The organism is Algoriphagus jejuensis, assembly GCF_039523455.1.
In the GTDB taxonomy this organism is placed as follows: Bacteria; Bacteroidota; Bacteroidia; order Cytophagales; family Cyclobacteriaceae; genus Algoriphagus; species Algoriphagus jejuensis.
Genome location: NZ_BAAAFI010000003.1, coordinates 1 through 57671, shown reverse-complemented (window position 1 = coordinate 57671; position 57671 = coordinate 1). Strand labels below are relative to the sequence as shown.

Genomic DNA, 57671 nt, shown 5'->3' with positions numbered 1-57671 from the left:
ACAACCACAGCATCAGGAATGCGCCGGAAAAGGCCATCGCGATGCCTGAGAAGACAAAGAGGGAAGTGGACACCGCCCGAAACTGGAAATACAAGATCAGGAAGATGACGATCAGACAGAGTGGAACGACGATTCCCAGCCTTTTCTCCGCCCGAACCTGATTTTCGTAGGAACCGGAAAAGGCGTAGCGCACACCGTTGGGTACTTTCAACTCCCCGGAGTCAATCTTTTCCTGCAGGTATTTTTGCGCCTGCTCGACCACCGTCACCTCGGCGAATCCATCCATCTTGTCCAAGAGGACATAGCCTACCAGGAAACTGTTTTCACCCCGAATCATATCCGGCCCCCGCCTGTAGGAGATCGTGACGACCTGACTCAGGGGAATGTAATTTCCCAAAGGCGTGGGAATCTGGAGATTTTCGATGGCATCCGGATCGTCCCGGAATTCACGGGCATAGCGAACCCGAATAGGGAAGCGCTCGCGTCCTTCAACGGTGGTGCTGAGTTTCATCCCGCCGATGGCCGTCTCGATGAAGTCCTGCACATCCATCACGTTCATCCCGTAGCGGGATATTTCATCCCGGTTGATGTCCAGTTCGAGGTAGGGTTTTCCTACAATCCGGTCTGCGAACACCGCTTCTTTTTTCACAGAAGGAACCTCCTTGAGGTACTTTTCCAACTCTAAGCCGAAGCTTTCAATACTTTGAAGATCAGGTCCGTAAACTTTGATCCCCATGGGGGCCCGCATGCCGGTTTGGAGCATGACCAAGCGGGTTTCGATCGGCTGAAGCTTCGGCGAGGAGGTCACTCCCGGAATCTGGATCACCCCGACGATTTCCTCCCAGATATCATCCGGAGATCGGATGTGCTTCCTCCATTGGCGGAAGTATTCCCCATCCTCATCCGCGACCAAATCCTGGATTTGAATCTGATTGGGAGTCATAGTTTCCGGGTCAAAGAGAGCACCGTCTTTCAGCTCGTACTTGCCATCCCTCACTTTGAATCGAAGCCGCTTACCATGTATATCCATGGCGTATTCGCTTTTGTAATTGATGGTGTTTTCAAACATGTTGATCGGGGCGGGGTCGATGGCCGTTTCGGCTCGGCCGGCTTTTCCCACGACCAAATCCACTTCGGGAATCGCTGTCACCAGCATGTCCAGTTGCTGAAGCACTTCCTTGTTTTCCTGCACTCCTGCATGCGGCATGGTGGTCGGCATCAGCAGGAAGGAGCCTTCATTGAGCGAGGGCATAAATTCCTTTCCCATACCGGGAAAAGAATGACTGAGTCCGGACCACAAGCTGCTTGTGCGGATATTGACTCCGACCACATCGAAAGTCCTCGGGAAAATGCCAAAGACCTTCGAGAATCCCAACCAGACGCTGGCTCCCAAGAAAAGCACGAGCAGGGGGAAAAGGATGAACTTGCCCTTGTTGGCAAGGCACCACATCAGGAGTTTTGGATAGATGCGGATAAATCCGGCAAATCCTCCCAAGACTACTCCCAGGAGCAATGCGATAAATAAGAAATTGGTGAAGTGGCTGACAGATACGCCCAGCGGCATCCATTGCACGGTCAGGAGCCAAGTGACAAAAAGAAGGGTTACAGCGATGATAAGGAAGCTTTTGCGCTTTTCGACTTTCTCCGGAAGATGAAAAGCCGCCGTATGGATCAGCCCGTATCCAAAGAGCAAAAGACCGCCCCACATCCATGTCGTAAGCGCGAGCAGGATGCCCAAAGCCATCAGCAGGTAGTTGAGGAACTTTGCATTTTTGGACTTGAAAGCGCGGAGTGAAAAGATCCAATGCGAGAAGGCTGGCATGATCAGGAGGGTGAAGATCACCGCAGAGATCAGCGCAAAGGTTTTGGTATAAGCCAAGGGGCCAAAGAGTTTTCCCTCGGCAGCCTGCAGGGTGAACACCGGAAGAAAGCTGACAATCGTAGTGCTGACAGCCGTCACGATTGCTCCGGATACTTCGGCAGCGGCCAGATAGACGGTTTTGAGTTTGGACTGGCCGGCAGGGGCAGATTCCAGATGTCTGAGGATATTTTCATTGAGGATAATCCCCAGATCGACCATCGTCCCAATGGCAATTGCGATCCCGGAAAGGGCCACAATGTTGGCGTCCACACCGAAGTATTTCATAAAGATGAAGCACATCAGCACGGCCAGGGGCAGCAAGGCCGAGATGAGAAGCGAAGCCCGGAGGTTATAGACCATCACGATGATGACCAGGATCGTCACTAAAATCTGCAGGCTGATCGCTTCGTACAGCGTTCCCAAAGTCTCGTAAATCAAGCCGGTTCGGTCGTAAAAGGGCACCAAGGTGACTTTGGAAACCGTGCCATCGGCCAAGGTTTTGGTGGGAAGACCTTGAGAAAGCAGCTCGATCTCGGCTTTTACGCTTTCAATTACTTGGAGGGGATTGTCTCCGTATCGGGCGATGACCACGCCGCCGACCGCTTCGGCGCCGCTCTTATCCAGAATGCCGGACATGTTTCGGGGCTGAGGGCCGATGTTTACCCGGGCGACGTCCTGGATCCGGATCGGCACATTGTCGGTGACCTTGACCACTGCCTTGTCCAAGTCTGACAATTCCTCGACATAGCCCAGTCCACGGATGAAATAATCCACGCGGTTGACTTCGATCGTGTTGGCGGAGACGTCCAAGTTGGATTTTCGGACGGCTTCCATCACGTCCATCAGCGTCACTCCGTGGGCTTTGAGTGCCGCCGGATCTACATCGACTTGGTATTCTTTGACATAGCCACCCACGGATGCCACCTCGGCCACGCCTTCGACAGCGGTCAGGGCATAGCGCACGTAGTAGTCTTGGACAGTCCGTAATTCGTGGAGATCCCAGCCTCCGGTCGGATTGCCATTTTCATCCCGGCCTTCGAGCGTGTACCAATAGACTTGCCCCAAAGCGGTGGCGTCTGGGCCGAGTTTGGGTTGCACGCCTTCCGGCAAAAGTCCGGCAGGTAGGGAGTTGAGCTTCTCCAAAACCCGGGACCGACTCCAGTAGAATTCGGTGTCCTCGTCGAAGATGATGTAGATGCTGGAAAAGCCAAAGGCTGAGCTGGACCGCACGCTTTTCACTCCGGGAAGTCCGAGGAGCGAGGTGGTCAGCGGGTAGGTGATCTGGTCCTCGACATCTTGGGGAGATCGACCCATCCATTCGGTAAAGACGATTTGCTGGTTTTCCCCGATATCCGGGATGGCGTCGACCGGCACAGGATCTCTTGGGAGAAAGCCTACTTTCCAGTCAAAAGGAGCGGTGACAATTCCCCAGCCGATGATCAGCAGCAGGAAAAGTACCGTCACGAGTTTGTTTTCAAGAAAATACTTGATGATTCGATTAAGCATAAATCTTAGGTTAATGCAGGAAATGGATACCGAATCCATTTGGATCAGGCTCAAGTGCATGCCGGTGCTGGACCGACTACCTAGGATTTAGATCAAGAAGCTCTCAAAAAGTACCGGGTAGTCCCGATGGAGAGGGGGAGTAATGTAGTGTGTGAACTTGGGCTCCTCGGTATCGCTGAGCACCAGAGGGTAAAAGAAAACCTGGACCAATGCCACTGCAAATTGCAGGTCGAGGGAGATTTGCTGTTTTTTCAGCTGGAAATCATCGTCCACGCTTAGGCGTTCAGATGTGTTTTTGCAGCAGGAGTTGGGGTCTTTTTCGAAGTCAGGGCCATTCTCTTCGTGGGCCATTTCCATCTCCATGCCGCAATCCAGATGCGCTGACGAAAAGCCAATCGAGCTCATCATCGCATCGCCCATGCAGAAATGCGTCGTCTTCGCCATCCCGATGGTGGAGAAGAGTACCAAGATGGCAAGCGATATGGAAAACAGCTTTTTCAACGGGATAAATGTACGGAATTTAACTTTGGAAGTTTGGATAGTTCAAAACTATGAAATATGGTATATTCAGTTGTTTTTTTTGGGCTTTCTAACTTTTAACTAACTATGGCAAATACCTACACCCAGATCCATATTCAGGCAGTTGTAGCAACCAAATTTCGGAAGGCCCAGATAGACCCAATTTGGGAGAAAAGGCTTTATGAATATTTGATAGGAATATTTCATGCCTGCCAACACAAGGTTTTGGCTATAAATGGAATGCCGGATCATTTGCATGTACTTTTCGGTTTTCGGCCCACTCAATCGCTCAGTGATTTGATGCAGCAAGTGAAGGCGTCTAGTTCTAAATGGATTAATGAAGAAAGATTGACCCCCTTCAAATTTGCATGGCAAGAGGGATATGGAGCCTTTTCTTATACCAAATCAGATGTGCCGAAGGTAATTCGGTACATTGAAAATCAGAAGGTACACCATGAGAGAAAGCCATTTTTGCCGGAATACAGGAGGATGTTGGAAAACCTGGAGGTAGATTTTGAGACAAAGTACATTTTTAAAGAACCGGAATAGTGTCGTCCCTAGCGGACGTTGGAATGATTCACGGTGTTGCTGTTACCGAGCTGTGGTCCCTAGCGGGACGGCCACCAAATTGGTGTGCAAGAAGATTGCATGCAGCCCATTGGTTGATTAGGCCTGTGCCGTAGGCACAAAAGCTGGGTAGAACCATTTGCCGCCAATTTTGCAAATCCCGTAGGGATGACACATTTCTTTTCAAACGGCTTCGAGATTCTGTCGTCCCTATGGGACTATGGAATCATGCATGTTTCTGTTGTTACCGAGCTTGTGTCCCTAGCGGGACGGCCACCCAATTGGTATGAAGTGAGGTTTTTGCATGCAGCCTATTGGTAGCTTAGGACTGTGCCTAGGCACGACAGCTCGGTAGTTGTGTCGTCCCTATGGGACTTGGATTGGTCAGGTGTTATCTGAGCTACCGAATTTTAGTCCCTAGCGGGACCGCCACCCAATTGGTGCGCAAGAAGATTTTGCATGCAGCCCATTGGTTGATTAGGCCTGTGCCGTAGGTACAAAAGCTGGGTAGAACCATTTGCCGCCAATTTTCCGCGAATCCCGTAGCTGGGTAGAACCATTTGCTAGAATGGTGCGGACCTGTGCCATAGGCACCACAGCTCGGTAGCATAGGTGTATTCCAATTTTTTAAATCTATGGGACTTGGATTGGTCGGCTGTTATCTGAACTACCGAATTTTAGTCCCTAGCGGGACTGAGCTCAATTCCTGATATCCTAAAAATAGGATAGGCAATGGTGCGGATCGGTGCCGTAGGCACAAAAGCTGGGTAGAACCATTTGCCGCCAATTTTCCGCGAATCCCGTAGGGATGACACATTTTTATTTCGGATTCGCAATAAAACCTGCCTTGAGCACAGCCTTCTTGATGTCCTCTGGTTCGAGATCGGCTGTCTCTACGGTCAGGGTCCGGTCGGGATCCTGAAGGTCAACCGACCAAGATTCGATGCCTGTTTGTTCGTTGAGCTTGGGTGTGACCTTTGCCAGGCAGTTGCCACAATTGATATTGGTTTTGAATTTTAGGGTTTTCATTTTTTTAGTAGTTAGTATCAAGATTTTAGTATCAAGACCGGGGACGTTTCTTCCGTCTCCGGTCTTTCCGCTTTTTCAATCCTCAATCGCTTCGATGCCGAGAGCCTTCAGGCGTTCCAGGTGATCTTTCATGGTTTGGAGCTGTTCGGGGCTGTGTCCTTGCCAATCGATGATTTCACCGGAAACCCGAATCGGGTGCTGTGTTCGGTAGGATTTGGTCGGGTTTCCGGAAAATTTCTTGTCGGTCAGGTTGGGATCGTCTTCGATTGGACCCGTGGGCTCGACGACGTAGATCCGGCCTTTGCCTTCACCAAGGGCCAACTCTGCGCCCCAAGTTGCCGCATCCAAAGTGGCGGAGAGATAGACGTAAGCCGCCTTTTTTCGCGAACCATAATTGGAGCTAAAGCCCGGGGAAATCAGATCTCCCGGCTTGAGATCGGCCTTGGTGCCGTGGTAGAAAACTGTATTCTCAGGATCTTCGATGGGATTTTTGTTACTCTTTGATTCCATAATGTTCTTTTTTAAGAGGACTTCGACTTCGCTCAGTCCGATAAGGATGGATATTCGGTCCGTAAATTAATAGGCACGGTGCTCTTCTACCTGCAATTTTTCAATTTTCAAATTTTCCAATCTTACAATGACCTGGTTTTCAACCTCAGACTATTCAGCACCACCGACACCGAGCTGAATGCCATTGCCGCGCCGGCGATCATCGGATCGAGGAGGAAGCCGTTGATCGGATACAGCACTCCCGCCGCAATGGGAATCCCGATCAGGTTGTAGATAAAGGCCCAAAACAGGTTTTGCTTGATTCCATTCACCGTCAGATGCGACAGATGAAAGGCCTGGGGGATCTTTTCCAGATCGGAAGTGATCAGGGTGATCTTGGCCACATCCATCGCGATATCCGAACCGTGCCCCATGGCGATGCTCACATCGGCTTGCGCCAAAGCTTCCGAGTCGTTGATGCCATCGCCCACCATGGCGACGACTTTGCCTTTTTCCTGCAGGCGCTTGACAAATTCCGATTTGTCGGCAGGCATCACTTCCGCCCGAAAGTCGGATATCCCCACTTCCTTGGCGACGGCCGCGGCGGTTTGCCGGTTGTCTCCGGTGAGCATGTAAACTTCCACGCCTGACTTTTGAAGCTGGGCTATGGCAGACTTTGAACTCGGTTTAAGCTGATCCTGAATACCCAAGATGGCCAAGGCTTTCTCCTGATCGGCAAACCAAATCACCGTCTGGGCCTGTTCGCTCCATTCTTTGGCCGTTGTTACCAAGTCATCGGGAAGAGAGATTCGATTTTCCTCCAGGAGATTTCGGTTTCCCACGAAATAGAACACCCCGTCCTTGCTGCCCTTTACGCCCCTTGCCGTGATGCTTTCGAAGTGGTCGAGGGTAGTGGCTTCCACCTTCTTTTCTCTCAGATACTTCACGACCGCATCGGCGAGGGGATGCTCGGACTTGTTTTCTAGGCTTAGGAGGATTGATTTGTAGTCAACTGTCGACAGACCACCGTCGACAGCGGAACTCGACCCCAGTTCGGTGGTCTGTTGACCGTGGACTGTTGACTGATAATTAGCGACCGTCGGTTTCCCTTCGGTAATCGTCCCCGTCTTATCCAGGATAATGGCATTAACCTGATGGCCGAGTTCGAGACTTTCCGCATCGCGGATCAGGATCTGGTTTTCGGCTCCTTTGCCCACACCCACCATGATGGCCGTCGGCGTGGCCAGACCGAGGGCGCAGGGGCAGGCGATGACCAAGACGGAAACCGATGCCAACAAGGCATGTGAAAATGCATTTTCGCCCCCAAAGACCATCCAAACCCCAAACGTCAACAACGCGATTCCGATGACCACGGGCACAAATATTCCCGCGATCTTGTCGACCAACTTCTGCACGGGAGCCTTGCTGCCCTGTGCTTCCTGCACGCGCTGGATGATCTGGGAGAGCAGGGTAGAGGCCCCCACTTTTTCGGCTTCGATCTGAAGACTTCCTTTCTGGTTGATCGTTCCGGCAAAGACTGCGTCGCCGTCTTTCTTTTCGACAGGAACGGGTTCGCCCGAAATCATGCTTTCGTCGATGAAAGAATTTCCTTCGAGCACTTTTCCGTCCACGGGAATCTTTTCTCCGGGCTTGATCAGGATGCGGTTGCCGGGAACGACTTCCCCGATCTGGGTTGGCACTTCTTTTCCATCCTGAATCAAGGTCAAGGTTTTCGCCTGGAGTCCCATGAGCTTGCGCAAAGCGGTTCCGGTGCTGGATTTGGCCCGCTCTTCGAGCAACTTTCCGAAGGAGATAAAGACAATAATCACCGTAGCGGCCTCATAGTAGACATGCGGATGGATACCCCAGCTGTGCCAAAACTCCGGAAACAGCGTGTTGAACACCGAGAAGATAAAGGCGATGCCGGTACTCAGGGCAACGAGCGTGTCCATGTTGGCCTTGCCATGTCGGGCTTGCTTCCAGCCATTGACATAAAAATGCCGGCCGAAAAAGAAGAGAACCGGGATAGCCAGCGCCAGGCTGATCCACTTTCCGGGCTCCCATTCCATAAAAAACATCCCGAGGATAAAGACCGGCAAAGTCAGCAATGCCGCTCCGATTGTCTGCTTTTTGACGGCTTGGTATTTCTTCTCCTGCTCTTCCTGTACGGTTGCCTGCACGTCTTTGGAGCCCAGCACCAGGCCGTAGCCGATGTCGGTCAGGGCTGCATTGAGCTGTCCAGGCGAGGTGCTGTCGTCGTATTCGACCTGGACGGTATTGGTGGCAAAGTTCACGGCGGCGGACTTGACCCCATCGGTGTATTGCAGGATAGTCTCCACGCTGGAGGCGCAGGCAGCACAGGTCATGCCCGTGACCGGAAAGGTTTCCTTCTGGGTTTTGCCGGTGTTTTGTGCGGTATTTGTGTTTGCTGCTTCCATGCTTGCGGATTGATGATACAAAATTGACACCGAAGCGACAGAAAAGTCTTACAGGATTTTGGGAGAGTTTTATAAGATTTTGTGTCTCGACAAGCTCGACAACCTTGATCTTTCGACCGCAGAGGTGCAGAAATCGCAAAGATTGGGCAAAAGGGAAACTAGATCCTGAATTGGAGAGATGGAATTACTCATTCAAAAATTGGAGCCTTCCAAAGTTGAAAAAAGTGGGGAATGAATTTCTACCAGAATTGGGAAAATACTCGTTGATTTGGCAAACAGAAGTATTTTTTCCTTTTAATCCCCGAAGCCATGAAGGAGTTTTTACAACGCTTTTTCGAGTACAATCACCAGATCAATCAATTGCTGGGTGCCAGGTTTCAGTCCTATGACTATCAAATGGATCAGGAAATCATCCGTCTGGCAACTCACCTGATCAATGCCCATCAGATCTGGATCGAGCGGATTGAAGGAAATATCACCTTGAAAAATCCCTGGGAGGATTTTCCCATTGAAAGTTTTCATTCCCGAAACGAGGCTTTATACGCGAAGACCTTGGAGATCTTAGAGACAACTGACCTGGATTCTAAGATTTCTTTCCATAGCTTTTCCGGGGCAGCCTTTGAAAAAAAGGCCTCAGACATCCTGATTCATATCGTCAACCATGCCACCTATCACCGGGGCCAATTGGCTTCGCTGATGCGTAAAACCGGATTAGAACCTGTGTCCTCGGACTATATTCACTGGGCTCAGGGGTAAACATAGTATTACAAACCCTAGGGTAGAGCTTTGGAATTGCCAATTTAAAAGAGCTGAAAGCTTTCGGGAGTGGTGGAGGACTGAGTGCCCTAGCGGCGTAGTCGCACCTCGCTAACTTAACAGTTGGCGAGGCCGTCTACTCAATTGGCTGTTCGCCCTTTTTCTCAGTATGTAATTTGTCCGTTCATTTCGGTCTGTCTTGGTGCGTTGGCTTGGTGGCTCTTTTGCAAAACTTGGTTTTAGCGTGGGCTTGTGCGGTTTTGCAAATGTGCCATCAATAGCGTTGGCTATGCGTTTAGTCTGTTACCAAATGTTTGTTTTAAGTCGTTAATTACTAAGTTAAATTTCCCGTCAAATTTTTTATTTATGTCGTCATACGAGCCGATTAGTCTTTCGTAAATCGGGTTTCCAAAAATGTCTTTTTCGTCAATGCTACGTTTGGAAGCGAGGTTGGAAGCAAAAATGTCTTTGATTTTTTTCAGCACAACTATTTGTTCGTCTGTAAAGTCGTAAGTATGTATGTAGGAAAGATAGTTTTTCTCGATACGTTCTTTTGGTGTAGGGATTTTCTTTTTACCTAAGGCGTGAAGTAAAAAGTCCCAAGCCGAACCTTCGGGGAAGTCATACATTTTTTGTAAATGTCCTTCGTCCAAAAAGGTGTTGGGTTTGCTTAACCAGTCAAGCAGTTTAGCCATTTCTTCATCTGTTGGCTGATAGTCGGCTTGTTCGGCTTTTGTTTTCAAGTCTGCCATTACAGGTTCTTGTGTTTTCTTCAATTCTTCTTCAAATATCCGTTTGGCTTCTTCAATAGGAATATTGTCTTTAACGATAATTGAATCTCCGTGAATTTCTACTCGCTGAATTAAATGAGCAGGGTCGGGATTGTCAATGAGAAAATAGTCGCCTTTGGGTTGTGGTGTTCCTGGTACTTTTGGTTTTTGGTCGCCTGGTTTTACAACTTTCTTGTTTTCTTTTAGCGTACCTTTTCCGTTGTCTTCCATTCGTCTGCACAAACCAACAAAGTCTAAAACGGTAAAACTGAATTTGCCTGTTTTTGGGTCAAGGCGTGTGCCACGACCAACCATTTGAATGTATTTGCCAACCGATTTTGTAAGTCCTGCAAATGCAATGTAACGAACGCAAGGAATGTCAACACCTGTGCTTAATATGTCCACCGAAGTAACTACATACGGTTTTTGATACGGCTTTTTAAACCACGCTTTAAGCGTTTCGTTTAGTTCGTTGTTTTCTGAAATTACTGCTTCTGCGTAATACGGTTTTTCGGAAAGGTCTTTTTCAAAAACTTTATTTACAGCTTTTGCTAACTCAATACAATGTGCCTGACTAACGCCAAACAGAATTACCTTCTCTCCGTATTGCGTATTCTTTTTGAGCTCTTCTGCAATGCGTAAACAGTTTTCTTCTGAAATGAATTTGCGGTTGAGTTGTTCTAATTTCAGTTTCTTTTCTGCACCTAATGCAATGATGTATTTTTCTTTTGGTTCTAAAACGTGGTCAAACGAAATTCCGTCTTCTTCTGCTTCTTGTATCAATGAAGAAAGCAACTCAATAGGCTTGTATGGGGCGAGAAAACCTTTGCTAATTCCCCTGTCCATATCAAATTGAAAATCGGGTTCACCTGTTTCGCAACCAAATAGTTTGTAAGTATCAATGATTGCCAAATCTTCTTCGTCCACTTCTGTTCCTTCTTTGGGTGTGGCTATTCTTGGTGTGGCGGTTAAACCCACTCTCGGGCAAAGAAAATGGTCAAAGATTAGTTTTCTGTTTACGTTTATGCTTCTGTGGCACTCGTCCACAATGATTAAATCGTAAAAGTTGGAAGGTAAATCGCTGTGGATTAGTTCTAAGGTGTCAATTACTACTACGTGAATGCTGGCGTGTTTTCTTGCTCTGAAATTTGAAGTGGTTATCCAACTGCTGGTATGTTCTCGGCTGATTAAAGCGAAACCATCATCAACCGATTGTTTGGCTAACATTCTTCTGTCCACCACAAACAAAATGCGTTTGCACAAACCGCTTCCCAATAATGCTTTTACCAAGGCTACGGCTGTTCGGGTTTTGCCCAAACCTGTTGCCATATGGATAAGCATTTTTTGTTTGCCTGCTTTGTAGTTTTCTATGATTGTGCGAATACATTGCAATTGGTAATAGCGTTCTTTTCCAATGCTTGGGTCAAAACCGCCTGCAATGGTGGTATCAATGGTAATTTCTTTGTTGGAAGCAATTTTTTTCTGTTGCTCAATTTTGAGCTTCATTTCTTCCAAGCTCATAAAGTTAGTTATTTGCTTAAACTCTCCTGCGTCTAAGCCTTTCCAAGCATTGTCGTAAAACAAAATGCGTTCGGCACTGCAAGCATACAGAAAACGGGGTTTGAGTAAATGCGTAACTACAGTACGCAATTTCAACAAGTCTTTATTTTCCTTGTCCAGATTGTTTTCTATAACGGCTATAACTTCACCGTTCAAATCTTGCAAAACAATATCGGGCCGAATGTTTTTAAGATTGCCGTAATCCTTTTTCAGGTTTTCTGAAATATCATAAATAGGCTGATACAATAAAGTATCACCAACTTTCCAGCCGTATTCATTTACTAACCGTTGTATGATTGGTAAATCGGTAGAAGTGGCTTCGTTAATTTTCTTGCTCATCTTCTACTAATTCTTTTTTAGGTTCACCAAATTCAACACCCCAAACATCTGCCAATATTTGGTTGATTTTCATTTGGGCTTCAGTTTTCATTTTGCGTAAGCCTTCAATAATTTGCGTTTTAGCTCTTAATTCAGAAATAACTTTACGTTGAATAGGAATATCACCTAAAAACGGAACTTTAAAATCCATCATATAGCCTTGTGAAACTTTTACCATTGAAGGCGAGGCTCCTTCAGGGACATTGCCAAAGTAGTCTCTTCCTAACTTTGAATTAAAGCATAAGACGGCAAATTCTGGTAGTATCATTACTTCATTAAATTCTACTCTTGTTAATAGATCTGGAAACCCAACTTCCTTTGATTCCTCAATTGCAATTGCAGCCAAAGCAACTAATTCTTTTGTGTTACCCCTACTGTAGAAAAAATCACCTTTTTTTACGTAGAATTTGCCAATATCAGGTCTTGTCTCATCCGTATATTTTGCTTTGCTAAAATCAATAGTGCCATTTTGTAAACAACTAAGAGATAATATAGCTTGATTACCTCCTTTACATACCGGAGACCATCCATTTTTTGTTTCTAATATGGCATTTCCAATAGGTTGCAAATTGGCATTTAAGATATATTCGGAAATATCAATACTCCAGTTAGAAAAAATTTTCTCCGCCCCTTCAATTATCGCTTTTTGCTTTTCAATTTGAGAAACAATGGCGTTTTGTTCGTCAAGAGAAGGCAAGGGGATTTCCCAGTCTTCCATATCTTCAAACTTAAAGTTCATACGCACTCCACCATTGGCTTTGTCGTTTACATAATCCAAAAAGCCTTTACTTTCAAATAGGGCATCTAAATATTTTGGGTTTAGTTCATCTTCCTTGCAAGCAAAAACAATGTATGCACCGCTTATTATTTGGTTGTCGTAATCGTTGGTGTTTAATCCAATGCTACCCACATTTATTCTGTATGGGTTGTAGCAAAATTCATTTTTAGCCACTACAAAATAGCTTTGGTTGGTTTCTTCGGCTTGTAGTTTTTCATTAAGGAAAATGCCAATTTCATTGCTTACGCCAAGCACTTTGTAATTTACATCAGGGTTTTTGTTGGGCTTTATTTTGTTTTCATTCAATATCAAATAGTCTTTCAATTTAACCATTGGATATTTTGCACCGCTTTTCAAAATTTCTTTAATTACATTCAACTCTTTATGTTTTGCAATAAGGTTGTTGTCCAAATTGCTTACATATTCTCGGGCAATGTCGGCTTCCAGTGCATTGGTAGGGTTTAGTTTTACGAGATAGGGTAAAATGTTTTCGGGTTTGCCGTTATTCAGTTTTTTATAAACATCTTCCAAAGTAGTTGCACCGTTTGGCTGAATGTGTTTGAGTGCTTCTGTCCATTCCGCAATTTGGCTGTCGCTAATGGTGCTTTTGTAATTGGCAAGGTTAAACGAATAGTTGTGTGCCTTGTCAATGCGTTTGGCAATTTCGTTTTGTATGCGGTTTTCCAGCATTTGGTCAAAGGTTTTCAGTTCCATTGACTTGACGGCTTCCGTAGCTTTTTTGGCTTTTATCTTTTTGTCAAGGTCGGCTTCTTTTTTCTCCCGTTCTATTTTGCCTTTGGCTTCCATATCGGCACGGGTTTCCGTGCGGATTTTCTCTTTTACGCGTGGGTCAAGTGTTTTAATCCATTCGGCAGGAATACAAAATTGATTTTTTGTTTCGGGCGGTTGCTTGCCGTGTTTTACATATTCGTGCCAAAGCGTTAAACATTGAATGAGTTGATTTCCTTTTTGCTCTTTGCGGTTGGTTCCCATAGTGTAACCATCGTTGGTTATTTTGTAAAACCAAGTCCAGTCGGTTTTTCCGCCTTTTTCAAAAATGAGAATAGAAGTTTTTGGGCCTTGTCCGCTTTTGCTTACAAACAAACCTTGTGGAAGAGAAATAACTGCTTTCAATTGTGCTTCGTCCAAAAGCATTTTACGCAAAGCCTTTGCACTAAACTGTTCCCAAGTATGAAAACCTTCTGAAACAACTACTGCACATATTCCACCTGCTTTTAGTTGCTCAAACATCAGTTTCACAAACAAAATAGTGGTTTCCGATTCTTTGGAATATTCGCCCCAAACATCAGGATAACTCTCTTGGTCACGTTGTGCGCCAAAAGGCGGATTAGCCAAAATAACCGATTTACTTTCGTGGTCGGTTACGGGTCTGTATTTCGCCAAACTGTCGCCTTGCTCAATGTTGGCAGGGTTTAAGCCGCGAACATAAAAGTTGATAGCCGCCATTTTGCGAATCATTCCCAAATATTCAATACCTGTTACACCAGTTCTGTAAAACTGTGTGGTTTGTTCAATGCTTGGAAAATCTAATTGATTGAACTTAAAATATTCGTCAAACCAAGCCGATAATTCGGAATGAGCTTTTTCGCCCGGCCATTCACGGTCGGGGTCAACTCTTCGCATTACAAATTCAAAAGCGTCAAACAAGAAACCACCCGTACCGCAAGCAGGGTCAAAAATTATGTCGTCAAAAGTCGGCTCAATCATAGCCGTCATAAATTGTCGAATGTGGTCGGGTGTGCGGAATAGTCCAACATCTTTTGTTCCACCTGTTTCACTCAAAGCCGATTCAATGGCATCGCCCAAAAGGTCGGTTTTCAATAGTCTTGCTTCTTCAATGTCGTTGGCAACAATGCTGATTACTTCGCCAAGGTTTCCGCTGTTTACGTTGTTGGTGAAATTGGAATTACTGAAAACTTCTTCTATCAAAACCAATTGGTCTTGTACTTTCTGCGGAAGGTTTCCTTCAAAGACTTGTCTTGCACTGTGCAAAATGCTTGAATAGAAAGGAAAAAAGTTGTCGTTGAGTTCAGATAAAATTTGGTCGTTTGAAACGGTCGGCAAATAAGAGAACAAACGGTTTTCGTTTGTTTCTTCGAATGCATCAGCACCCTTTTTAGGATTTTTCCATTTGTACTCAGCCGAAAAGAGTTTGCGAAGCGGTTTAAATTCTTCGTCTTGTTTGATTTTGGTTTCAAAAATCCGCAGCAATAAAAGTTCAATAATGTATTCAACTCGTTGAACAGGCGTACCAGCAGGTCGTAATTTGTTATGTAGCTTTTTTAAAGCATTGTTTGTTTTATTGTCTGCGTAATGTACTGTCGAACGTCCCATATAATTTATAAAGTCTCAAAGTTAATATTTTAAAGTCCGCTTACCTGTTAAATCACTGTCCGCTTGTCAGGGTGGTGGGTGGGCTTGGGTGCGGTTGGGCAAAATAAAATGTGCTGCAATTTGTGTCGGCTTGTGGGTGGCATTGCAGCTCTTTTTATTTTGCGAAGGAATGGCATTTTGTCTGTCCTTTTTACTGTTCGTTTATTGTCGGTTGTGTCGTTTTTTAAGCTGAGTGCTAACTTGTTCATACCCATACCTTTTTGATCTCTTCCTACCTGATTTGCTAGAGCATAAGCCCCTTCACGAACTATTGCCTTAGAGATAATCCCAAAATTTTTCCCCTTGAATCTGAGTGAAGATATGTTTTAGTTCATGGTCCGGCAAGAGAAACAGGGGAGGGAAGAAAAATTATTTCGTTTTTCGGGTTTTTTGGATTGGGATTTCCCATCAGAGTTGGGCGTGATTCGGATTACAAATCCTAAGCTAGGGCATCGGAGTTACAAATCCCGATCAGCTAATTTATCCTCACAACCCTTCAATCATAACATCCGCTTAACGGCCAGTTCATCTCTGCTTGGCAATTTGTGGGTTATGACAAATCCGCTTCTATTTCAGCTTCATTTCCTTTTTCTGAGCTTTTTCGGGCAGCTTTCCGTCTCCCAGGATTGGGAGGAATACGAAAAAGCGGCACTCCAAAATCCCCTTCGTACCTTCGAGGAACTCACCTCTGCAGTCGAGAATTCGGCTGACCTCAGTCCGCTGGAATTCGGAAGAATCCAGTCGCTTCGTGGCAGGCTTCTGATGGATTTTGGTATGTTTCAAGAGGCCAACGTCACGCTGTACGAAGCGGAGGAATTGTTGAAAAACAGCGGCTGTAGTCCTTGCTTGGGTAAAAATCACAATTACCTCGGAGAACTTTTCTACAAGATCAAAGGTGTGCAGGCGGCGTTGGAGCGGCATCGGCTGGCCTTGGATATTTTTCTGGAAGCGGGAGATCAGGAGCAGATCGCCAAGACGAGGGGCTTTATCGGGACGATGTATGAAAAGCAGGGAGACTATGCGCAGGCGATCCAGTTTCAAAAGCAGGCGCTGGGACAGGTGCAAGATCTGCGTCCAAGCTATACGGCGGCTTTTATCCTCGAAAATCTGGGAAGCATCTACGAGGATCTGGAGCAGTACGACTCTTCAAGGCTTTACTTTTCCCAGGCTTTGGAACTGCATCTCGCACTCCGCGATAGCACGCACCTGCCCGGCAACTACAACAATCTGGGCGACGTGGAGCGGAAGACGGGGAATTATCCTGCAGCGCTCGAATTGAGTGAAAAGGCCAGACAGATCAGCCTAAGCCTCGGCAGTCTCTTCCAGCAACAAAGCGCACTGGTTGATCTATCGAAATCCCACGCGCTGATGGGAAACTGGGATCGGGCGTATCAGATATTGGAGGAGGCCAGACAACTGGATGAGGAGATTTTCTCACAGGAGACGGCCCGACAGACTTCCGTGCAGGAGATTCAATACCGCCTGCATCAGCAGACTGCTCAGATTCGGCAGCTGGAGCGCGAGGCGGATTTTCAGTCCATATTTCGGGTGATGTTACTGTCTTTGGTCCTACTGCTGGTAGGACTTGGGCTCTTGATTTTCAACCGGCAAAAGCTGAAGATCCGGAGTGGAAAGGCGCTTCTGGAGCAGCAGGACAAGCTACTCCAGATCAAGGAGCGGCTGATCGCCACCGAAAAGGAAAACATCAATTTGCTGGAAGCCCGCATGGCCGTTGAGGTGGACTCGCATTCCAAGGCCCTGACCGCGCAGACGGTGCACCTGCTGGAGAAAAACCAGATGCTCGAGAAGATCCGCGAAAAGCTCAAGAAGACGCTGGACGAGGAGGCCAAAGACCAGAAGAAGCGAATCCGGAATCTGATCAAGCAGATCGATTACAATTTTGTCCAGGACGCAGACTGGGAGGATTTCAAAAGCAGCTTCGAAAAGGTGCATCAGGATTTTTTCAAATCGATCAACAAAGGCGAAAAGGAACTCTCTCCCGCGGAGGTGAAACTTGCCAGTCTGATCCGGATGAATCTAAGCTCAAAGGAGATCGCTTCCACACTGGGGATTTCTCAGGAAAGTCTGCGGATTTCCCGATATCGACTGCGAAAGAAACTGGGTTTGGCAAAAGGCGAAAGTCTCCAGAATTACATCCTGTGTATATGAGTCACAATTTGTTAACTCCTTTTTAACACATTGTAAGTAATTGATAAACAGGATGATGAAATCGGTTTGGGTTTTTTTGTTTTCGTTTTGTTAACGCCCCGAAACCCGCTTGTTGCCCAATTGCTAACGCCATATTCTAGCCCTGGGGGATGCTCCGGTCTATCATTGCATCAGTTTTTAACCAAACCATTATGCAACAAAAAATCACCTGGTTTCTGGGATGCGCCGGACTGATGGCGGGCTTTGCCTGCTCCTCCCCAAAAGAGGAAACGGTCAGTGAGGTCACTATCCTGGACGAGAAAATCAAGCCACTCTATGTGACCGGCACCCTGGATCATGACTCGGACGATCCGGCCATTTGGATCAATCCTGCGGATCCGGCGCAAAGCCTCATCGTGGGCACAGACAAGGACTCGCTGGGTGGGCTCTATGTCTTTGACCTCAAGGGAAACATCATCGACTCGCTCGTACGCAAGGGAATCCAGCGTCCGAATAATGTCGACATCGCCTATGGACTGCCCCTTGGCAGCAAAACAACAGACTTTGCCGTGACGGGTGAGCGGCTGACGTCCAAGCTGCGCTTTTTCTCCCTCCCGGACATGACCGAGATCAATCCGGGCGGCATCGAAGTCTACGAGGGCGAGACAGGTCCCGAGTACAAGGACCTGATGGGCGTAGCACTCTACAAAAGCCCCGCATCCGGAAAGACCTATGTGATCGCCGGCCGCAAAAACGGCCCGACGGACGGCTCTTACCTCTGGCAATACGAAGTTATCGGTTCGGAAAAGGGGATCGCCCTGAATCTCGTCAGGAAGTTTGGCAACTACTCCGGCAAGAAGGAGATCGAAGCCATCGCCGTGGATGCGGAGCTGGGCTATATCTACTATTCGGATGAGGGAGTGGGCGTGAGAAAGTACTACGCAGAGCCGGAGATGGGCAACGAGGAACTGGCCTTTTTCGCGACAGAGGGATTCACCGACGATCACGAGGGGATCTCCATCTACAAGACCGGTCCCGAGACCGGATACATCCTGGTGTCTGATCAGGCGGCGAATGTCTTTCAGGTATTCCCGCGCGAAGGAACTGCCGGCAATCCGCATCAGCATCCTGTTTTGAAAAAACTGGCACTGAGCACGGTCTCCAGCGACGGATCTGAGGTGACGAATGTCGCTTTGGGGCCAGACTTCCCGAAGGGACTGTTTGTGGCCATGTCCGACGACAAGACCTTTCAACTCTACAGCTGGGAAGACCTAGCCAAATCCATCGAAAAATAACCATTGCTACTTCATACAACCATGAAAAAAAATGTACTGACATTGCTTGCGATCCTGGCCTTTACTTGGGCTGGATTTGCACAGGGTATTCTGAAAGGAAAAGTGGTGGACAACCAGAACTTTTCGCTGCCAGGCGCCAATGTGATCCTGAAAGGAACCACCAAGGGGACGTTTACCAATCAAAGCGGGGAGTTTTCCATCCTGAATCTGGAAGCGGGTAACTATGAGGTCATCGTGACCTATCTGGGCTATAGGACTGTTGAAAAATCTGTTCAGATTGTCGCGCACTCGACCACGACCCTGGATTTCCAGCTGGAAGAGGGCACGATCGAAGGTACCGAGATCGTCATCTTTGGTGATCGGTTGAAAGGCCAGGCCAAAGCGCTCAACCAACAGAAAAACAACGCCAACATCACCAACATCGTCTCCTCCGATCAGATCGGTAGATTTCCCGATGCCAACGTGGGAGACGCCCTGAAGCGTATTCCGGGCATTACCATGCAAAATGACCAGGGCGAAGCCCGAAACATCGTCATCCGGGGGATGGCACCCCAGCTGAACTCCGTGACCTTGAATGGAGAGCGGATTCCTTCTGCGGAAGGCGACAACCGAAACGTGCAGATGGACTTGATCCCATCGGACATGATCCAGACCATCGAGGTGAACAAGGCCGTATTGCCCAGCATGGATGCTGATGCGATCGGAGGCTCGGTCAACTTGGTGACCAGACAGGCACCAAACGGACTGCGGGTTTCCGGCACGGCGGCTTCCGGTGTAAATCTACTCACCGACAAGCCGATCTGGACCGGAGCGCTGGTCTTGGGCAATCGCTTCTTTGACAATAAACTAGGCGTGATCCTCTCCGGTTCGTATAACAACCACACCTTTGGTTCGGACAACATCGAGGCCGTGTGGTATGATTCGGACGAAGGAGCTGTGCTCGAGGAGTTTGACATCCGCGAGTATCAGGTGCAGCGGGTGAGGCGATCCCTCACCTTGGCAGTCGACTACGACCTCAATGACAACCACAAACTCTTTGTTTCCGGGATGTATAACCACCGGGATGATTGGGAAAACCGATTCCGGATGCGTGTGAGCGAATTGAATGATTCCTTTGACGAGGGCGATTTCACCTCTACTGCCCCGGGAGTGTACCAAACCAAGGGCAGGGTGGAGTTTGAGACCAAAGGCGGACTCGACAATGGCCGCATCAAAGCTGCCAGACTCGAGGATCAGCGGGTTTACAACCTGACTTTGGGTGGGGATCACCTGTTCAATAAACTGAAGATGGACTGGAGCTTGACCTATGCCAAAGCCTCCGAGGAGCGACCGCACGAGCGCTACATTTCCTACCGTTCTTCCGGTCAGGATGTCACTGTTGACGTGTCCAATCCTGACAAGCCTTTGGCGATCCTCAGCAATCCGGCCGACAATCTTGCGATTGGTTTGAATGGAATCTCTGAGCAGTACAGCTATACCTACGATGAGGATTTGAACGGTAAGATTGATTTCAAACTTCCCTATTCTGACAAAGGAATCCTTCAGTTTGGTGCCAGATATCGTGGTAAAAACAAGGACAGAGCCAATAATTTCTACGAATACGAACCAACAGACGAAGACGCTTTCGGTGCGACTATCGGCGATGTGCCCAACCACAACTACTCAGATCCCAACTTTCTGGTGGGTTCCCAGTACGCAGTCGGAACTTTCGTGGAGCCCAAGTTTTTGGGTGGGCTGGATCTGAAAAACAGCTCAGAATTTGAAGAGACGGATCTTTTGGAAGAGTATGTAGCTGGAAATTTTACTGCGAAAGAGCAAATCACCGGCGGGTACGTGATGGCCGATCATCAGTTTAGCCAGAAGTTGTCCGTGATCGGTGGCCTGCGAATCGAGAATACGGCCATCGACTATCAGGGCAATATCTTTGACATCGACAATGAAACTGTTGAGCCGACCGAAGGCGAGCAAAACTACACGAACGTGATGCCCGGCTTGCACTTCAAGTACGATGCCAACGAAAACACGATCATCCGACTGGCTTGGACCAATACCATTGCGCGACCCAACTACTATGACTTGGTTCCTTATGCGGCATTTAGCCCGGAAGATGAGGAGTTGGAAAGAGGGAATCCCAATCTGAAGCCGGCGACTTCCATGAACTTTGATCTGATGGCTGAGCGCTACTTTGAAAACGTGGGTCTGTTTTCCGGAGGAGCCTTTTACAAGGATATCGATGACTTCGTGTACACGATCACCACGCAGGGATACTCCGATCCGCAGTTTGGCTCCGACCTGCAATACTCCAGACCTGAGAATGGCGGAACTGCCCAAGTCTATGGCTTTGAGACATCTTTCCAGCGCCAGATCTTCAAAAACTTCGGCGTGTATCTGAACTACACCTACACCAAGTCGAGCACGACCGGTATCGAGGGTAGGGAGGAAGAAGATCTTCAGCTTCCCGGCACTGCCGGTAACATGTTCAACGCGTCACTTTCGTATGAAAACAAGCGATTCGTAGCCCGGGTCTCTCTCAACTACGCTTCCGACTACCTGGATGAACTGGGTGGAGAAGGATTTGAGGACAGGTTCTATGACAAGCAGACCTTCCTGGACGTGAATGCTTCCTACGCCATCACGCCCAAGTGGAGAGTCTTTGCCGAAGGCAACAACCTGACCAACCAGCCGCTTCGCTACTATCAGGGCACCCAAGCCCGAACCATGCAGGCAGAGTATTACAATGCCCGCTTCAATTTCGGGTTGAAGTTTGATTTGGTGGACTAGAACATTGAAGGCAAGTATTTAGAATTTAAAAACAAGAATGCCCCTCGACTCCGCTCGGGGTGACACCGCAGTGAGGGCAGATACTTAGCAATCTTGTCAATAAAATTTAAGAGCAATGCCCACGGATTTTCGTGGGCATTTTTTCTTGTATTATTTCTTGGGACAAACAAAGTCATGGACTCAGAAATACTTGTAAGCACAGCTCTCTCTTCTGCTAATATGCATCGATCCCCATGAATCTGTTTTGATTCAGTCGGTGGTTATTTGAGAAGATTTTTTTGCTCCAATGATCACTCATTTTGAAAAAATGCAGGAATAGCAAAATTGAGTCTTAAATATGAAAATAGAAATAGTAAATATGATAGGAGATGAGATAGAGATGAAATTTTAAATAGTTAAAAGTAGTTGTAATACAGGTGTAGTTGCGTATGAAATAAGGTTAAAATAATTTTTATTTAAAAGTTAAATTAGGTGTATTGAGTTTATAAATGTGGGTAATGGTTAGTTTTAGTATTTATCGATTTGGCTCTTAAGTATTTTTAAACATAGGAAGAAATATTAAATAATATGTATACATTTATGTGATTGGTAAAAATGAAACACGAGATTTACAGGCTTTTGCCGGTATTTATAATTTTTGCAGTTTTTGTCTATAGCCAAGCTGCTTCGTTTTCTTGACGATTATCCGCTACACTCCATTTTAGTTATTGTTCAATTGGTATTGTGGCGAATAACCAGATCCTAAGATTTTTTTGTTGCTGATTCGAAAATCGGTAAACGGGTTCTACGATTTTTTGAATCAAATTGGAAAAATAATTTTTAAGGACCCTGCCTAAACAACAATAATTATGTCAAAACAACCTTTAGAATTAAAAGCCATTCAGGAGGCCATCTCAAAAGACGCCGCAGAATGGGAGGCTGGCATTACTGCTGTCTCAGAACTCAGCCAGGCCGAGAAAGAAAGACTTCTTGGCTATACACCTGGACCTGATGATCCTAGTCTTGAAGAACAAGAAGCAATGGGGAAATCGGCGCTCCAAGCTTATCAAAGCATGGCGTTCAGTTCATTCGCTGCGCCTACTGCCATTGACTGGAGAAATAATGGAGGGAATTTCGTGACACCGGTAAAAAACCAAGGCGGATGCGGCTCATGCGTCTCTTTTGGTACCATTGCATCTGTCGAGTCTCAGGTGAAAATTCAGCGGGGGGCCGGTTATGCTGTAGATCTTTCAGAAGCCCAGCTTTTCTATTGCCACGCACGGCAAGAAGGTCGAAACTGTGGAAATGGTTGGTGGCCCGATAAGGCGATGAAAGCATTTCAGGACAAAGGCGTCACCCGCGAGGCTTCTTATCCCTATACCGCTGGTGATCAAAATTGCTCCGGTCTTGCCTCAGACTATGCAAGCTACCTCACGAAAATTGCCGGCTACTCTAAAATATCGGGAATTGAGCCGATTAAGGAATATGTTGCAACAAAGGGGCCTGTAGAGGCTTGTTTTACGGTCTACCAAGATTTCTACAACTATACGTCAGGAATTTACAGGCATATAACCGGGTCATCGGTAGGTGGCCATTGTGTTTGTATTGTAGGATATAATGCTTCCCAGCAGTATTGGATATGCAAAAACAGTTGGGGTACAGGTTTCGGTGAGTCGGGATATTTTAAAATTAAGTTTGGTGAATGTGGCATTGAAGGGCAGGTTTATGGCCCTACTGCAATCATCAACGACGACCAGCTCAACAGCGTAAAAATCACCGGGCTTTGGGCCAACGGAGAAAACCGTAATGGTTGGGTATATGCATCAGGCTATGGATGGAAAAAAATCACTACCAAAAGTGACGAGGCATTCATCACCATGCTTACCCAGTTGGCTTCTGCCAAAGTAACAGGTACCAATTGCAATTTAACGATCTCCAACGGTCAGATTTCAAAAATATATATCTTTTAATATCATGGCAAAGCAAACAAAAAATCCAGTGAGTGTTCCTCCCGTCGAGGAATCAACTCGAGCAGCACAAACAAACGAAGCTCCTGAAATTCAAGCTTCAGAGCTCAGTTCATCCAGTTTGGCGGATGATAGTATGCCAAGCCTCACTCCGCCCTCAGAAAGCAGTTCTTCGGAAGAGGGCTTTGGAGCTGGAGTCTGGAATAACTCAAAAAAAGTAAATGCACTTTATACTACTGACGGATCTAAAAATTCCTGGATGAGTATAGTCGGCACAGGATGGGTTAGACTCAATACCCTGACAGATTCTGGTCACATTGCGCTCACCATATTAGCTGCGGCGGCCAAGGAGAAAAATTCGAACGTGAATTATCTTCTTGATTCCAACCAAGCTAAGGAAATGTACGTTTGGTAATAAATAAAAAAGGGTACGGATTGTTGATCTGTACCCCTTTTTTTGAAAATTGTATGTATGGAAAAGCATGTTTCACTTAGTGACAATAAGACCGAAATCCTTCTTAAAAAGGGAGATTTTCTTACTATCACTTTATCAGAAAATGGGACTACGGGATTTTTATGGCATTTAGCTGGAAATCAAGGCAAAGGAGCGAATCTTGTTGCCAGCGAATTTAAAAAAAACGGCGACGGTATGGGAGCTGCAGGTAAGCGGATTATAAAATGGGAATTCCTTGAATCTGGCAGTTACCTGCTCAAATACGAACTCAAACAGGCTTGGGGCACAGATATAGACCAAACTTTTGAAATTCGGGTAACGGTTTCTTGAATGTCACCTTTAGTTTTATTCGAAACCGGCGGTTCATTCCAAATAGTACCGTGGGCTGGATTTTTTGTGAGTCTTCCATCAATAGGGGGGGCTTCTTCCAGCTAAAGTACTTAAATCCAATCCAAGGAATTTCGTTTTGCGAGCTTGTTCTGTCGGAATTTGCTGGGCGTCATTCCCGATTCTCTTTTGAATTGCGAACTGAGGTAAGCGACGCTGCTGTAGCCCAATTTATCAGCTATTTCAGATAGCGTTAACTGGTCATAAGTCAGGAATTCTTTGACTTTTTCTAGTTTTTGTCGGGTGATGAATTTTTCGATGGTGATTCCTTCGACTTGGGAAAAAACCTTGCTGAGTGAGGAGTACTCCTGATTGAGCTTTTCAGTTAAAAAGGTAGAGTAATTCACAGTTAGATTTTGTGTCGAATGATGAATCTGCTGAACGATCAGGGCTTTTATCTGAGAAATCAGCGCAGCATTTCTAGATTCAAGCAATTCAAACCCCTTGGATTCCAGTGTAGTAGTAAGGAGTGCTTTTTGAGTTGGAGTCAGGGGGGATTTTAGAGTGACTTTTCCCAACTCGATCCTGGAAAATGGGACTTCTACAGCTTGCATAGCGTTTTCGACCGCTTCTATGCAACGCGGACAAACCATGTTTTTGATAATAAGTTCGGTTTCCATGAGGGATGTTTCAAAGATGGTATAACGTCCACTTTTGCACCAAAAGTTCTAATTGTTGAAAGCTAATCCTAAAAACAAGCATTCTTGAGGATAATTAAGTAGTTGACGCAATATTCCTTTGGCACAGCAAAACAAAGCGACGGAAGTGGTGAAAATGAAAAAGCCCTGGAAAGACTTCCAAGGCTTTGAACGAAGTAGTGCTATGAGCTTAGAACGCCAGTGCCGCAAGCCCCAATTTTGATTTTAGCGGATTGATCGCCTTGAGCACATTTCCCATATATTTCTGTGTCAAATCGCTGCCAAGGAGTCCTGTGAGGAACTTCATACGGCCATTTTTCAAATTCAGAATACTGGATTTTTTGGCATCGTCTGAGTCGGATCCTCCAGTGATTTTCATCAATTGATCCACAAAAGACTTGTTGTTGTCTTTCAATTTGGTGCTTTGATCGCCGGTCAAGTCTAGTCCACTGGTATTGTCTAGAATTCCCAACACCTGACTGGACAGTGCGTCTGTGCCTACTTTAGGAATATTTGGAATCTGAGCCTGAGCGGCAAAAGCAAAGAACAACAGGAAAAGGAAAGCTGAAATAAATTTTGATTGGCTCATGATTTTTGAAGTTTGATAAAAGGCTAAATTTAGAAATACTTAGGTTTTTAAAAAGCTTGATGGAGTTGTATTGTAAGAAAACTCCGCGGATAGTATTGTGGTTTTGGATTGGCGGAGGAATAATTTCTATTTTCCAAACAGTCCCTTACCCAAATCAATAACACCACCGAGGTCTATTGCACTCGGATTGTTGTCACTCCCGAAGATCGAGCTCAAAACACTTCCCAGTCCACTCTTTTCTCCATTTTTCATAGAGTCGACCACAGATTCCTGAATTTCTTCATTGGCTAGAGGAGCATCATTTACCTTTTTGTTAAAAAGGTTCAGGAGCATAGGCAAGGCTACCGACGCGATTGAAAGTGCTTTTTGAGAATCGATTCCCAATTTTTCGCTGAGCCCACTGACCAGGTCGCCTTTCAAGTGATTTACCGTTGGACTGTCCGGGTCGGTTTCTTTTCCAGAAAACATCTCCATCACGCCGTCGAAGTTGCCAGAACTTGCCTGCTTCTGGATCACACCCAGAAAAGTCTCTTTCACAGCGCTTGCGGAGTCCGCATTTCCACCGGTTTGGCCCAGCAAATCCTTCAACGGCCCATCCGCTGCTTTTAACAATTGGTCTATCATATCAGTAAAAGTTTGATTTGCTTAAAGTTGCATAGAATAATCTTGGACTTCAAGTGGTGTGCCGGTTTTCATTGAGAGTAACGCGCGGTTAGGATGAATGTTTTTTTGATCGTTTTTTGAGCCTGTCTGATCTTTGAGGGCTGTTTGCGGTGGATTCCATCCTGCTTTTCGGCCGATAATTTTATTCGCGCTTTTGAGCAAAGAGCCAGTCCAATACGCCTGGAGTATCAGTCACAATGTCCCAGCTATGGCCGCCATGGGGGGATTCGGTGTAGCGGGGATTTCCGCCTGCCTTTCTGATCGCTGCTATCATATCCCTTGAGCCACTCACGGGGACATTTCGGTCATTGGCTCCGTGAAAAGCCCAAATAGGAACCTCAAGCATGTTTTCGGCCTGTTTGAGATCACCTTCTCCTGCTACCGGAATTGCTGCGGCAAATTTTTCCGGATGTTTGCCGATAAAATTCCAGGTGCCATATCCTCCTAGCGAATGACCGACCACATATAGTCTGCTTTGATCGATCGAAAACTCTGCTTCTAAGGCTTCAATGCTTTCGAAGACCAAGGAATCTATCGCAGGCAAATCGGGAAGGTTTCCCCAAGAAGATCCGGGTGGACACTGCGGTACGAAAACGAAAGCGGCAAATTTTTCACGGTTTGCGGTGTTTGCAAGCAATCTGGCAAACAAGGATCCATCGAATTGCCTGATATTATCTGTTCCCCAGCCCGCACCGCCGTGCAGACAGATCACCATGGGGTATCGCTTACCGGGGTCATAGTATTTTGGCAGAAGCAGGCGATACAGCAGGGTGTCACCATCTTCGTTCACAAACCTTCTTGTTTCAAAGGGTTCCGCAATGGCTTTGGTACGCTCAGAGACATGTGTGACGCCATAGCTTTCCGTAGCCAAGTTGATTCCCAATATCAAAATCAACAGCAAGGCTATGGCTCCCAAAGCAAAGAAAGACTCAGAAACCTTGGAGCGGACAGAAGTCTCTTTGGAGCGTACCAACATACTGAGTTCTTTATAAAATAACACGATTAAAGGGACTGGAAGCAGGCTGCTGACTAATGTTACCCAATGATTGAATTTGATGAGCTCGGGACTGAGAGGGTTTGGCTGCTCGACCCAGCTCCAGATCAAGAGGCAAGCAGCTAAACCTGTGGCGATCAACGTGAAGATGCCGCTGACCTTTAGCCAGTAGTTTTTCCCCGCACTCGAAAAAATGAGACCGAGTCCATATACAAAGGCCAAAGCCAGGGAAAGAACGGTCAGGGGCGGATAGAAGGGCGCTAACTCTTTTATAGGAAGCAAAAAGGCAACATAGAAGGAGGTAAGTTGCAAAAGCTGCCCCGCCATCGATATAATACCCAGTATAAAAACGGCTCGGAATCCCTTATGGTGAAAATACTTGAGAACCACAGCAAACCCTACCAAAAGCACTGCCGCCAATACAAGTATCCATTGGGAAAACGAAGACAATTGATAAATCTGAAAGTCAATCTGGAAAATGACAATGCTCTGAACAACTGCCGCCAAGACATAGAGGCTAAGAAAATACATTCCGGAAACGTAATCATCTCGACGCATGGTGAGGGGATTTAGTGGCTAAGCGGACTTGGTGACTAGATGAATAGCATGACACCAATATCGGCTTATTCTTCAACCAAGTCCAATACTAAACCGGCATCGGTCAAGTTTGCCGAACTGAGACCAATTCGGTAAGTGTAAAAGCCATTTTTGAGTGGCATCTCACCGACATAGTCATTTGGAACTAGAGATAGGTCTTTTCCTTCGGCCTCCAGCCATACGGCTCCGAATCGAAAGGCATATTCGAATTCACGGTATTCTGAGGTAGTTCTCAAAAGAATATCCCCAAAAGCCTGCTCGACGCTTCCAGTTTGAATCACCACATTTTCATAATTGACATCGGAGTTGTTTTGCACCCGGATGAAAACCCCGTTTGGTCTGCCATCCTGAATACCGCAGGCGCCGAGAAAAAGAAAAAGTAGCGTAAGAACTCCACTGATTTTCATGACAGAAGATAACAAAAATCAAGTGGGATCAAAAGGTTGTGCCCGTCTGGAGGAGTTTTCCTATTGTGGTGGTTAGACTTTGATTTGCGAAGCACCGCAATTCCGTAGGTCAGGGAAGGGGCAACCACGCCTGACGGATATTCATCCCGATCAATGTTACCGGAAGCTATCCAACCGCTAGACGGAAGAGGTTTTGGGAACGATCGATTTTAAATGTATTCGGAATCCCGCCTACCAGCCTATCCCTGACTGAGAATGCACAGACTCTCCTCCAAAGCCTCAACAGAGTGGGTGATCTCTACCGGAATGTCTACTTCTTCGTATTGGGCAAGCTCGACGACTTTGTCTCCCTCCTTATACACCACGGATCCCTGCAGTACGGTAAGCTTGGATGGGATATGCGCTTTGTGATCTCGGAAGACCATTCCGGCTTTGAAACCCACCAATAGCACTTTGAAATTGTCTCCCTTGTGTAGCGCTCTCGCAACTGGATGGGTGGAGGTGGGTAGGCTTGCGAAAATCTCTGTGATCGTGGACATGATTTTTGTGGATTTGGATTTAGATAGGGACGTAAGCTGCCGATTTTTTAAAAATGAATAGGATTCAAAAGCTTGACTAAAGTGAAACCAATTTAGCAATCTCAGGGCACGCCTCCGAATTTTTCTACCGAAAGGTAACAGTCACGGCCAAACCCGCCGCGGAGGATATGGGGTTGAACCGAAACTGCAGCTCGAAAATAAATTTTCATCGCTGGGGCTGAATTGGAGGGATTATGTGGAAGAAAATCAGGCGAATGAAAGTTAGGCCGATGAAAGGGTCTGATTAAAGAGGTCTCCGGCTGTTTTTTTTACCTGATGTTTTTAAATAAAAAAGCGATGGATTCCACCGCTTTTCTCCCGATTAATATCCGGCATCTAAAGGCGGTGGGCCATCCGGCACGATTCCTTTGTAGACATAATCTCCTTTTTTCTCCTTAAACTCCGCTTTGATTTCGCTTCGCAACATTTCATTTTGGTACAAGTCTACCATGGTCATGGCAAGTGCTTTGGCTGCATAGCCCATTCCTTTGTGACCGATGGACATTCCTCCGGAAGCCACGACAGCCCAAGAGTGCCAAGGCGTGCCATTCGGCGCGGTAGTTGCGCTCATCCGGATCGTCGGTACCACCCAACTGACGTCACCCACATCCGTACTTCCGCCCATGCTGTGCTCTTGAGTCTCCTCCATCGGTTCGATCTTGGAGACCACGCCGATTTGCGGTTTGCCCGTTGCTTCCTGGATTTTCTTTGCAAAAATCTGTTCTTCTTCTGTGTAAGAAATCGAGCCAAGTGTTTCGAGATTTTGCTGCATCACTGCCGACCCGGTACGATTGACTAGGATCTCGTGAATTCCGGAAACCAATGTGACTTTGTAATCCACGTTGGCCAGGATCGCTGCGCCTTCGGCCATTTTCTCCACCTGTTTCCAAACCGGCTCCAAACCCTCACGACTCGAATCTCTCACTCGTACCCATATCCGGCTGTAATCTGGCACGACATTGACCACCTGCCCTCCATCCTGGATGTGGTAGTGTATTCTGACGGTGGGTTTGATATGCTCGCGATAGTAGTTGATGCCGTTGGCGTAGAGTTCGAGTGCATCGGAGGCAGAGCGGCCGTTCCAGGGATCGGCTGCGGCATGAGCTGCCTGCCCGTTGAATTCTACGATAAAGTCCACCATGGCTAATCCTTTTTGGACGGAAGTCTGTGTTTCCGCCGCCGGATGCCAGTCCATCATCACATCCACGTCATCCATCAGTCCCGCACGGATCATCCAGAGTTTTCCAAAATATTTTTCTTCGGCAGGAGTGCCATAGAATCGAACGGTGCCCTTGAGTTTTCCTTCGGCAATCAGATCCTTGATCGCAGCGGCGGCACTGAGGGAAGCGACTCCAAAAAGATTGTGCCCACAACCATGACCGGGTGCGTCCTCGTGAAGCGGACTTTTGAAGGGAACCTTGTTTTGGGAAAGACCCGGTAAGGCGTCGAATTCACCCATAATGCCAATAATCGGACTGCCCGAACCATATTCCGCGACAAATGCCGTGGGAATTTCCCCGACACCCCGGGTAACTTTGAAGCCTAATTCTTCTGCATATCCCGACAGTGCGGCGGCAGACTGGGTTTCATGAAAGGCCGTTTCTTCGAAAGACCAGATTTTGTCGCTGAGTTCGGTCATGTCCGCAAACCGGGTGTCGATGGTCTGTTGGACACTTTGTTTGAGTGGATCGGGTTTGGCAGCTTTCTTTTGTGCAAAGAGCGGAGTGGCTGAGAGGAGGAGTGCAGCCGCAAGTCCCAGGTAAAGTTTCTTCATAAGGGTTGAAAGTCTTGTAAGGTTCAGTCCAATAAGATAAGGATTGTACTCAAAAGAAGAAGGGTCTGAAATTTGAATGGCGAAAAGGAGGGAAGAACAGTCTGTCAAAACTTGCCACTGACGGCCAGCTGTGTTGGATCAAATCAAATTCCAACTTAGATTGGCAAGAAGCTTTTGGCGGCTTTTTGCAATCCTGAAATAGAATAAATCATGAATTTCCACTACCTCCCCGATTTTGATGAAATGAGCCGAAAAGGCTTCGAGATCGTCAAAGCCGAAATCGAACAGAAGCCTGATTTGCTTTTTTGCGTAGCAAGCGGTGGATCTCCTTCCGGTCTCTACGCTGAAATGGTGGCTCAACAAAAACATGATCCTGAATTTTGCACAAGCCTGAGAGTCGTCAAACTGGACGAATGGGGAGGGTTGGAGCCGGGCTCTACGTTTACTTCCGAATTTGACGTGCAGGGCAAGTTTATCCTACCTCTGGGAATCTCCCCGGATCGGTATTTGACGATAGATCCTTTTACGAATGATCCAGCCGCCGCCTGTGCAGAAATGAAAGCACAACTCAGAGAGACAGGCCCAGTCGATATTTGCATCTTAGGGATTGGAGTCAACGGACATATCGCGCTAAATGAACCCGCCGAAGGCCTCGAACCTGGATACCATGTAGGGGAACTGGCAGCAACTTCCCTGAACCACGGCATGATCAAATCGCTGAAGCAGCCGCCGACCTTTGGGATGACCATGGGAGTGGGGGAGATTCTCAGCTCCAAAAAGATCATCCTGTTTATCTCGGGTTCGGGAAAAAAGGATGCTTTCGAGCAGCTTCTAAAGGAAGAAGTAAGGACGCAATTTCCGGCGTCACTGCTTTGGCTCCATCCCAACGTGGATGTCTTGATCGATCAACGTGTAGTTTAGAGTGCCGTTATCTTCGGTAAGGATTTTCAACAAGTGAAATTTCGATTTAAAAATTTATGCCACAAATGCACGGTTTTATCTGTGCATCTGTGGCATTTAACAATTCATTTTTAAGTTAACCGATCGCTAGTTCTGTTTCACCGCGGTAGTGTCTGGTTTGGCTGCAGGTGCTGCTGTTTTTGGGAAAAAGCCTTTCAACAGCTTCTTGGCTTCATCGACGGCCTTGTCTTTGGTAGCATCGGTCTGTTTGCTCAGCTCTTTTTTCACACTGTCCTGCAAGGCGGCGGATTTGACCTGAAGCTGCTGCTTGACACTGTCTTGAGCCGCGTTAAACTGTTTGGTAGCCTCCGCTTGCAATTTTTCTGACTCCCCGCTGACCCGTGCTTTGAGCGCATTGGTGAGCAAGGTTTCGATGCTGTTGCCTCCGGCCAAAGAAATCTTCGGGGCATTGTACGAGCCTGTCAGATTCAGCGCGAGCGGAATCGTGGTGTTTTCGCTTGCAGAAGTACCGGAGATACTTGCCAAAAGTGCGTTCGCCTGGCCGCCTAATTTTCCGGCAGGAATGTCCATGTTGATCAGGTAATTGATCGAGCCGTCAAAACCGGCCGAGCCCTGCACGTTTGCCTGATAATCCCAAAGCTTCACATCAAACGGTCGCACATCCATCACGCCGTTGTTGATGGAAATAGGAATGGAGATATTTTTCAATTGTAGTGTATTCGCATCTTTCAGGCTCGTCACACTGGTGATGCCGGACAGGATTTTGCTGTCTTTCAACGCTGCTTCCGCGACTTTTAACAGGCCATTTCCGTCCAGACTGGATAGCAAAGGCATCATATCCAAGCCTAAAGTTCCGGAGAAAGCCAGCGTTGAATTGAACTTCCCGGCTAGGTGCTGCGCAATGGGAGCGAAGACTTTGACCGAATTGAAGGATCGGAATGCTTCAGCGATGCTGAGATCCGCGAGATTCAGATTGAAATCAAATTTGGGAGCGCTCAAGTCTCTGGGATCATAACTTCCACTGAGTCCAATCGATCCGCCAAGTGTATTCATCGACGCATCCGAAAAGCCCAAAACTCCGTCTTTCAAGCGCATTTTGCCTTTCACTTCTTTGAGGCTCATGTTGTCATAGAGCACCTCATTGGCAGCGACTGACATGTTGAAATCGATGTTTTTCGGAAGTTCGATCACAGTCAATGGAGCACTTGTGGTGTCTGCGGTATTGTCCTCACTCATCCACTCGTTGACATTGAACCGGCTACTGTTCAAAGCGAGCTGACCGGTCAATACTCCAGCTTCCCCGAGGAAATAATCCATGTAATTCGAGAGGAATCCGGTTGCTTTTACCGGGCTTTCTCCGATTTTGGAGTCGAACTCCGTCAGATTGATTCGTTCTGGAGTGAATTCCGCCGTGGCTTTAGCAATCTGAATTCCTTGAGGAACGTCGACTGAGGTATACGTAAAGTTGGAAACAGCCATATTTCCACGGGTTTCCAATTGGCTGTATTTCCCTGATTCAACCGCAGCATACGAACCTTTTGTATTGAGATCCAGCAGGATTTTTCCCGCCATGCTCATATCATCCATGGGGAAAATGGCCAGGATTTTCTCCAAGTCCACCCCCCCGGAGATTTCTCCATCCCAGAAGAGTTTGTCCATGTCGTTGATTTTCATCTTTCCGCTGACAGTTTCACCTTCCAGCACAAAACCGAACCGACTAAGGTCAATCAAGAAATCGGTCATCTTTCCGCTTGGATTCTGAATGCTGGCATCCACCGTCAGGTTTTCGATCGGGGCAGGGTAGTCAGCGCTTTTTGCGTAGCCATTTGCCAAAAGGAGTTTCGCGTTGATTGCCGGGATCACGCCCGCCACCGAGTCATAGCGACCCTTTGCCTGGGCGTTGATGTCGAGCGATCCTTTCAGTGTCATCCCTTCAATTGGGAAAATGGACGTGAGCTCTTCCAGATTGAGTTTCCCGTTGAGTGCCGCATCGAGGTCGTAGTGAACCAAATCGCTGAGATGAAGTCTGCCTGAGACGGGATTGCTGCCAAAGTCGAGATTGAAAGCGGAAATGTCAACCGCCGTTTGCTCGATGATTCCCGTCTCGTTCTTTACCCGAAGGTCAAGATTCACGTTTTTGACGGGCTTCGGCAAATCAGGGTATTGAAACATCCCATCGGCTATTTTCAGAGAAATGTCGAAGGCAGGGATCTTCTCCTCATTGTAGATTCCTTTTGCTTTTCCCTGAAAATCCATTGTCCCGGCCGTTTGTAGACTGGAGAAGCTTTCGGAATAAATTCCGGGAACCAAGGAAAGTATGCTCTTGAATTCATTGTCTTTGCCGGTCATTTCGATGTCCATTTCGATGTCGTCGCCCGGCATAGCCAGGTAGCCGGAAAGGCCGAAAAGAAACTCATTCAACTTGAATTCACCCTCTCCGAGCGTGAATTTCATATTTTTCATATCTACGGTCAGGTCTGTCTCTCCAGAAAATTCCTTGTTGGAAAGATAGCTGACCCCGCCATAGCTGATGTCGGCGATCAAAGCTTCAAGTTGGATCGGAAGCTCATAAACATCCGTCGTGAACTCACCCGCACCGACAGCATTGATGCCACCCAAGGCCATGAAATAGTCCAGTTGACGATCGTCATAGACCAGATTCAGGTTGTTGACTTCGATTTTGTCCACACCGATTTGCATTGTACTTTCTACCGAATCGGCCAGGGTATCGTCCGAAGAAACGGCGATGTCATAGTTGGCTTGACCATCTGCGAGGACTTTGATGTAGAGATTTCCCCCGTCAAGATGTACACCCGTCAGAGTGGGGTAGTCGTCAAAAAGAACAGATTTCAGATTGAAATCAACCGCAAGCTCGCGAACTGACAAAAGGGTATCATTCTCGAAAGGAGCGTAGCCGACTATCCCAAAATCTTTGATGGTCGCCGAAACACTGGGAAAACTCCTAAAGATGCTGAGACTGATATTGTCCAAGTCGAGAATCACCTGTGCATCCACAGATTGGGCAATTTCCTGGTCAATACGGGCAGCAATCTTGTCTTTGAACATAAAGGGAAGTGCGATCGCTGCGGCAATCAGAAAGAAAAATATTCCTAGGATGATCAATAAAGTCTTTTTCATAATCGGGTTTTATTAATATACGGGAGCTTTTTGCCCATAGAGATTTCATGCAACACTAATCAATGTGACGTGTTTCAGGCAATATTCGGTTAAAATCTTTGCAAGTTTTAAGCCGAAGACATAATCGATTTACTTAAAAGTCGGAAAAGCCCGGAAGCAAGAGGCATGAAATCTTTGTGTAATGGCAAAAAAAGGTCGAACAAAAATTGATTTGAGGTGCGGGCGAGGGCGAACGCCCCGTTAGTTCCTAAATCTATTTGGGAAAAGAAGGTATGAGTAAGGGGGTAGGGGATTTTTTTTTGGAAAAAATCGGAATAGCCATGAACCACGCTTAGTGGAAAGGACTGAAAATAAAAAAAAGTCCCAAATTTCTTCGGGACTCTAAAGCGGAATCGACAGCCTGGCCCCGAAGGATTTCGTGAGGGCTCGAATCGGCTACCGTTAGCTCTTTTCGAATAGCCATAAAACAAAAAAGTCCCGAATTTCTTCGGGACTTTAAAGCGGAATGGACGGGACTCGAACCCGCGACCTCCTGCGTGACAGGCAGGCATTCTAACCAGCTGAACTACCACTCCAATTCTTTTTAGGACGTTGAACTCTGATCTGCGACCTTCCCGACGCATCGGGACAGGATTCTAACCAGCTGAACTACCACTCCAATTCTTTTTAGGACGTTGAACTCTGATCTGCGACCTTCCCGACGCATCGGGACAGAATTCTAACCAGCTGAACTACCACTCCAATTTTTTTCAGGGTTTTAGAAAATCCCTAATGGTCAAGCTTTTCTCAATAATATGCGGAATGGACGGGACTCGAACCCGCGACCTCCTGCGTGACAGGCAGGCATTCTAACCAGCTGAACTACCACTCCGTTTGTTAAGTTTGAACCCCTGACTAGAGACCTTCCCGTTGATTAGAGACATGCATTTAGCCAGTTGAACCGTCACTCAGTTTTTTGCTTCTCTTTTGAAGTGGTGCAAAGGTAAGATTTTGATCTGTCTCTGCAATACTCCTTTTTAATAAATTTGCTCGTTCAGGCTATCTATTTCAATTTCAGTCGAATAATTTTCTTTGCTGGCAGCACCCCTAATGCCAAAATCTTCCGTTTGTCACTAGCGTATAATCCCTATCTTTGTTACTTCCAAAAATCACCGAAATGGTATTAGAATTCGAAAAACCCATTGCTGATTTAGAGCAAAAACTACAAGAGATGAAAGACCTGGCCAAAGGCCGGAATATCGACCTAAGTAGTGATATTGAGTCTTTAGAAGAAAAAATTCTCGCTTTGAAAAAAGAGACTTTTGAGAATCTCACCCGCTGGCAGCGCGTGCAGCTTTCCCGACACGCGGATCGTCCCTATGCGCTGGATTACATCTACGAGATCACCAACGACTTCATCGAGATCTTTGGCGACCGCAATGTCGCTGATGACAAAGCCATGGTGGGTGGGCTCGGAGATGTAGATGGTCGCACGGTCATGTTTGTCGGTCAGCAAAAAGGCAGAAATACCAAGCAACGGCAAATGCGCAACTTTGGAATGGCTAACCCTGAGGGCTATCGCAAAGCACTCCGACTGATGAAGATGGCCGAAAAATTCGGCAAGCCAATTGTCACCTTGATCGACACGCCCGGGGCATTCCCTGGATTGGAAGCAGAGGAACGAGGTCAGGGCGAGGCAATTGCCAAAAACCTCCGGGAAATGTTTATGCTGAAAGTGCCCGTGATTTGCATCATCATAGGTGAGGGAGCTTCAGGCGGAGCTTTGGGAATCGGTATCGGAGATCGCGTGCTGATGCTCGAAAACTCTTGGTATTCAGTGATTTCTCCAGAAAACTGCTCTACCATCCTGTGGAGATCTTGGGATTACAAAGAGCAGGCAGCCGAATCTCTCAAGCTAACCGCCAAAGACATGAAGGGCAATGGTTTGGTAGATGGCATCATCTCTGAACCACTTGGCGGAGCACACAAAGACCTGAAGTGGGTGGCAAACCAAGTGAAGCAAGCCATCTTGGACGCCCTTAAGGAACTGGATAAGATCAAACCGGAAAAACGAATAGAACAGCGTATTGAGAAGTTTTGCTCAATGGGTGTCGTGGAGGAGTGATTAATAGAAATTTAGAGTTTGAGGTTGCGGAAGCGCAATTCTTATATGCAAATCCAAAAAGCAATCTATCCATCCTGGAAAGGTTGCTTTTGGTTTTTTAACCCCAAAGGAAAAACCTGAATGGAATTATACACGGTAAATACGGGCTTTTTCAAACTGGACGGCGGCGCAATGTTCGGCGTCGTACCCAAAGCTATCTGGTCCCGCTCCAATCCTGCGGATGATAACAACCTCTGCAACTGGGCGATGCGAAGCCTATTGGTTGTAGACGGTGACCGAGTAGTATTGATCGACAATGGAATCGGAGACAAGCAAGACGCGAAATTTTTCTCCTACTATTACCTCCATGGAGAAGATTCCCTACAAAAAAGCCTTCATCGACTTGGAGTCAATTTTCCTCAGATCACAGACAATTTCTTAACCCATTTGCACTTTGATCACTGTGGAGGGGGAATCCGATACGGTTCGCATGGACAGTATGAGATGACTTTTCCCCGCGCCACTTATTGGTCTAACAAGGATCACTGGCAATGGGCGACAGCTCCGAACCCACGTGAGAAGGCATCTTTTCTAACAGAAAACATCCTCCCTATGCAGGACTTGGGTCATTTGGAGTTTGTGGATTTGGGTCAAAAGAGTCTTTTCCCAGGATTTGACTTTGTTACTGTTGATGGACACACTGACAAGCAGATGCTGCCAAAACTCCGATACAAAGGCAGAACTGTTGTTTTCATGGCTGACTTACTGCCGTCTGTCGGACATATTCCATTGCCCTACGTGATGGGATACGATACGAGACCATTGCTCACGATGGGCGAAAAGCAGACTTTCCTCGAAGAGGCGGCGAGAGAAGAATACGTGCTTTTCCTCGAACACGATCCTATCAACGAATGCTGTACGGTGAAGATGACGGATCGGGGAGTGCGCTTAGATCAAACCTTTAGACTGGATGAAATCTAAGCTGAAGATCGGAATAGCATTATCTGGAGGGGGAGTCCGAGGGATCTCCCACTTGGGTGTGCTGAAAGCGTTGAACGAAGCCAAGATTTTCCCCACGAAAGTATCGGGCAGCTCGGCCGGAGCTATTGCAGGGGCGATGTACTGTCAAGGATATAAACCGGAGGAAGTCCTGAAGATTATCGTGGAAACGAATTTTTTTAGATTTATGCGCCCTGCGATTTCGTGGAAGGGAATTCTGAAGATGGAGACGGTGGGTGAGCTGTTTAAGATCTATCTTCCGCATAATGACTTTTCGGGGCTTAAGATCAAACTGGTAGTAGCCGCCACGAATATCATCAAAGGCAAGGTTGCCTATTTTGACGAAGGCGAACTGATCAAACCTTTGATGGCTTCAAGCTGCATTCCCGGGATGTTTGAACCGATCATGATTGGGAAAAAATATCTGGTGGACGGGGGCGTACTGAATAATATGCCCGTTGAGCCCTTGGATGGGATCTGTGACTTTGTGATTGGGGTCAACTGCAATCAACTTCCTGCGGAAAGCAACATCAAAAACATGAAAAACATGATCGAGCGCTCCGTGATCATGTCGATGAATTACAATGTCTACAGTCGAAAATCCAAGTGCGATTACTTTATCGAGCCGCCTGGATTGGGGAAGTATGGTGTCTTTGACATCAAAAAAGCCCCGCAACTTTTCATGGCGGGCTATGAACATACCATGAAAATAATTGAAGAAAACCCTTCTATCTTAGAATTGGCAAACCCAAAAGCAAAACATTTAAGTTTATGATGAAGCTCCTTTCCAGATTTGTTTTTTGGATTTCAGGATGGTCACTTAATGGTCAATGGCCAAAAGGCCTGAAAAAGGCTGTATTGATTGCCATTCCCCACACGTCCAACTGGGACATTCTCTATGCAAGAGCAGCGTTTTTTCTGATGGATATTCCGGTCAGGTTTACGATCAAGAAAGAAGTGATGGTTGGCCCAATGGGTTGGTTGCTCAGTGGACTCGGTGCCATTGCCATTGACCGAAAACGTATCCCGGGAGGAAGAAAGCAAACCTATACCGAAGCCATGGTCAAAATGCTTAATGAGCGTGACGAGCTGGTGATCATGGTCACTCCGGAAGGTACAAGAAGTGCGGTAAAAAAATGGAAATCAGGATTTTACCACATCGCACTGGACGCAAACGTTCCGGTAGTCGTTGGCTACTTAGACTACAAAAAGAAAGAGGCCGGAATCGGCCCTTGCATCTATCCCGACGGAAATATGGACGCCCAGATTGAAGAGATGAAGGTCTTCGGCCGGACAGTTACGGGCAGGCATCCGGAGAAAGGAATTATCTGAAAATTGACCTATGACCGAAGAACTTCAGTTCAAATGCAGAACATTCTAATTGACCGACCCCTCTTTTTTCAAAAGGGGAAGGGGGATTTTTCAAACAGTAGCACCAGGCAGAAATGGAATTTCCGTTCTGATTCTGTCACAAGGCAAAAATCATCCCTTCTTAAAATCCATACTTAATGAATTGATGCAGTAGCGGATGCCGCCTTGATCTTTTGGCCCGTCAGGAAATCTGTGCCCCAAATGCCCTCCACATTTGCCGCAGAGGATCTCCTCGCGAACCATAAAGTGACTGTAATCCATGTGTACATCGATGGCTTCTGGTCTGACAGGCTCGGTAAAACTCGGCCAACCGCAGCCGCTGTCGTACTTTTTTGAAGAGTGAAAAATCTCATTTCCACAGGCCTTACATTCGTAGATTCCGGAATCCTTGTTCAGATAGTATTGCCCCGAAAAAGCGCGCTCGGTCCCCTTTTCCCGTAGGACGTGGTAAGATTGTGGATCCAGTTGAGCCTCCCACTCGGCGGCAGGCTTCGTTACTTCGTAGGTTTTTTGCTCGTTCTTTTTCATACTGACTTTTTACCATAAACCCCTCTTGAGGTATTAAAGTTTGTTTTGATCCCCGTACCGATAAACCCATTTGGGGGAATCATCGATTTTTTGCCGCAGTAGTACGTTCAGCTGCCCGACGTGGTGCTGCACGTGGCGAAGGTTGTACCGCAGGATTTCAAGCATAGAAAAGTCCATTGTTTTCGACCCGTTAATCCAGCGTCGTTCTGCTAGCGACTCGTTTAGATCGGCGATGAGCTGGTCAAATTTTGTCCTGCAGAAAAGCAAGTATTCGAGGATTTCGGCTCTGGAGAAAATTTCCAAAGGAGGCTCATCCCCAAACTCTGAATACTTGAAGTGTGCGGGTGGAGTGAATCCGACCGGATTCAGTGAAAGGTAATAGTCCAAGAAAAACAACGTGTGAAAAGCCTGATGAGAAAAGGCTTTCTCAGTCTCCCAAAGCTTTCCTGGACAAAATCGGACGGCGTTTTCGAGCATATCGATTGCCGCTCCAAATTGAGATTTGATTGCGTATTTGATAAAACTGAAACCTGTACTTTTCATGTCAGTTTTTCTTTGGGGTGAAAATGAGTTTTCCCTTAGACTTCTCCTTGATTTCCTGCTCATTCATGAGTTGAGGACGATACTTTCCTTTTACATACAGGTTTTTCTGATCCGAATAGTGCTTGCTGAAACGATTGCCTGAGTTGCCAGTGGGAAGGACAGAAATCGAGCCATCTACATTTGCGAAATCGAGGATGATCCGCATCGCGGGGCCGGAGGTGACGTTATAGATTCCATCCCCGCTCAGTCGAAACGCCAGTTTGTTGACAGATTCTTCATTGGCTGCGACCGGGTCCGCTTTTACATTGAAGATTTTATCCAGCGGTTTTTGACTTCCCAGCGGATGCGGATGCTCTAGTGTCACCGCATTTCTCCATTCCCAATCCTTTGGTTTTTTGCCAAACTGACTCGTCAACTCCTCCAAAGTGACTTTTAGCGCTTCAGTGATGATGTATTCGGGGGTTTCGATGTCGCTAGTTCCTCGGACATCCCACCAGGGGTTGTCCTTGGTGGCGAGAAAATGCCGAGTGCTTCTCACCAGGATGAATGTTTCGAGGTAGGAGTTGAAGGCTTCCTCTCCCAACTCGTCCTGCATGGCAAGCTTTAGGACATGGTATTGCCATTTGTAATATATGGTCGGGGCCAAAGCCTCCAATCCATGGTCGCCATCCCAGTTTTGAAGCGCAGTCAATACCTCGGAATACGTCGTAAAATCCTCCAACTTGATGTGGCTGAGCATCATTTGCACAATTTGAGGCTGTACTTCGTTGACTGACTCGAGTTGAAGCTCCTGAATTGACTCCTGATCCCAGTCTTCTCTGGAAGTGATCGTTTTTGCGATCCTATTCCATCGCTCACCGGGGAAATAATATCCAGGGAAAAGCACACCGCTTCGCATGGTATCGGGCTGATTGTTGGCAGACGCAATGAAACCATTTTCAGGATTGATACTTTGTGGATTGTCGGTAAAAGGGTACCAGCCTTTGTGAAGAGTTTCCGGATCTGATCCGTCGGCAAAGATCTTTGAGTGAACCTTTTCGCTCCGAATAGGAAGCTTTGCAGCAGCCCACCAGGCGATGCTTCCAGCGCTGTCGCCGTACATAATATTCAATCCGGGAGCGTGAATCAAGCCGGCAGCATCGGCCACTTCTTGGATGGAATTTGCGTGGTTGATCTTGTAGATCGCCTCCAATGCTTTGGTCGGCTCCAAGATATACACCCACCAGGAAGACACCGGATTGGAGGTCAGAGCGGAGATTTCCTTGGAGACTGAGTTCATTATCGGCCCGTGAATTGTTTCCCTGATTTCAAATTCATCCGGATCCTGTCCTTTGACTTGGATCAGCTCTTTTCTAGAAATGATGGGAAAAATCGAATCGCCGACCAAGATTTCATTAGGGTTGTTCGGGTTGAGCTTTTCTTCGAAAAAATCATGATCGTCGTTTTCAAACATCGTCAATCCAACGCTGTGATGCCGCGAATGTCCAACCAATCCGAAAGGGACTCCCGCCAGGTGATTTCCATAAAAGCTGAAACCGGGATATTCCATATGGGCCTCGTACCAAACCGACGGCGAAGCAAACCCGATATGCGTGTCATTGTTAAAAAGTACTTTCCCGGATTTCGTTCGACTGCCGGCGATCACCCAAGAGTTGCTTCCCTCCAGCAGTGGTACCGGGAGTTTGTCCAACAGGGCGGTCAGAGTAGGAATCGTAGAACTGGAGTCCACACGAAGTGAATCAGGATAGTTCACCGGAATAGTATGATGCTCAGGAAGGGTTTGGATCGAGAGGGAATTCAAGTATTCGGGTCCGAGTTCACGAGCAATCTTGGTCACCAAAGGGTCTGTTTTCAGTCCCATGGCAAACGTGAAGCTCATGTATCCGACGATCGAGTGCATGTCCTCGATGGTGTAGGGACGCGGTTTTTCTCCCAAAAGCAGGTATTCCACCGGCAATTTTCCGATTTCGATGAAATCATTTACTCCGGCGATGTAAGCCTCAGCGGCAATTTTCCAGGGAGTTTCGCCCGCTGAGAAAAACGTGGAAGCGCTTTCTTTGGAATGTCTCGGAATTCCGAGCGTGTGAAAAAACCGGTCGATCTCCAATAAGTCTTTTCCCAGAAATTCCGCCAGCGTCCCCGAGCCAACTCGACGCATCATTTCGAGCTGAAAAAGACGATCCTGGGCATGAACGTAGCCCAAAGTCCGATAGGCGTCTTCCTCGCTTTGCGCGTAAATGTGAGGGATTCCGTAGTTATCGAAATGAACCTCGACCTTGCCCTTCAGACCTGGTAATGTCAAATCACCATCATATTGCGGACTTTGGTAAAAAACAAAGCCCAATATACCAAGGACCAGTACTAGAATCAGAAAGCCGAAAATGCTTGCGAGTCGGTTCATTTGAGAAAGTTTCAGGAAAAGATAAGAATTGAAAGGAACTATCAAGACTCAGGTACAAATCATCAAGGGTCTCCAGTCAGCCTTATTCCACCTTGGGATTTCATACCATGAGGTTTCTCCCCACGATTGAAATGCCTAGGAGGCCTGGTCGATCGCCTGCAAGATTACTCGGCAAGCTTCCCGTATTTCAGTTTCGGTGATGATCAACGGTGGCGCAATCCGCATCGAGTCGTCGCAAAACAAAAACCAATCGGTAATTACGCCCAACTCGATCGCCCGGTCAATTATCGGCTTGAGCACCTCGAAAGATTCAAATTCAACGGCCATCATCAGACCTTTATTTCGGATGCTTTTTATCTTGGGATGAATGAGCAGCTGCTTGAAAAGTCTGGCTTTGGTGTCCACTTGCCCAATTAGATTCTCTTCCTGTAGAATTTGAACCGTGGCCAAAGATGCTGCAGCGCTGACAGGATGGCCACCAAAAGTCGTGATGTGGCCGAGTAGAGGATTGTTTTTGAAGACGCCCATTACCTCTTTGTTTGCGATGAAAGCTCCGATCGGCATTCCGCCGCCCATTCCCTTGGCACAGACGACGATGTCGGGCACGATATCAAAATGCTCAAAGGCCCAGAATTTACCCGTCCGACCGAAACCGGTCTGGATTTCATCTAAGATTAGTAGAGTCCCAGTTTCATCGCATTTCTTTCGCAGCGCGGTGAAGTATCCCTTTTCAGCTACCCGGATTCCTGCTTCTCCTTGGACGGTTTCCAAAATGACGGCTGCTGTTTGATCGTTGATCTTCTCGAGGTCGAGAGGATTCCCATAGTTGATATGGCTGATTCCAGGCAGAAGAGGACGATAGGCCCGCTTGAAAATCTCATTGCCTCCGACGCTCAGCGAACCGTGGCTGCTGCCGTGATAGGCATTAACGCAGGAGATGATCTCGCGTCGGTTGGTGAATCTCTTGGCCAATTTTAGCGCTCCTTCGACTGCTTCCGAACCGCTGTTGACTAAGTAGACATTGTCCAGAGGATCCGGTAAGGTATCACAAACCGCCTTTGCCAGTAGTATCTGTGGGGTTTGGACGTATTCGCCATACACCATTAAATGGAGGTATTTGTCCAATTGGGCTTGTATGGCGCTGATTACTTTAGGGTGGCGATGGCCGACGTTGCTGACACCGATGCCGGAGATCAGGTCGATGTATCGTTCGCCTTTTGGTCCGAAGAGGTAAATCCCTTCCGCTTTTTCCACTTCGATCAGCAAAGGGAAATCGGTTGTTTGGGCTAGATTGGAAAGAAAAATCTGGCGGTTGTTCATCTTTTAAACGAAGGTCAAAAACTTGAAAACCTGAAGAAAATCCCCAACGGGAGCTTTTTGCCTTGTGTTTCCTCTAGGTAGAGCTCACCTTGCTCTGCATTTTGCACTTCTCCGAAACTGGATTTGATCAGGTTGGCGGCGATCAAAGAAGAAAAACTCAGTGAGTACATATTAAGCAGGAGGAAGTGATCTTTTGGGTCTAGGATTTCCGCGCAGGTTTTGAGCATTTCGTTGATTTGCTCTTCGAGAATCCACTTTTCACCCTCCGGTCCACGCCCGTATGCCGGCGGATCGAGGATGATTCCCTGATATTTGTTTCCTCGTCGGGCTTCCCGCTTGATGAATTTCATCGCGTCGTCGATCATCCATCGGATGCCGTCCAGTCCTGAGGATTCCATGTTGTGTTTGGACCAGGTGACGACCTGCTTCACCGAATCGAGGTGGGTAACTTCAGCTCCTGCGGCTCGACAAGCGACTGAGGCAGCACCGGTGTAGGCGAAGAGGTTTAACACTTTTGGCTTTTGGCCGGGAAAGGCTTTGATTTTTTGGAATAAATAATCCCAGTTGACTGCCTGCTCCGGGAAAAGTCCGATGTGTTTGAAGGAAGTTTGAGCCAGATTTAGCGTCATTTTCAACCCGTCACTATTTTCATAGCTGATAGACCAGTTGTGGGGCATGGGCTTAATTTGTTGCCATTGGCCTTTGTCTGGGTTGTTTTTTTCCTTGGCAAAGTGCGCATGGGCAAGATTTCTCCATTCCGATTCCGGGAGACTTTTGTCCCAGATTGCCTGTGGCTCCGGTCGGCTGAGGACAAATTTTCCGAAGCGTTCTAATTTTTCGAAGCCTCCGGTATCGATCAGTTCATAGTCAGTCCAAGGTCCGGGGCAGAGGGAGAGGATAGTTTCGTTCATCGGAGCAAAAATAGAGATATTCGAATTATCATTGGCACTCGTGTCAAGCAAAGGCTCAATGCTGCGTTTACAAAGCCTTTTCCAAAGCGGGAAAATCTAGGTAATTGGTTTTCAGGAAACTAGTTTCTGCATTGATTCCACGGGGTTAGCGAAGCCTTATTTTTTGTACTTTTGAATCAATCCGTTGTGAAAATTTCAATTTTTCCTCCGATTTTAATCTAAGGTTCACAATTTTTTGACCCTATGTCAAAGAAATTTATCGATATCGAAAAAGCCATTCATTCCAAAAATCCCAAACTCCTAAAATGGATGCCCGGATTTCTGTTAGCTTACGTCAAGCGGGTGACTCATGAAGAGTGGCTAAATTCGGTATTGATAAAGCACATCGATAAGAAGGGACTTGATTTTGCAGATGCGCTGATCACGGAATTTGAAATGGATGTCAGGCTGATCAATGCAGAAAACATTCCCAAAACGGGCGGGGTAATAGTAGCTTCCAATCATCCTTTGGGTGGTTTGGATGGGATTGCGCTGATGCACGCGGTAGGCAAGATTCGGCCGGATGTTCGATTTTTGGTCAATGACTTGTTGATGAGTTTCGACAATTTTGAACCGATATTCGTTCCCGTAAACAAACATGGAGCGAACTCAAAAAACGCCAATCAGCGAATCGAGGAAGCCTATGCCAACGGTTACGCTGTGCTGGTTTTTCCGGCAGGACTGGTGTCCAGAAAGCAGGAAGGCGAAATTAAGGATTTGGTTTGGAGGAAAAGCTTTGTCTCAAAAGCAAAAAAATACCGTTTGGACATTGTGCCTTGCCATATAGGAGGGAAGAATTCTGAGTTTTTTTACAATCTTGCCAATTGGCGGAAGAAAATCGGGATCAAAGCAAATATTGAGATGTTTTGGCTGGTCGATGAAATGTACAAGCAGAGAGGAAATAAAGTCGAAATTAGAGTAGGAAAACCGATTTCACCCGACGCATTTACTTCTGAAAAAACGGAGATGCAGTGGGCGGAATATTTGAAGACTATGGTGTATAAACTGGGAGAAAGACATGAATAGCGAAATTCCAATTCGTTCAGCCGTAGATCGCAGCCTTTTGAAAAAGGAACTGTCCCCAGAGCGATTCCTCCGATACACCAACAATGGTGACAACCTGGTGTACCTGGTCAATTACCACAACGCGCCTAATGTCGTCCAGGAAATCGGGCGATTGCGGGAATTGACTTTTAGAGCGGCCGGCGGCGGTACGGGGATGGAAGTGGATCTCGATGACAACGACATCTGTGAAAAGTGCTACGATCAGCTGATCACCTGGAATCCAGAAGACGAAGAGATCGTCGCGGGCTACCGAGTGATCATGTGTAAAAATGCTATTGAGCCCGACGGATCGATCAATCTATCGACAACTCATCTTTTCGATTTTTCAGAGAAATTCGTCAAAGAATTCATCCCTTACACGCTTGAGTTGGGGAGGTCTTTCGTTCAGCCTACGTATCAGCCGAGTCTGGACAACCGAAAGGGAATATTCAGCTTGGACAATCTATGGGATGGGCTCGGTGCGGTAGTGTTGCTCAATCCAGACGTGAAATATCTGTTTGGAAAGGTGACTATGTATCCCCATTACAATAGAGTAGGGCGGGATCTATTGCTCTATTTTATGAATCATTATTTTCCTGATAAAGAGGGACTTGTTAGGCCAAAGGAAGAGCTTCGATTGAGCTATGAGACGGACATCGAATCCCAGCCCAATCCTTTCGTGGATCTGAATTACAAAGAAGGCTATAAGTACTTAAACTCCGAAATCAGGTCGCTGGGCGAAAACATTCCTCCGCTGATCAATACGTATATGAACCTGTCCCCTACGATGCGAACTTTTGGTACGGCACTCAATGATGAGTTTGGTGACGTAGAAGAGACAGGGATTATGATCACGCTTTCGGATATCTACGAAAGCAAAAAACATCGACACATGGATACGTTCGTCCGTGATCGAAATTTTGGAAACCGGGAAATTTAACATGAGCAAAACCCTCCTCGTCGGTGCAACCACAGACCCCTCTCGCTACGCTTACTTGGCGGCAAAGATGTTTGCGGAGCGTGATTTGGATTTTGTGCCAATCGGGATTAAGAAAGGAGAAATTTTTGGACGTAAGATCCTTGACTTGAGGACCAAGCCTGAATTAGTCGATATTCACACGATCACGCTTTACATCGGTCCGACGAATCAAAAAGAATGGATAGACTACCTGATCGGCCTAAAGCCCAATCGAATTATCTTCAATCCTGGAACCGAAAACGGCGAGTTCTTCGACAAGGCCGTAAAAGCCGATATAGAAGTACTGCCCGCCTGCAATCTTGTGATGCTTAGCACCGGGCAATTTTGATGGTGTTTTAGGGCTGTAATATCCGTTTTTATACGCTGAATCCGGTGGGATTGTGTTTTGGGTAAAGGCTGGGAAAAGTGACTTTTTTTGCCTAGCTTGCGTAATCGTAAAATGAACACAAAATCACCATTCTAAGCCCGTTTTGAGGGTTTTTTCCAAAAAATATGAGTGAAGAAAAAGATAAGAAATCCGCAGATTACTCAGCGGATAACATCCAGGTATTAGAGGGTCTGGAGGCAGTCAGAAAAAGACCTGCGATGTATATTGGTGATATTGGAGTCAAAGGACTCCATCACCTGATCTGGGAAGTAGTTGATAACTCGATCGATGAGGCGCTGGCAGGACATTGCGATACGATCAAAGTCACGATCAATGAAGACAATTCCATTACCGTAGAGGATAACGGCCGGGGAATTCCGACCGACATGCACCACAAAGAAAAAAAATCTGCGCTGGAAGTAGTGTTGACGGTACTTCACGCTGGAGGTAAGTTTGACAAGGATACTTATAAAGTTTCCGGTGGCCTCCACGGAGTCGGTGTCTCTTGTGTGAATGCACTTTCAACGGATCTCAAAGCGACCGTCTATCGAAACGGAGTCATTTTCGAGCAGGAGTTTAAGATCGGCGTACCGCAATATCCTGCGCGTCAGATCGGCACCACTGACAGAAGAGGAACTACCATCCACTTTTTGCCGGACGCAAGCATTTTCACCGTCACCGAATTCAAATACGAGACGATTGCTAACCGCCTGCGGGAGATGTCTTTCCTGAATGCAGGGATTCGCATTACACTGACCGATCTTCGAGAGATCGAGGATGGCATTCCTAAAAGCGACGAGTTTTATTCCGAAGGAGGTTTGGTCGAGTTCGTGCAATACTTGGATGAGACTCGTGAAAAAATCATCGACTATCCGATCTACATCGAATCCGATCAAAACGGCGTACCGGTGCAGGTTGCAATGAACTACAACAATTCCTACGCAGAGAACGTCGTTTCTTACGTGAACACCATCAATACCTATGAAGGCGGCACGCACGTGACCGGTTTTAGGAGGGCTTTGACCAGAACATTGAAATCATACGCGGATAAGTCCGGCATGCTGGAGAAACTCAAGCTCGAGGTTTCAGGAGATGATTTCAGGGAAGGTTTGACTGCGGTGATATCTGTAAAAGTCCAAGAACCCCAATTCGAAGGGCAGACGAAAACCAAACTTGGAAACTCTGACGTAGTTGGCGCAGTAGACAGTGCTGTATCTGAAACCCTTCAAAGCTGGTTGGAAGAGCACCCGAAAGAAGCCAAGACTATCGTTGGAAAAGTCATCCTTGCGGCTCAAGCCCGACATGCGGCGAGAAAAGCCCGGGAGATGGTGCAGCGGAAAAGTGTCCTTGGCGGCGGCGGACTTCCAGGCAAGCTTGCCGATTGTGCCAATTCTGATCCAACGGTCTGTGAATTGTACTTGGTCGAAGGAGACTCTGCGGGCGGATCTGCCAAGCAGGGACGTGACCGGGATTTCCAGGCAATCCTACCATTGAAAGGTAAAATCCTCAATGTGGAGAAAGCCCACGAACACAAGATCTACGACAACGAGGAGATCAAAAATATCCTCACGGCGTTAGGTGTAAAATTCGGGACGGTGAATGATGACAAGGAACTGGACTTGAATGGATTGAGATACCACAAAATCATCATCATGACGGATGCTGACATTGACGGATCTCACATCCGAACGTTGATCTTGACTTTGTTCTTTAGATACATGAGACCGCTGATCGAGCATGGATACGTTTACATCGCGTTGCCGCCATTGTATCTATTAAAGCGAGGAAAGGATGAGCGCTACTGCTGGACGGAGGAGGAACGCAAAATTCTGACTGCAGAGATGGCGAAGGATGGTAAAGAAGACAGCGTTGGTGTTCAGCGATACAAAGGTCTTGGGGAAATGAATCCGGAACAGCTTTGGACTACGACGATGGATCCCAATGTGCGGTCTATCAAACAGGTAAATATCGAATCTGCGGCTGAAGCAGATCACCTCTTCAGCATGCTGATGGGAGACGAAGTTGCACCACGTAGGGATTTTATCGAGAAAAACGCGAAGTACGCCAAGATCGATTCCTGATAAAGAAGGGGCTTTACAGGCCCCTTTTTTAATTTTATTTTTAAGATTGTCCAGTGGTAAAGTCAGTGATCGAATGAGGCCTTCGAATAATATAAACAGTGCACTATTTGCTACACCTCAAGACAGTAGTAATGCTGAATTCTTTCCATTGGGAAACCGAATATTAAGCCAGGGTCAAGATTTTGAACAATCTTATTAATTTTAGTTTGTCCCTTGGAACAATCAAAGTTTTGTCGTGATTTTATAGCTGAATTTGGAATAATATGAAAGTTGCAGTTGGAGATAAATATGAAGCCACCATACAAAAGAGTGATCTGGTCAGCCGAGATCTCAGTTGGGTGAAATTTAATGTACGCGTACTGGATCAATCCAAGAAGGCCCAGCGCTCGGTTTTGGAGAAATTGAAATTCTTGGCAATCACTGCGTCCAACTTGGATGAATTTTTTATGATTCGCGTCGGGTCCTTGTACAACTACCTGGATTACGAAAAGGAACGGATTGACAATTCTGGGTTGAGAGAAGAAAGCTTCAAGGAAAAGCTGATGAAGGATTGTCATCAGTTTCACCAAGATCAGCACAGTCATTTTTTGCAAGTGATCCTTCCAAAACTTCAGGAAGATGGCATTGCCGTCTGCAATGTCTCCAAACTGACAGAAGAGGAGCAGGAGAAAGTTCGCCAGTATTTTATCAAGGCAATCTATCCGATGCTCACTCCAATGGTCTATGACGGTTATCGTACTTTTCCGATCCTGATGAACAAGCTCCTTGTTTTTGGAGTAGTAACGACCAGCCCTGGAGAGCGCCAGGATATGCGAAAGATGAGCTTCGTGCAGATTCCGGCCAACATTCCGAGATTTTTTGAATTGGAGCGAGAGCATCACCCTGTGTTGGTTCCGATTGAGGAAGTGATTCGTGAAAATATCATTTCCTTATTTAGAAATGTGGAAATTGAGTCTATAAGCTTATTTAGAATCACTCGAAATGGAGATTTTACCTTGGAGGAAAGTGAGGACATGGACGCCAATTTTCTTGAAGAGGTAAAACGCAAACTGATGGAGCGGAAGACCGGTCGGGTGGTACGGATAGAGATAGAAGAAGGCTACTCCAAATGGATGCTAAATTCTCTGCTGGAACGCTGGAACCTCAAATCAGATTCAGTATTCTTGATCAAGCGATCCAGTATGATCGACTTTACAGGCCTTTGGCAAATCGTAGGAAATAGGCGATTTCGAGACAGACTCCCGCAGATACCAGAACCGGTCAAGCCTCTTTCTTATCCGGAAGATGGTACCGCGGATATTTTTGAAGTATTGAAAGAAAAGGACATTTTGCTCCATCATCCCTACAACAACATCGACTCTATCCTCGATCTGATCGAGAAGGCTGCGGATGATCCGGACGTGATGGCGATCAAAATGACGATTTATCGTCTGGCAAAAGAGAGCAGGATTACCAAGAGTCTTGTGAGGGCTGCAGAGAATGGGAAACACGTTTCTGTGCTTTTCGAAGTGAAAGCAAGATTCGACGAGGAAAACAATATCCGCGAAGCCAAACGCCTACAAAAGGCCGGTTGCTTCGTAATCTACGGGATTTCGAATGTGAAGACTCATACCAAACTTTTGCTGATCGTAAAGAAGGACGATGCGGAGATCACGCGCTTTGTGCACCTCGGATCTGGAAACTACAATGAGGACACTGCGCGACTTTACACCGATATTGGGCTATTGACTACCAATGAGACTTTGGCAAACGATGTTTCTGAATTCTTCAATGTCATCACCGGACACTCAGTTCCCAGTACCTATAAAAATCTGATCACAGCTCCGCGCGACATGAGGAATCAGCTGATAGAATATATAGAAGAAGAGGCTGTAAATGCTAGAAATGGACTTCCTGCAGGAATTTTTATCAAAGTAAACTCTTTGGAAGATTCCGAGACAATCTATGCGCTATACCGTGCGTCGCAATCGGGAGTGACGATCAAATTGATCGTGCGCGGGATTTGCTGTCTGCGGCCGGGAAGGGCTGGGCTGAGTGAAAACATCGAGGTGCTTTCGCTTGTAGGGGACTTTCTGGAGCATAGCAGAATCTATCATTTTCACAACAATGGAAATACCCGTACCTACTCTGGCAGTGCCGACATGATGGTGAGGAGTTTTGACAAAAGACTGGAGTCACTTTTCAAAGTAGAAGCTCCAATGCTCGAAAAGCAGTTGATGAACATCTTGGCTTACAACCTGAAAGACAACGTCAATTCGTATGTGATGCAGGAGGATGGAACCTACGTGGCCAAGCATCCGGTGGGAGATGAAGAAGAATTCAACGTACACACCGAGTTTTTCAATGTGCAAGAGGAAGCGGTTCAGAATGTGAAATTGGTTGAATAGAACGAAGTCTCCATGATTTGCTGACATCAAGGACTGGCAGTCAGGTGAGCAAATAGCTTAGGCTTCTGATTGAATCCACGGCAAAAAACAAGAGGCCTAGTGAAAACTTGGCCTCTTGTTATTTCCGCAGGTTTAGGAATTTCTCTTATTTTCCTCGTTCACGTGCTTGACCAGTCGGTCGCAGAGTTCCTTCATTTCCTCAGAAAAATACTCATCTCCGGTGCTGTTTAAGATAGTTTGAGCCATTCCGCCGAGGATATCAATGTAGAATCGTTTCATCTCTACTACAGACATCTCCTCTGTCCAAAGGTCGATTCTCAAGGTGGCATGGTTCAGATTGTCCCAGACGTTTACACTGATACTTTTAGTGGCTTCCAACCCGGTAGATTCCTTGTCAGAAGCGTCCCACTGGATATTTTTGGGGAGATTATTGTCATCCAGTTCGATCTGGAATTTGATATCTGATTTTTTCATTAAGTAGAGATTTATCGGAAAACCAGCAGGTGTGTTTGCAAGTTCCCGGGTTAGTGTTATTCGAAGGTCATTTCGGGAATTTCTCCCTCGACGATGAGTTTTCCGGCGGTTTTGGATTGAATTTCTTCCACAGTGATTCCGGGCGCACGCTCTTTGAGTACGAAGCCTCCCTCCGGCGAAATCTCCAATACGGCAAGATCTGAAACGATCTTACGGACGCATCTGATTCCGGTGATAGGAAGACTACATTTCGATAAAAGTTTGGATTGGCCGTCTTTGGAGCAATGCTGCATCGCGACGATGATATTGTCCGCCGAGGCGACCAAGTCCATGGCGCCGCCCATTCCCTTGACCATCTTGCCCGGAATTTTCCAGTTGGAGATGTCGCCGTTTTCCGAGACTTCCATTGCACCCAGGATCGTCAAGTGTACGTGACCACCTCGGATCATTGCAAAAGAGTCCGCAGAATTGAACAAAGCAGAGCCAGGTAATACGGTGATCGTTTGCTTTCCGGCGTTGATCAAATCCGGGTCAACATCGGCCTCAGTAGGGAAGGGACCGATGCCCAAAAGTCCATTTTCGGACTGCAGCACGACTTCTAGGTCGCTGGGAATGTAATTGGCGACCAGCGTCGGGATGCCTATCCCCAGATTGATGTATTGCCCGCTCTTCACCTCTTTGGCGATCCGCTGGGCGATTTGTTCTTTGCTTAGCATCTCGGTCTAATGGGTTACAGTTCGTTTTTCGATTCGCTTTTCGTAATTCTGACCCTGGAAAATCCGCTGCACAAATATTCCCGGCGTATGAATCTGATTGGGATCCAATTCTCCATCAGCGACCAATTCTTCAACCTCCGCTATACAGATCTTACCAGCTGTAGCCATGATCGGATTAAAGTTTCTCGCTGTTCCCCGGAAGATCAGGTTTCCGGAGGTGTCACCTTTCCAGGCTTTCACAATCGAATAATCTGCTCGAAGCCAGCTTTCCATCAAATATTTCTTTCCGTCAAACTCCCGGATTTCTTTGCCCTCGGCGACTTCTGTGCCGACACCGGCAGGAGTGAAGAAGGCCGGGATTCCGGCACCTCCTGCTCGCACGCGCTCCGCAAGAGTTCCCTGAGGGATTAGATCTACGTCTAGTTCTCCGCTCAGGAGTTGCCGTTCAAACTCCGCGTTTTCGCCAACGTAGCTGGAGATCATCTTTTTGACCATCCTTTTTTTGAGCAAAAGCCCAATTCCAAAGTCGTCCACTCCAGCATTGTTGGAGACAATCGTGAGACCTTTGACGTCTCTTTCCAGCAAAGCCTGGATGCAGTTTTCAGGAATTCCGCACAGGCCAAATCCTCCCAACATCAGCATGCAGTCGCTGGGAATATCCGCCACGGCCTCCTGCGCATTTTTTACCGTCTTGTCAATCATGTGTTATTTGGGTTTAAAGTAAAGATCGTGCGGACCTTTGATCCTGAACCAGCTGTTCCTTTAGCGCTTCGAGACTGTCAAATTTCCGCTCCTCTCTGAGGAATTCATGAAAGTAAACTGTAATCTGCTTGTCATACAAATCTCCCTGAAAATCGAAGAGGTTGGCTTCAACGGTCTTTTTGGTTCCATCCACGGTAGGTCGATTCCCGATGTTGAGCATCGCCTTATAAAGCGTGCCGTCTACCGAAGCCTCTACAGCGTAAACGCCGTCCTTGGGGATAAGTTTGTAGTCGTTCGGAATATGGATATTGGCGGTGGGAAATCCAATCGAGCGGCCGATTTGCTGTCCTTTGATCACCAGACCGTTGAGTTCATAGGGGCGACCCAGACAGCTTTCAGCCGTTTTGACATCACCCGATTCCAACGCCTTTCGGATTTTGGTGCTCGAAACAGCTATTTCTTCAACATCCTGACGGGAAATCTCTTCCAAGTCCAGTCCGAACAGCGCACTATTTGCTTTCAAGTAATCGAAGCTTCCTTCTCTATTTTTTCCAAACCGATGATCATATCCGATGACAAGTGTTCGGGTTTTGATGGAGTCAATGAGGACTTTCTTGATAAATTGCTCTGAGCTCATTTGAGAGAATTCCTGAGTGAACGGAATCGTGATCAGATGATCGATTCCAAACTGGCGCAGGAGTTTAGTCTTTTCTTCGAAAGTGCTTAGAAGCCTCAGATTATGTTCGTTTGGATAAAGAACAAGTCTCGGGTGCGGCCAAAAAGTAATTAAAACCGTCTCTCCATCACAAGCCCGGGCGATCTCCCGGATTCTTTGCAGGATTTTTTGATGCCCGAAGTGAACTCCGTCGAAGGTTCCCGAAGTCACCACGGCGTTTTTTACCGGAGTGAAACCCTCCAAGCCTTCATAGATTTTCATGAGGTCTGGCTTTGATTGCTTCGATCAGTTCTGGGAGATGGTGCGCATCCGAAAGCAGGAAACTACCAATTCTCGTTCTGCAAAGTGCTTTCAAATAGGCTCCGGTTCCCAGTATCTCGCCGAGGTCTCGTGCGAGGCTTCGTATGTAGGTGCCTTTGGAACAGGAAATCCGAAAATCAATTTCGTCGCCCTCAAATCGAGTGATTTCAAACTCCCGAACTTGCGTTGGCCTGGCGTCCATCTTTACTTCAATGCCTTTTCTGGCGGATTCATAGACGCGCTTTCCATCGACTTTAATGGCTGAGTGCATGGGAGGAATCTGGAGTATATCTCCGGTTAGTTGCGAGACTGCGACCTGAACTTGTTCCAAAGTGACGCTTGAAGGATCAGCTACCGAGATCACGGGCTTTTCCAAATCAAAGGACTCAGTGGTGCCACCGATCACAAACGTGCCGGTATATTCTTTTTCCTGGCCCATGTAGCTTTCTATCTGCTTGGTCTGCTTGCCTGCGCAAACGATCAGGAGTCCGGTTGCCAAGGGATCGAGTGTGCCCGCATGGCCCACTTTTTTGATACGAAGGGCATTTCTCACCTTTTTGACCACATCAAATGAAGTCCATTCGAGTGGCTTGTCGATCAGAAATACTTCTCCGTAAGCTTCTTGCTGCATGTGTTCAAATTAATCGAATCTCCTTGAAAGACCCTGTAAAAGATTTGTTTCAGCCCTTTTCCGCCTTTGCGAAAATCGCATAGAACTCAAAAATAAAGCCCGCCAGCGTCACAATCGGTCCAACCGTCAAGCCAAGAACGCCATTGCCGTGAGGCTCACCGTCAAGACCGATAATGATAAATCCCAGAACAATCAATCCTAGTCCGATCAACATCAGCTGGTAATTTCTTTTAGAAAATGGAAGTGGAGAATTGTCCATGATTAATATAGTTCGTCCAGAGACATGTTTAAGTATTTATTGACAGCACGCAGTGTGCTAAAGACCGAAAGTACGCCGCCCGTCAAAATCAGCACACCAAATAAAGCCAAGAGCAGTTCTTGATTTTGAAGCATTACAAAGCCTTCGATGTTGGATTTGGTGTACTCCACCAAGCCAAAAAGAATGACCGATGCAATTGCTCCGGCAATCATTCCGAAAAGTAGGGCACGAGCCAAGAATGGCTTTCTGATAAATCCCCGAGTCGCGCCGACGAGTTGCATAGAGCGGATGAGAAAGCGCTGGGAAAATAGCGCCAAGCGGATTGTGTTGTTGATCAGCATCACCACTGTGATGATCAAGATCAAGATAAAGCCACCCATCACCAGGCTGACTTTCAAAAGGTTTTTATTAATCGAGTCCACCAGATCGGTCATATACGACACTTCAAAAACACCCGGGACTGCCTCTAGGTCTTTGGCGATCGTATCGAGTTGCTCAGAGGTCTGAAACTCTTCCGCTACGATGATCACGAAGCTGTCACGAAGTGGGTTGTCTTCCAAAAACTCGGTGAAATCCTCCCCTGTATTTTCGATAAAGGTCTTTGCTGCTTCTTCATCCGAGATAAACCGTACCCCAGGAGTATCGGATTTTGTAAGTATGTAGGGACGAGCGGTGAGATTCTTGTTGATTTCACTAAGTTGTTCTTCGGAAAGTCCCTTGTCTAAAAATATCTGTACTTCGACATTTTCCCGAATCATCTTAGTCAGGGATCTGGCTTGGATCAGGATTACTCCAAAAAGCCCAACAATAAAAAGCGATAGGGTAGTGCTAAACAGCACGCTGCCAAATTTAAAATGTCCGAGTGTTTTTTTCTTGCGGGATGAGCCTGACATAGTGGGTTAATTCAGTTCAAAAATAGGAAAGCCAAGCGGATTTAACCAATCGATGTGCCAGAAAGGACAGGGATGATTTTTTCATTCGCAATTGCCCATACCGAATCCCGCTCATTTCGCCTGACTTGGGCTAGACCGGTGAAGTTTCCGAACGCCGGCAGGATCAGATGGGAGGGGGTTTGAAAAAAGCAGGGAAGCATCACCGATTGCTTAGCCTTTCCGGCTAGTCGCACTCCTGGATGAATATGGCCACATAGGTTAAGCATGCCGGGCGGTACCGATTTCAAGGGTTCGTGGGACAGTACGAGCTCACTAAGTATCAGCGGCTGATCGTGAATAGTCAGGATCGATTGTCTATAGAATTCCGGTCCCAGTACATCGTGATTCCCTTTGATCAAATGGAACTCAGTCCCTTTTAGCTGAGCCAAAAAATCATTTAAAAACTCCCATTGCTCATTCCAATCCGAGTGAAAAAGATCTCCTAGAAAGTAGGTGTGCGTCGGGCGAAATTCCTGGTGGAGCATTGACAGCCGGTGCAAATCTGCGTAGTGGATATTTTCTGGAATAGGAACGCCGGATTTGCGAAAGTGAGCAGCTTTGCCGAAATGCAAGTCAGCGATAAGGAGCGCGTTCAACGTTGGAACCCAGATTGCCCGCTCGTGAAGCAAATTCAATGAAATACTTCCAAATTTTGTGTTGGCTCGGCTTCGCAGTTTCGTTAAATTTTCCACCTCATTCATAACAACTTCAAATCTATCCGTATTTAGGGAGATCAAACCTTAATTTTTATGAAAATCAGACAGTTTCCTTCATTCTTCATCCTGTTTTATTTGGTGCTAGGACTGAGCGCCAGCGCACAATCGGAAAATGCGATTGTCGGTGTCTGGCTAGACACTGACAAGACAGCGAAGATTGAGATATATCGTAGCGATAAGGAATTTGAAGGAAAAATCATTTGGATGCAAAATCCCAATACAAACGGCAGCCCTACGCTGGATGCTAAAAATCCCGAACATAAACTGAAAACCAGGCCAATTGTTGGCTTGACTATATTGGATGGCCTACAATATAAAGATGGCGTCTGGAAAGAAGGAGACATCTATGATCCAAAATCGGGAAAGACCTATTCCTGTGAGTTGAAACTCCAAACGAATGATGTGCTGGAAGTCAAAGGATATATCGGATTTTCTTTTGTGGGAAAAACTGTGAAGTGGACTAGGGTTAGGTGATTTTTTGCAAGAAGCAAGAAGTAAAGATGCAGAGATGAGGATAGTCTCCGTTTAAGAAAGGTAAGCACCTCCAATTTTAAAGAACAAACTTTAACGTCGCCGGAAGCATANACCCCCAAGCGGGTGCTGAGTGATGTTGGGCCTTTGGATGTTTCGACCCCGCGAGACCGGAACGGGGACTTTGAGCCTGAGCTGATCGGTAAACGTGAACGGGAACTCAGCAGTGGCTTGGATGATCAGATTTTAGCCTTGTATGCCCAGGGAAACTCGATTGAAGATGTGAGACGCCTGCTGGAGGATATTTACGGGGTAAGCATCTCTACAGGCAGGATTTCCCAGATTACCGACAAGGTACTGCCCGAGATCCAAGAGTGGCGTACAAG

At 46.8% G+C, this 57671-nt stretch carries 47 protein-coding genes, 2 tRNA genes and 1 pseudogene (1 of these 50 running past the window's edge); 20 read left to right on the top strand and 30 right to left on the bottom strand.

Annotation, left to right across the window (positions count from 1 at the left end; genetic code table 11):
• Positions 1 to 3367: the 5' portion of an efflux RND transporter permease subunit gene (locus ABD031_RS05435; protein ID WP_343849239.1), read on the bottom strand. 479 nt of this gene lie to the left of the window's left edge; 3367 of the gene's 3846 nt are visible here — the first part of the coding sequence; it begins with the start codon at positions 3365 to 3367; the stop codon falls past the left edge of the window.
• An 87-nt stretch (positions 3368 to 3454) separates the two neighbouring features.
• Complete coding sequence (locus tag ABD031_RS05430) at positions 3455 to 3868, bottom strand: HYC_CC_PP family protein (protein ID WP_343849237.1); 414 nt, start codon at positions 3866 to 3868, stop codon at positions 3455 to 3457.
• Between the two features lie 105 nt (positions 3869 to 3973).
• Between ABD031_RS05430 and tnpA the strand changes: the two genes are divergently transcribed.
• Positions 3974 to 4435 carry an IS200/IS605 family transposase gene (tnpA, locus tag ABD031_RS05425; protein WP_343849235.1) on the top strand — a complete coding sequence of 154 codons (462 nt, stop codon included), beginning with the start codon at positions 3974 to 3976 and terminating at the stop codon, positions 4433 to 4435.
• An 837-nt stretch (positions 4436 to 5272) separates the two neighbouring features.
• On the opposite strand, the gene ABD031_RS05420 is transcribed toward tnpA, so the two are convergent.
• The 3 genes from ABD031_RS05420 to ABD031_RS05410 all read right to left on the bottom strand — a co-directional run bounded on the left by ABD031_RS05420 (position 5273) and on the right by ABD031_RS05410 (position 8409).
• Positions 5273 to 5482: a heavy-metal-associated domain-containing protein gene (locus tag ABD031_RS05420; protein ID WP_343849233.1), complete on the bottom strand. Its 210-nt coding sequence runs from the start codon at positions 5480 to 5482 to the stop codon at positions 5273 to 5275.
• A 75-nt stretch (positions 5483 to 5557) separates the two neighbouring features.
• On the bottom strand, positions 5558 to 5992 hold the full coding sequence (gene arr, locus ABD031_RS05415) for an NAD(+)--rifampin ADP-ribosyltransferase (RefSeq protein WP_343849231.1): 435 nt from the start codon (positions 5990 to 5992) through the stop codon (positions 5558 to 5560).
• A gap of 122 nt (positions 5993 to 6114) precedes the next feature.
• Positions 6115 to 8409, bottom strand: coding sequence for a heavy metal translocating P-type ATPase (locus tag ABD031_RS05410; RefSeq protein ID WP_343849229.1), 2295 nt, complete (start codon positions 8407 to 8409; stop codon positions 6115 to 6117).
• Between the two features lie 309 nt (positions 8410 to 8718).
• On the opposite strand from ABD031_RS05410, the gene ABD031_RS05405 reads away from it, so the two are divergent.
• Positions 8719 to 9165, top strand: a complete 447-nt coding sequence (locus ABD031_RS05405) for a DinB family protein (RefSeq protein ID WP_343849227.1) — start codon at positions 8719 to 8721, stop codon at positions 9163 to 9165.
• 287 nt (positions 9166 to 9452) lie between these two features.
• Here the strand turns inward: ABD031_RS05405 and ABD031_RS05400 are convergent, their stop codons facing one another.
• Together ABD031_RS05400 and ABD031_RS05395 are read right to left on the bottom strand one after the other, a co-directional pair.
• Complete coding sequence (locus ABD031_RS05400; RefSeq protein ID WP_343849225.1) at positions 9453 to 11834, bottom strand: DEAD/DEAH box helicase family protein; 2382 nt, start codon at positions 11832 to 11834, stop codon at positions 9453 to 9455.
• Complete coding sequence (locus tag ABD031_RS05395; protein ID WP_343849223.1) at positions 11818 to 15006, bottom strand: N-6 DNA methylase; 3189 nt, start codon at positions 15004 to 15006, stop codon at positions 11818 to 11820. Before ABD031_RS05395 ends, ABD031_RS05400 begins: the two co-directional genes overlap by 17 nt.
• 591 nt (positions 15007 to 15597) lie before the next feature.
• Between ABD031_RS05395 and ABD031_RS05390 the strand changes: the two genes are divergently transcribed.
• The 6 genes from ABD031_RS05390 to ABD031_RS05365 all read left to right on the top strand — a co-directional run bounded on the left by ABD031_RS05390 (position 15598) and on the right by ABD031_RS05365 (position 23999).
• Positions 15598 to 17214, top strand: coding sequence for a tetratricopeptide repeat protein (locus ABD031_RS05390; RefSeq protein WP_343849221.1), 1617 nt, complete (start codon positions 15598 to 15600; stop codon positions 17212 to 17214).
• A 191-nt stretch (positions 17215 to 17405) separates the two neighbouring features.
• On the top strand, positions 17406 to 18488 hold the full coding sequence (locus ABD031_RS05385) for a phytase (RefSeq protein WP_343849219.1): 1083 nt from the start codon (positions 17406 to 17408) through the stop codon (positions 18486 to 18488).
• Between the two features lie 21 nt (positions 18489 to 18509).
• On the top strand, positions 18510 to 21269 hold the full coding sequence (locus tag ABD031_RS05380) for a TonB-dependent receptor (protein WP_343849217.1): 2760 nt from the start codon (positions 18510 to 18512) through the stop codon (positions 21267 to 21269).
• A gap of 848 nt (positions 21270 to 22117) precedes the next feature.
• On the top strand, positions 22118 to 23218 hold the full coding sequence (locus ABD031_RS05375; RefSeq protein WP_343849215.1) for a C1 family peptidase: 1101 nt from the start codon (positions 22118 to 22120) through the stop codon (positions 23216 to 23218).
• A gap of 4 nt (positions 23219 to 23222) precedes the next feature.
• Positions 23223 to 23630 (top strand): hypothetical protein, encoded by a 408-nt coding sequence (locus ABD031_RS05370; protein WP_343849213.1) that lies wholly within the window; start codon positions 23223 to 23225, stop codon positions 23628 to 23630.
• Between the two features lie 57 nt (positions 23631 to 23687).
• Positions 23688 to 23999, top strand: a complete 312-nt coding sequence (locus ABD031_RS05365; protein ID WP_343849211.1) for a protease inhibitor I42 family protein — start codon at positions 23688 to 23690, stop codon at positions 23997 to 23999.
• A gap of 110 nt (positions 24000 to 24109) precedes the next feature.
• Here ABD031_RS05365 and ABD031_RS05360 read toward each other — a convergent pair whose 3' ends face one another.
• From ABD031_RS05360 to ABD031_RS05330, 7 genes are all read right to left on the bottom strand, one after another.
• Positions 24110 to 24676 carry an AraC family transcriptional regulator gene (locus ABD031_RS05360; protein WP_343849209.1) on the bottom strand — a complete coding sequence of 189 codons (567 nt, stop codon included), beginning with the start codon at positions 24674 to 24676 and terminating at the stop codon, positions 24110 to 24112.
• 208 nt (positions 24677 to 24884) lie between these two features.
• Positions 24885 to 25283, bottom strand: coding sequence for a hypothetical protein (locus ABD031_RS05355; RefSeq protein WP_343849207.1), 399 nt, complete (start codon positions 25281 to 25283; stop codon positions 24885 to 24887).
• A gap of 126 nt (positions 25284 to 25409) precedes the next feature.
• Positions 25410 to 25907, bottom strand: coding sequence for a DUF937 domain-containing protein (locus ABD031_RS05350; protein ID WP_343849205.1), 498 nt, complete (start codon positions 25905 to 25907; stop codon positions 25410 to 25412).
• A gap of 181 nt (positions 25908 to 26088) precedes the next feature.
• Entirely contained in the window at positions 26089 to 27498 is a 1410-nt protein-coding gene (locus ABD031_RS05345; protein WP_343849203.1) for a carboxylesterase family protein, read from the bottom strand.
• A gap of 65 nt (positions 27499 to 27563) precedes the next feature.
• Positions 27564 to 27944, bottom strand: coding sequence for a hypothetical protein (locus ABD031_RS05340; RefSeq protein ID WP_343849201.1), 381 nt, complete (start codon positions 27942 to 27944; stop codon positions 27564 to 27566).
• Between the two features lie 239 nt (positions 27945 to 28183).
• Entirely contained in the window at positions 28184 to 28483 is a 300-nt protein-coding gene (locus ABD031_RS05335) for a cupin domain-containing protein (RefSeq protein ID WP_343849199.1), read from the bottom strand.
• 361 nt (positions 28484 to 28844) lie between these two features.
• Positions 28845 to 30296, bottom strand: a complete 1452-nt coding sequence (locus ABD031_RS05330; RefSeq protein WP_343849198.1) for an amidohydrolase — start codon at positions 30294 to 30296, stop codon at positions 28845 to 28847.
• Between the two features lie 210 nt (positions 30297 to 30506).
• Here ABD031_RS05330 and ABD031_RS05325 point away from each other — a divergent pair, with 210 nt between their 5' ends.
• Positions 30507 to 31217, top strand: coding sequence for a 6-phosphogluconolactonase (locus ABD031_RS05325; protein WP_343849196.1), 711 nt, complete (start codon positions 30507 to 30509; stop codon positions 31215 to 31217).
• A 126-nt stretch (positions 31218 to 31343) separates the two neighbouring features.
• Here ABD031_RS05325 and ABD031_RS05320 read toward each other — a convergent pair whose 3' ends face one another.
• The 3 genes from ABD031_RS05320 to ABD031_RS05310 all read right to left on the bottom strand — a co-directional run bounded on the left by ABD031_RS05320 (position 31344) and on the right by ABD031_RS05310 (position 35226).
• Complete coding sequence (locus tag ABD031_RS05320; RefSeq protein WP_343849194.1) at positions 31344 to 34355, bottom strand: AsmA-like C-terminal region-containing protein; 3012 nt, start codon at positions 34353 to 34355, stop codon at positions 31344 to 31346.
• A gap of 501 nt (positions 34356 to 34856) precedes the next feature.
• Positions 34857 to 34930: transfer RNA gene (locus ABD031_RS05315), tRNA-Asp, on the bottom strand.
• A 222-nt stretch (positions 34931 to 35152) separates the two neighbouring features.
• Positions 35153 to 35226: transfer RNA gene (locus tag ABD031_RS05310), tRNA-Asp, on the bottom strand.
• Positions 35227 to 35511: 285 nt separating this feature from the next.
• Between ABD031_RS05310 and ABD031_RS05305 the strand changes: the two genes are divergently transcribed.
• The 4 genes from ABD031_RS05305 to ABD031_RS05290 all read left to right on the top strand — a co-directional run bounded on the left by ABD031_RS05305 (position 35512) and on the right by ABD031_RS05290 (position 38769).
• Entirely contained in the window at positions 35512 to 36459 is a 948-nt protein-coding gene (locus ABD031_RS05305; RefSeq protein WP_343849192.1) for an acetyl-CoA carboxylase carboxyltransferase subunit alpha, read from the top strand.
• A 120-nt stretch (positions 36460 to 36579) separates the two neighbouring features.
• Positions 36580 to 37419 carry an MBL fold metallo-hydrolase gene (locus tag ABD031_RS05300; protein ID WP_343849190.1) on the top strand — a complete coding sequence of 280 codons (840 nt, stop codon included), beginning with the start codon at positions 36580 to 36582 and terminating at the stop codon, positions 37417 to 37419.
• On the top strand, positions 37409 to 38212 hold the full coding sequence (locus tag ABD031_RS05295) for a patatin-like phospholipase family protein (protein WP_343849188.1): 804 nt from the start codon (positions 37409 to 37411) through the stop codon (positions 38210 to 38212). The genes ABD031_RS05300 and ABD031_RS05295 overlap by 11 nt, the downstream gene beginning before the upstream one ends.
• Complete coding sequence (locus ABD031_RS05290; protein WP_343849186.1) at positions 38209 to 38769, top strand: 1-acyl-sn-glycerol-3-phosphate acyltransferase; 561 nt, start codon at positions 38209 to 38211, stop codon at positions 38767 to 38769. The genes ABD031_RS05295 and ABD031_RS05290 overlap by 4 nt, the downstream gene beginning before the upstream one ends.
• Before the next feature lie 150 nt (positions 38770 to 38919).
• On the opposite strand, the gene msrB is transcribed toward ABD031_RS05290, so the two are convergent.
• From msrB to ABD031_RS05265, 5 genes are all read right to left on the bottom strand, one after another.
• Positions 38920 to 39336 (bottom strand): peptide-methionine (R)-S-oxide reductase MsrB, encoded by a 417-nt coding sequence (msrB, locus tag ABD031_RS05285; RefSeq protein WP_343849184.1) that lies wholly within the window; start codon positions 39334 to 39336, stop codon positions 38920 to 38922.
• Positions 39337 to 39369: 33 nt separating this feature from the next.
• Positions 39370 to 39879, bottom strand: coding sequence for a DinB family protein (locus ABD031_RS05280; protein ID WP_343849182.1), 510 nt, complete (start codon positions 39877 to 39879; stop codon positions 39370 to 39372).
• 1 nt (position 39880) lies between these two features.
• Positions 39881 to 42280, bottom strand: a complete 2400-nt coding sequence (locus ABD031_RS05275) for a penicillin acylase family protein (RefSeq protein WP_343849181.1) — start codon at positions 42278 to 42280, stop codon at positions 39881 to 39883.
• 135 nt (positions 42281 to 42415) lie between these two features.
• Positions 42416 to 43600: an aspartate aminotransferase family protein gene (locus ABD031_RS05270; RefSeq protein WP_343849179.1), complete on the bottom strand. Its 1185-nt coding sequence runs from the start codon at positions 43598 to 43600 to the stop codon at positions 42416 to 42418.
• 14 nt (positions 43601 to 43614) lie between these two features.
• Positions 43615 to 44511: a class I SAM-dependent methyltransferase gene (locus tag ABD031_RS05265; RefSeq protein ID WP_343849177.1), complete on the bottom strand. Its 897-nt coding sequence runs from the start codon at positions 44509 to 44511 to the stop codon at positions 43615 to 43617.
• A 243-nt stretch (positions 44512 to 44754) separates the two neighbouring features.
• Between ABD031_RS05265 and glsA the strand changes: the two genes are divergently transcribed.
• The 5 genes from glsA to ppk1 all read left to right on the top strand — a co-directional run bounded on the left by glsA (position 44755) and on the right by ppk1 (position 51408).
• Positions 44755 to 45576: a lyso-glycine lipid O-acyltransferase GlsA gene (glsA, locus tag ABD031_RS05260; protein ID WP_343849175.1), complete on the top strand. Its 822-nt coding sequence runs from the start codon at positions 44755 to 44757 to the stop codon at positions 45574 to 45576.
• The gene (gene glsB / locus ABD031_RS05255; protein ID WP_343849173.1) at positions 45569 to 46534 is read left to right on the top strand and encodes a glycine N(alpha)-acyltransferase GlsB; all 966 of its coding nucleotides are present in this window, start codon (positions 45569 to 45571) and stop codon (positions 46532 to 46534) included. The genes glsA and glsB overlap by 8 nt, the downstream gene beginning before the upstream one ends.
• A 1-nt stretch (position 46535) precedes the next feature.
• Positions 46536 to 46901 carry a CoA-binding protein gene (locus tag ABD031_RS05250; protein ID WP_343849171.1) on the top strand — a complete coding sequence of 122 codons (366 nt, stop codon included), beginning with the start codon at positions 46536 to 46538 and terminating at the stop codon, positions 46899 to 46901.
• 164 nt (positions 46902 to 47065) lie between these two features.
• Positions 47066 to 49021, top strand: coding sequence for a DNA topoisomerase (ATP-hydrolyzing) subunit B (gyrB, locus tag ABD031_RS05245; RefSeq protein ID WP_343849169.1), 1956 nt, complete (start codon positions 47066 to 47068; stop codon positions 49019 to 49021).
• A gap of 263 nt (positions 49022 to 49284) precedes the next feature.
• Positions 49285 to 51408: a polyphosphate kinase 1 gene (gene ppk1 / locus ABD031_RS05240; protein ID WP_343849167.1), complete on the top strand. Its 2124-nt coding sequence runs from the start codon at positions 49285 to 49287 to the stop codon at positions 51406 to 51408.
• 132 nt (positions 51409 to 51540) lie between these two features.
• Here ppk1 and gldC read toward each other — a convergent pair whose 3' ends face one another.
• The 8 genes from gldC to pdeM are packed head-to-tail and all read right to left on the bottom strand — an operon-like array spanning position 51541 to position 56799.
• The gene (gldC, locus tag ABD031_RS05235) at positions 51541 to 51882 is read right to left on the bottom strand and encodes a gliding motility protein GldC (RefSeq protein ID WP_343849165.1); all 342 of its coding nucleotides are present in this window, start codon (positions 51880 to 51882) and stop codon (positions 51541 to 51543) included.
• A gap of 56 nt (positions 51883 to 51938) precedes the next feature.
• The gene (locus tag ABD031_RS05230; RefSeq protein ID WP_343849163.1) at positions 51939 to 52598 is read right to left on the bottom strand and encodes a CoA transferase subunit B; all 660 of its coding nucleotides are present in this window, start codon (positions 52596 to 52598) and stop codon (positions 51939 to 51941) included.
• 6 nt (positions 52599 to 52604) lie between these two features.
• Positions 52605 to 53300: a CoA transferase subunit A gene (locus tag ABD031_RS05225; protein WP_343849161.1), complete on the bottom strand. Its 696-nt coding sequence runs from the start codon at positions 53298 to 53300 to the stop codon at positions 52605 to 52607.
• Positions 53301 to 53313: 13 nt separating this feature from the next.
• Positions 53314 to 54237: a bifunctional riboflavin kinase/FAD synthetase gene (locus ABD031_RS05220; RefSeq protein ID WP_343849159.1), complete on the bottom strand. Its 924-nt coding sequence runs from the start codon at positions 54235 to 54237 to the stop codon at positions 53314 to 53316.
• On the bottom strand, positions 54224 to 54907 hold the full coding sequence (gene truB, locus ABD031_RS05215) for a tRNA pseudouridine(55) synthase TruB (RefSeq protein ID WP_343849157.1): 684 nt from the start codon (positions 54905 to 54907) through the stop codon (positions 54224 to 54226). The genes ABD031_RS05220 and truB overlap by 14 nt, the downstream gene beginning before the upstream one ends.
• Positions 54908 to 54956: 49 nt before the next feature.
• Positions 54957 to 55166: a DUF3098 domain-containing protein gene (locus tag ABD031_RS05210; RefSeq protein WP_343849155.1), complete on the bottom strand. Its 210-nt coding sequence runs from the start codon at positions 55164 to 55166 to the stop codon at positions 54957 to 54959.
• Between the two features lie 2 nt (positions 55167 to 55168).
• The gene (locus ABD031_RS05205; protein WP_343849153.1) at positions 55169 to 56059 is read right to left on the bottom strand and encodes a cell division protein FtsX; all 891 of its coding nucleotides are present in this window, start codon (positions 56057 to 56059) and stop codon (positions 55169 to 55171) included.
• Between the two features lie 41 nt (positions 56060 to 56100).
• Positions 56101 to 56799 carry a ligase-associated DNA damage response endonuclease PdeM gene (gene pdeM / locus ABD031_RS05200; protein WP_425542708.1) on the bottom strand — a complete coding sequence of 233 codons (699 nt, stop codon included), beginning with the start codon at positions 56797 to 56799 and terminating at the stop codon, positions 56101 to 56103.
• 48 nt (positions 56800 to 56847) lie between these two features.
• On the opposite strand from pdeM, the gene ABD031_RS05195 reads away from it, so the two are divergent.
• Both ABD031_RS05195 and ABD031_RS05190 read left to right on the top strand, forming a co-directional pair.
• Positions 56848 to 57288, top strand: coding sequence for a DUF2147 domain-containing protein (locus ABD031_RS05195; RefSeq protein WP_343849148.1), 441 nt, complete (start codon positions 56848 to 56850; stop codon positions 57286 to 57288).
• A 111-nt stretch (positions 57289 to 57399) separates the two neighbouring features.
• Positions 57400 to 57671 (top strand): annotated as a pseudogene (locus ABD031_RS05190) (transposase); the annotation flags it as partial.

Excerpts from the sequence above, each read along its gene's own strand:
- gldC (WP_343849165.1), bottom strand. The coding sequence starts at position 51,882 with ATGAAAAAATCAGATATCAAATTCCAGATCGAACTGGATGACAATAAT.
- ppk1 (WP_343849167.1), top strand. The coding sequence starts at position 49,285 with ATGAAAGTTGCAGTTGGAGATAAATATGAAGCCACCATACAAAAGAGT.
- msrB (WP_343849184.1), bottom strand. The coding sequence starts at position 39,336 with ATGAAAAAGAACGAGCAAAAAACCTACGAAGTAACGAAGCCTGCCGCC.
- ABD031_RS05250 (WP_343849171.1), top strand. The coding sequence starts at position 46,536 with ATGAGCAAAACCCTCCTCGTCGGTGCAACCACAGACCCCTCTCGCTAC.
- ABD031_RS05270 (WP_343849179.1), bottom strand. The coding sequence starts at position 43,600 with ATGAACAACCGCCAGATTTTTCTTTCCAATCTAGCCCAAACAACCGAT.
- ABD031_RS05365 (WP_343849211.1), top strand. The coding sequence starts at position 23,688 with ATGGAAAAGCATGTTTCACTTAGTGACAATAAGACCGAAATCCTTCTT.
- ABD031_RS05205 (WP_343849153.1), bottom strand. The coding sequence starts at position 56,059 with ATGTCAGGCTCATCCCGCAAGAAAAAAACACTCGGACATTTTAAATTT.
- ABD031_RS05360 (WP_343849209.1), bottom strand. The coding sequence starts at position 24,676 with ATGGAAACCGAACTTATTATCAAAAACATGGTTTGTCCGCGTTGCATA.
- ABD031_RS05325 (WP_343849196.1), top strand. The coding sequence starts at position 30,507 with ATGAATTTCCACTACCTCCCCGATTTTGATGAAATGAGCCGAAAAGGC.
- ABD031_RS05355 (WP_343849207.1), bottom strand. The coding sequence starts at position 25,283 with ATGAGCCAATCAAAATTTATTTCAGCTTTCCTTTTCCTGTTGTTCTTT.
- ABD031_RS05230 (WP_343849163.1), bottom strand. The coding sequence starts at position 52,598 with ATGCTAAGCAAAGAACAAATCGCCCAGCGGATCGCCAAAGAGGTGAAG.
- pdeM (WP_425542708.1), bottom strand. The coding sequence starts at position 56,799 with ATGAATGAGGTGGAAAATTTAACGAAACTGCGAAGCCGAGCCAACACA.
- ABD031_RS05195 (WP_343849148.1), top strand. The coding sequence starts at position 56,848 with ATGAAAATCAGACAGTTTCCTTCATTCTTCATCCTGTTTTATTTGGTG.
- ABD031_RS05265 (WP_343849177.1), bottom strand. The coding sequence starts at position 44,511 with ATGAACGAAACTATCCTCTCCCTCTGCCCCGGACCTTGGACTGACTAT.
- ABD031_RS05305 (WP_343849192.1), top strand. The coding sequence starts at position 35,512 with ATGGTATTAGAATTCGAAAAACCCATTGCTGATTTAGAGCAAAAACTA.
- gyrB (WP_343849169.1), top strand. The coding sequence starts at position 47,066 with ATGAGTGAAGAAAAAGATAAGAAATCCGCAGATTACTCAGCGGATAAC.
- ABD031_RS05385 (WP_343849219.1), top strand. The coding sequence starts at position 17,406 with ATGCAACAAAAAATCACCTGGTTTCTGGGATGCGCCGGACTGATGGCG.
- ABD031_RS05395 (WP_343849223.1), bottom strand. The coding sequence starts at position 15,006 with ATGGGACGTTCGACAGTACATTACGCAGACAATAAAACAAACAATGCT.
- ABD031_RS05210 (WP_343849155.1), bottom strand. The coding sequence starts at position 55,166 with ATGGACAATTCTCCACTTCCATTTTCTAAAAGAAATTACCAGCTGATG.
- ABD031_RS05295 (WP_343849188.1), top strand. The coding sequence starts at position 37,409 with ATGAAATCTAAGCTGAAGATCGGAATAGCATTATCTGGAGGGGGAGTC.
- ABD031_RS05370 (WP_343849213.1), top strand. The coding sequence starts at position 23,223 with ATGGCAAAGCAAACAAAAAATCCAGTGAGTGTTCCTCCCGTCGAGGAA.
- ABD031_RS05350 (WP_343849205.1), bottom strand. The coding sequence starts at position 25,907 with ATGATAGACCAATTGTTAAAAGCAGCGGATGGGCCGTTGAAGGATTTG.
- truB (WP_343849157.1), bottom strand. The coding sequence starts at position 54,907 with ATGCAGCAAGAAGCTTACGGAGAAGTATTTCTGATCGACAAGCCACTC.
- ABD031_RS05405 (WP_343849227.1), top strand. The coding sequence starts at position 8,719 with ATGAAGGAGTTTTTACAACGCTTTTTCGAGTACAATCACCAGATCAAT.
- ABD031_RS05220 (WP_343849159.1), bottom strand. The coding sequence starts at position 54,237 with ATGAAAATCTATGAAGGCTTGGAGGGTTTCACTCCGGTAAAAAACGCC.
- ABD031_RS05225 (WP_343849161.1), bottom strand. The coding sequence starts at position 53,300 with ATGATTGACAAGACGGTAAAAAATGCGCAGGAGGCCGTGGCGGATATT.
- ABD031_RS05345 (WP_343849203.1), bottom strand. The coding sequence starts at position 27,498 with ATGCGTCGAGATGATTACGTTTCCGGAATGTATTTTCTTAGCCTCTAT.
- arr (WP_343849231.1), bottom strand. The coding sequence starts at position 5,992 with ATGGAATCAAAGAGTAACAAAAATCCCATCGAAGATCCTGAGAATACA.
- ABD031_RS05335 (WP_343849199.1), bottom strand. The coding sequence starts at position 28,483 with ATGTCCACGATCACAGAGATTTTCGCAAGCCTACCCACCTCCACCCAT.
- ABD031_RS05340 (WP_343849201.1), bottom strand. The coding sequence starts at position 27,944 with ATGAAAATCAGTGGAGTTCTTACGCTACTTTTTCTTTTTCTCGGCGCC.
- ABD031_RS05300 (WP_343849190.1), top strand. The coding sequence starts at position 36,580 with ATGGAATTATACACGGTAAATACGGGCTTTTTCAAACTGGACGGCGGC.
- ABD031_RS05410 (WP_343849229.1), bottom strand. The coding sequence starts at position 8,409 with ATGGAAGCAGCAAACACAAATACCGCACAAAACACCGGCAAAACCCAG.
- tnpA (WP_343849235.1), top strand. The coding sequence starts at position 3,974 with ATGGCAAATACCTACACCCAGATCCATATTCAGGCAGTTGTAGCAACC.
- ABD031_RS05390 (WP_343849221.1), top strand. The coding sequence starts at position 15,598 with ATGACAAATCCGCTTCTATTTCAGCTTCATTTCCTTTTTCTGAGCTTT.
- glsA (WP_343849175.1), top strand. The coding sequence starts at position 44,755 with ATGTCAAAGAAATTTATCGATATCGAAAAAGCCATTCATTCCAAAAAT.
- ABD031_RS05420 (WP_343849233.1), bottom strand. The coding sequence starts at position 5,482 with ATGAAAACCCTAAAATTCAAAACCAATATCAATTGTGGCAACTGCCTG.
- ABD031_RS05380 (WP_343849217.1), top strand. The coding sequence starts at position 18,510 with ATGAAAAAAAATGTACTGACATTGCTTGCGATCCTGGCCTTTACTTGG.
- ABD031_RS05375 (WP_343849215.1), top strand. The coding sequence starts at position 22,118 with ATGTCAAAACAACCTTTAGAATTAAAAGCCATTCAGGAGGCCATCTCA.
- ABD031_RS05290 (WP_343849186.1), top strand. The coding sequence starts at position 38,209 with ATGATGAAGCTCCTTTCCAGATTTGTTTTTTGGATTTCAGGATGGTCA.
- ABD031_RS05330 (WP_343849198.1), bottom strand. The coding sequence starts at position 30,296 with ATGAAGAAACTTTACCTGGGACTTGCGGCTGCACTCCTCCTCTCAGCC.
- ABD031_RS05280 (WP_343849182.1), bottom strand. The coding sequence starts at position 39,879 with ATGAAAAGTACAGGTTTCAGTTTTATCAAATACGCAATCAAATCTCAA.
- ABD031_RS05320 (WP_343849194.1), bottom strand. The coding sequence starts at position 34,355 with ATGAAAAAGACTTTATTGATCATCCTAGGAATATTTTTCTTTCTGATT.
- glsB (WP_343849173.1), top strand. The coding sequence starts at position 45,569 with ATGAATAGCGAAATTCCAATTCGTTCAGCCGTAGATCGCAGCCTTTTG.
- ABD031_RS05400 (WP_343849225.1), bottom strand. The coding sequence starts at position 11,834 with ATGAGCAAGAAAATTAACGAAGCCACTTCTACCGATTTACCAATCATA.
- ABD031_RS05275 (WP_343849181.1), bottom strand. The coding sequence starts at position 42,280 with ATGAACCGACTCGCAAGCATTTTCGGCTTTCTGATTCTAGTACTGGTC.